This window comes from Streptomyces mirabilis, from assembly GCF_018310535.1.
Taxonomy (GTDB): Bacteria; Actinomycetota; Actinomycetes; order Streptomycetales; family Streptomycetaceae; genus Streptomyces.
The window spans coordinates 5036769-5094439 of the sequence record NZ_CP074102.1 but is presented as its reverse complement, the minus strand read 5'-3'; the positions used below and the strand labels follow the sequence as shown (position 1 = coordinate 5094439).

The following is a 57671-nucleotide window of genomic DNA, read 5'->3' as shown; positions in this document are numbered from 1 at the left end:
GTCGTGCCCGCGCTGGAGGGCGGCGACATCGACCTCCTCCCCGAGTACCAGGGCAGCCTGCTCCTGTACCTGGACGCGAAGGCCACGGACACCGAGGCCGGCGCGATGCAGAACACGCTGACGACCGTGCTCCCCGGCGGCCTCGAAGTCCTCCCCTACGCGGCGGCCGAGGACCGCGACAGCTTCGCCGTCACCAAGGAGACGGCGGCCAAGTACGGCCTGACCTCCCTCGCCGACCTGCGCAAGGCCAACGGCAAACTCGTCCTGGGTGCCGCCGCCGAGATGAAGAAGCGGGTCGTCGGCGTGGTGGGCCTCAAGGACCGCTACGGGGTGGAGTTCAAGGAGTTCAAGTCCCTCGACTCCTCCGGCCCGTTGGTCAAGGGCGCCCTGAAGAAGGGCGACATCGACGTCGCCAACGTCTTCACCACGGACGTGGACGTCATCGAGAACGGCTGGGTCGTCCTCACCGACCCCCTCAACCTGATCCCCTCCCAGCACATCGTCCCCCTCATCGCCTCCCGCAAGGCCGACGCGAAGGTCCGCAAGGCCCTGGCCACCCTCGGCAACGCCCTCACCTCCGAGGAACTGACCAAGCTCAACCGCCTGGTGGACAAGGAGAAGAAGGACCCGGACGCGGTCGCCAACGCATGGCTGAAGACCAAGAAGCTGGCCTGAATCCCTCCCCTGGGGCTCCGCCCCGGACCCGGTCGCTGGTCCTTCGACTGCGGGTGGGCGCGGGCTGATCGCGCAGTTCCCCGCGCCCCTGACAGCCTCAGGCCGGCCGGCGTGCGAGGGGGCGAGGCCGTTCAGGCCGATACGGGGGGCTGGGGGCGGAGCCCCCAGGTAGGGATGGGACGGGTAGGGGCGGCGGGGGCGAAACCCTTGTGGGGCTACACCCGGACCGCTGAGCCCCGTTCGCTCATCCTCGGCGCGCACAGGATCCGCTTCTTCCGGACCCGTTTCCCCTCGATCGCCGCGACGGTCAGGCGTGCGGCCTCCGCGGCGATCTCCGGGAGGCCCCAGTCCACCGTGGTCAGCGGCGGGGTGAGGACCCGGGACACGGGGTGGTCATCGAAGCCGACCACGGAGACGTCCCGGCCGACGGAGAGCGAGGCCTCGGCGGCGGCGGCGTACACCCCGTACGCCAGTGAGTCGGAGAAGCAGAAGACGGCGGTCGCGGGCCGTGGCCCGTCCAGAAGGCGTCGGGCGACGACCGTGGCCTCGCCCAACTCCTGCGGGCAGGGGACCAGTTCGGCACGCAGCCCGAGCCGTTCGGCGGCCTCGCGGACGTACACGTCGGCGGGCCGGTCCGGCGTGCTCGGCCGGGTCGGGGTCAGCACGGTCACCCGGCGGTGGCCGAGCCCGTGCAGATATTCCAGGACGGAGTCGATGCCGGCCCGGTTGTCGAAGATGACCTGCCCGGCGGTACGGGCCGTGCTGAGCGAGTCCCCGACGGCCACCACCGGCAACGCCTCGGCGATCGCCGCCCACCCCTCGGCCGAGGGGTTCACCGGCGACACCAGCAGCGCGTCGACACGCTGGTCGCGCAGCTGCTTGGCGAGCTTCAGCTCACGGTCGGGGTCACCGCCCGCGTCGAGGATCAGCGCGTAGCGGTCGCCGGCCAGCAGCTCACGGCCGATGGCGGCCATCAGCTGCTGCTGCCAGAGGTCCTGGAGGTCGCCCGCGAGCACACCGACCATGCTGGTGCGACCGCTGGCGAGGGCGCGGGCGATGGGGTCGGCCTCATAGCCGAGGTCGGCGGCGGCCTTGCGCACCCGTTCCTCGGTCTCCTTCGAGACATGCTTGCCACGCAGGGCGTAGGAGACGGCGGCGGTGGAGAGGCCCGTGGCCTCGGCCACCTCCCGGAGGGTGGTGCGCTTATTGGGCCTGGCCATGCCGGGAAGCCTACCGGGACGCGTCCACATTGTGGGCGCACGGCCCGTCCGGCCCCTGGCCGATCCTCCGGCCGACCCCCGCCCGCACACCACCCGCACCCCGCCGCCACCCCCACCCACACCCCGCCCCCGCCCTGTCCGCACGCTTGACGCCTCCTTGTTAACCGCTTAAGTTAATCGCATCAGTGAAGCGCTTAACCTCAGTACACCCAGCGAGGACCGCCGCGTGCCCACCGACGTCCACCAGCACATCTGGCCGCCCGCCTTCGTCGAGCTGCTGCGCGCCCGCACCGCACCGCCGTACCTCGACGGCTGGACCCTGCACCTGGCGGGCGAGCCGCCGTACGCGGTCGACCCGACCGATCACGACGTCACGGCCCGCACCGCGCTCGCCCACGCCGACGGTCTGGACCTGGCCCTGATCTCCCTCTCCAGCCCGCTCGGCATCGAACACCTGCCGTCCGCCGAGGCCGCCCCGCTGCTCGCCGCCTTCCACGACGGCGCCCTCGCGCTCCCGGCCCCCTTCGGCGTCTGGGCCTCGGCCTGCCTGTCGGAACCGGACACAGACCCGGACGCGGTCGAGCGCGAACTCCGCCGGGGCTGCGCGGGTCTCCAGCTCCCCGCCACCGCCCTGCTGGACGCGGCCGGCTGGGACTTCTGCGCGCCCCTCCTCGACGTCCTCACCCGCCACGACAAGCCGCTGTTCGTCCACCCGGGCACGGCCCCGCCCACCCCCGGCACCCCGCCCTGGTGGCCCGCGCTGGTCCCGTACGTCCACCAGATGCACGCGTCCTGGTTCGCCTTCCGCGCCTTCGGCCGCGCCCGTCACCCCCGTCTGCGGGTCTGTTTCGCCGCCCTCGCGGGCCTCGCCCCGCTGCACGGCGAACGGTTCGCGGCGCGCGGCGGCGGGCGTGGCGAGGTCGACTTCGACGCCTTCTACGAGACCTCGTCGTACGGGACACGCGCCGTGGACGCGCTGGTGCGGGCCGTCGGCATCGACGTGGTCGTCAGCGGCAGCGACCGCCCCTACGCCTCCCCCACCTTCCCCGACCTCGGCGCGGCCGCCGCCGTCCACGCCCTGCGCACCGCCAACCCCGCCCGCCTCCTGAAGGGAGCCACCCCATGACGTACGAGGCCCTGCCGGACCGCACGCTCGACAAGCGCGAGCTCCAGGCCCTCGTCGACGACCTCGCCACCCGCCCCGAACTCTGGCGCGAGCAGGTCGCGTTCTCCGACGAGGAGCGGCACTACGCGTCGCTGTACCGCGACGAGTACGTCGATGTCTGGCTGCTGTGCTGGACCCGGCGCAACGACACCGGCTGGCACGACCACGACATCTCCTCCGGCGCGGTCGGCGTCGTGCAGGGCGCGCTGACCGAGTCCAATCCGCGCATCGGCGGCAGCCATCTGTCCGTCACCGTCGGCACGGGCGAGTCCTTCTGCTTCGGTCCCGAGCACATCCACCGTCTCACCGGTGCCACCGACGACGCGGTGTCGATCCACGCGTACTCGCCGCCGCTGTGGCGCCTGGGCCAGTACGACATCACCGAGGACGGCCTGATGCGCCGGATCTCCGTCTCGTACGCGGACGAACTGCGGCCCCTGGACCTCCCCGCGGACAGCTCCGCCGCCTGATCAAGGGGCGGTATCCCGGCAGCGATGATCTGACGACGATTCAATCAAGGATCATTAAATCGACACTCAGGGTGAGTGTACGTGTGCGTACGGTGATCGAGCGCTACAAGCACAACTCCTGAGGGAGCGTCATGCCCTCGAACCGCAGGGCCTTTCTGGCGGCGACCACCGCCTCCGTACTCACCACCACCGCGTCGGCTCCGGCCGTCGCCTCACCCCGCTCCCGGCCTGCGACCGCCCGCGCGGCGCTCGACGAACTCCTCGCGGGCAACAGGCGGTACGCCGCCGGACGTCCCCGTCATCCGCACGAGGAGCGCGCCCGGCGGCATGTCCTCGCCGCCGGGCAGCATCCGTTCGCGGTCGTCGTCGGCTGCATCGACTCCCGCGTCCCGCCCGAGCTGGTCTTCGACCAGGGGATCGGGGACCTGCTCTGCATAAGGACCGCCGGGCAGGTGCTCGACGAGGCGGTCCTCGCGTCCGTCCAGTACGGGGTGGAGGAGCTGGGCGTTCCCCTTGTGCTGGTGCTGGGGCACGAGCGCTGCGGGGCCGTCGCGGCGACGCTCGAACACCTCCGTACCGGCGCGCCCGTGCCCGGTCATCTCGGCCTTCTGGTGGACGAGATCACGCCCGCGGCGCTCCGTACCCGGGCGGCGCCCGGGGACTGGGCCGACCACACCGTGCGGGCGCACGCGGCCTGGGTCCGGGACGCGATCCGGGCCGACCCGGCCTTCACCCCGGCGCATGTGGCCGCCGCGCGGTTCGACCTCGACTCCAGCCTGGTCACCCTCCTCCCCTAGAGGGTGTCCGGTAGAGCGTGTCCGGCGGATGTCGGGTCTCACGGCGGTCGACACGACCGGCGCGCTCGGGGTACTGGCCCCGGCTGCGCCCCCGGGGGTGCAGCCCAGCCCCGACAGGGGGGCTATCCCCAGTGCCACGGGGGCCGTCGCTCCCTAACCTGGACAGCATGACCGGTAGGGAAGCGGGCGGCGACGCCGAACTGAAGAAGGAACTCGACGCCACCCTGCACGCACGCAGGGAGTTGGGTGAGGAATACGAGTCCGCGCTCGTCGACTCGTTCCTGGAGAAGGTCGAACAGCGCCTCGACGGCGCGGTGGACCGCCGGGTACGGCGGCAGCTGGCCGAGCAGCAGATGGTGGTGGCCCGCGGTACGCGCTCCCCGGAGGGGACGTCGGATTCGTGGGGGGAGCGCTTCGGCTTCGGGATCGTGTCACTGGTCCTGGCGGTCCCTCTGTCCGCGATCGGCGGCGGCGTGGCGCATCTGTCCGGCCTGTTGGTCGCCTGGGCCGGCATCGTGGGCGTCAACGTGGTCCAGGCCGCGCGCGTCACCCCGAACTTCTTCGGCCGCCGCAGGGGCAAGTCGGGCTCCGACTGGGAGGACTAGGCCTGCCCGGTGGATCATGCCGCAGACGCGGGGCCTGGAGCGCGGTACATCGTCGTGCACGTGGAGAGGGCCCGGCACCTGTCACAGGTGCCGGGCCCTCTCCACGTGTTGCGCGGGGACCGCCGCACCCCCGTTACCGGGGGGCGGGACGACGGCGGTCCCCGCGAGGGACGCGTGCCGGGTCAGGGCCGGGCTTGCGCGTCCGTGGCGTCCATGGAGGTCCGGGAGCCGCTCCGGAGGTCCTTGGCGCCGTTTTGGCGTCGGCCGAGGCGGGGAGCCGCTCCCGCCCTGCCGACACCCACTAATGTGCCGGACCCGTGTTAAGCGGGTGCTGCGCGGACGTGACGCGCTCGTACCACTTCCGCGAAGTTCCCTGCCGAAAGGCAGGAAGATCCCCCTCAGGAGGGGAACTTCGGGAAATATCCTCCTGCCACCTGCGGAAATCGCCCCGACCGGCACCTTCTTGCCCGCGGGGCGCCCATCGGCTCCTACTGCTTGGCGCCGCCCTTGGCGAGGAAGGACAGCAGGTCCTGGCGGCTGACGACACCGGTGGGCTTGCCCTCGACGAGCACGATCGCCGCGTCGGCGCTGCCGAGCACGGACATCAGGTCGCCGACCGGTTCGCCGGAGCCGACCTGCGGCAGCGGCGCCGACATGTGCTTCTCCAGCGGGTCCTGCAACGAGGCGCGCTGGGTGAACAGAGCGTCGAGCAGCTCCCGTTCGACGACCGACCCGACGACCTCGGCGGCCATCACGTCCGGGTGACCGGCGCCCGGCTTGACGATCGGCATCTGCGAGACGCCGTACTCGCGCAGCACCTCGATGGCCTCGCCGACCGTCTCGTCCGGGTGCATGTGGACGAGGGAGGGGATGGTGCCGCCCGCCTTGTCGTTCAGGACGTCAGCGACGCGCGCGCTCGGGCCGGAGTCCTCCAGGAACCCGTAGTCGGCCATCCACTCGTCGTTGAAGATCTTGCTGAGGTAACCGCGCCCGCTGTCGGGGAGCAGCACGACCACGACGTCGTCGGGTCCGAGCCGCTCGGCCACCCGCAGCGCGGCGACCACGGCCATCCCGCAGGAGCCGCCGACGAGCAGCCCCTCCTCCTTCGCGAGCCGTCGCGTCATCTGGAAGGAGTCCTTGTCGGACACGGCCACGATCTCGTCCGCGACCGTCCGGTCGTAGGCCGTCGGCCAGAAGTCCTCACCGACGCCCTCGACGAGGTACGGCCGCCCGGACCCGCCGGAGTACACGGAGCCCTCCGGGTCGGCGCCGACGACCTTGACCTTGCCGTCGCTCGCGTCCTTCAGATAGCGCCCGGTCCCGGAGATCGTGCCGCCGGTGCCGACGCCCGCCACGAAATGGGTGATCCTCCCCTCCGTCTGCTCCCACAGCTCGGGGCCGGTGGAGTGATAGTGCGAGAGGGGGTTGTTCGGGTTGGAGTACTGGTCGGGCTTCCAGGCGCCGGGCGTCTCACGGACCAGCCGGTCGGAGACGTTGTAGTACGAGTCCGGGTGCTCCGGGTCGACGGCCGTGGGGCAGACGACGACCTCGGCGCCGTACGCGCGCAGCACGTTGATCTTGTCGGTGCTCACCTTGTCGGGGCAGACGAAGATGCACTTGTAGCCCTTCTGCTGGGCCACGATGGCCAGCCCGACACCGGTGTTTCCGCTGGTCGGCTCGACGATCGTGCCGCCGGGCTTGAGGGCCCCGCTCTCCTCCGCGGCCTCGATCATGCGCAGGGCGATGCGGTCCTTCACGGACCCGCCGGGGTTGAAGTACTCGACCTTCGCCAGGACGGTCGCCTGGATGCCCCCGGTCACGTTGTTGAGCCTCACCAGCGGGGTGTTGCCGACGAGACTGATCATCGAGTCGTGGAATTGCACCGTTGTCTCCGGAGCTGCGTTTTAACAGGAATGGTCCCGTCAGCCTAAGGCCCTGGGTGACGGTTCACTCGCCGTTGAGATTGGCCGACCTGCTCCACGGGGCAAGCAGTGGTTGTACGGCTACGAGGAGGTGGCGGCGACGTATGTCGAGCTTGTCGAGGGCGAGGGTGGCACGGCGGATCGCGGCGGGCGCGGCGTACGGCGGCGGCGGGATCGGGCTGGTCGGTGCCGCGGCGGTCGGGGTGGTGCTGGCCGAGGTCCAGCTGGCGAAGCGCCATGTGGGCAACGGGCACGCGCACGCGCCCCGCGCCGACGGTCTCTACGGGTACGCGTACGCCGTGCAGGACGGGCCGCCGCTGCGGCTGACCATGCTGGGTGACTCGACGGCGGCCGGGCAGGGCGTGCACCGGGCCCGCCAGACGCCCGGCGCGCTGCTGGCGTCCGGGCTCGCCGCGGTCGCCGAACGCCCCGTGGAGATGCGCAACGTCGCGCTGCCCGGCGCCCAGTCCGACGACCTCGACCGGCAGGTCGCGGTCGCCCTCGCGGACACCTCGCGGGTGCCGGACGTCTGTGTGATCATGATCGGCGCCAACGATGTCACCCACCGGATGCCGCCGACGCGGTCGGTCCGCCATCTGTCGGCCGCGGTGCGACGGCTGCGTACGGCGGGGGCGGAGGTCGTCGTCGGGACCTGCCCCGACCTGGGCACGGTCGAGCAGGTCCAGCAGCCGCTGCGCTGGCTGGCCCGCCGCGCCTCGCGCCAGCTCGCCGCCGCGCAGACGATCGGCGCGGTCGAGCAGGGCGGCCGTACCGTCTCGCTGGGCGACCTGCTGGGCCCCGAGTTCGAGGCGAATCCGCGCGAGCTGTTCGGCCCCGACAACTACCACCCCTCGGCGGAGGGGTACGCGACGGCGGCGATGGCCGTCCTGCCCACCGTCTGCGCGGCGCTGGGCCTCTGGCCGGCCGAGGAGGAACGCCCGGACGTCTCCCGTCGCGAGGGCTTCCTGCCGGTCGCGCGGGCCGCGGCGGAGGCGGCGTCCGAGCCGGGCACGGAGGTCACGGCCGCCATGCCCACGGGGCCACGGGGCCCGTGGGCCCTCCTCAAGCGCCGTCGGCGCCGGCGCGTCCCCGCCACGGACCCGGCGCCCGCGCCGACGCCGTCCGCGTGAGACACCGGGCGCCGCCGAGGGTGTGTCCTGCCGCCGCGGGCCCGCGGGGGCTGGTGGCGCGGTTCCCCGCGCCCCTCAGGGCGGGGCGTCGGCCCGATTCCCCGCCCGCCCGACTCTCTTCGGCTGCCGGCCGGTGGGGGCTCGGCGCGCGCGGTTCCCCGCGCCCCTGGGCCGGGGCTGCACCCCGGATCCCCGCGCCCCCGAATGCCTCCAGCGACCGAGGCGAGGAAAGCAAGCGCTTAGAAATGCGGTCCTAGTCACACCGCCGGAGCGGTGACCCGGGCGGTACGGGCGGGTAACTTCCCAAGCAGCCCTGCCCGTCCACCCCATAGCGCCCATGGAGCCGTGATGCCCGAAGCCGTGATCGTCTCGACCGCCCGTTCCCCCATCGGCCGCGCTTTCAAGGGCTCCCTCAAGGACCTCCGCCCGGACGACCTCACCGCCACGATCATTCAGGCCGCCCTCGCCAAGGTCCCCGAGCTGGACCCCAAGGACATCGACGACCTGATGCTCGGCTGCGGCCTCCCCGGCGGCGAGCAGGGCAACAACCTCGGCCGCATCGTCGCCGTGCAGATGGGCATGGACCACCTCCCGGGCTGCACCATCACCCGTTACTGTTCCTCGTCCCTCCAGACGAGCCGCATGGCCCTGCACGCCATCAAGGCCGGCGAGGGCGACGTCTTCATCTCGGCCGGCGTCGAGCTGGTCTCCCGCTTCACCAAGGGCAACTCCGACTCCCTCCCCGACACGCGCAACCCCTTCTTCGCGGAGGCCGAGGCCCGCACCGAGGCCGTGGCCCAGTCCGAGGGCTCGACCTGGCACGACCCGCGCGAGGACGGCCTCGTCCCGGACGCCTACATCGCGATGGGCCAGACCGCCGAGAACCTCGCCCGCATCAAGGGCGTCACCCGCCAGGACATGGACGAGTTCGGCGTCCACTCCCAGAACCTTGCCGAGGAAGCCATCAAGAACGGCTTCTGGGAGCGCGAGATCACCCCGGTCACCACCCCCGACGGCACGGTCGTCAGCAAGGACGACGGCCCGCGCGCGGGCGTGACGCTGGAGGGCGTGCAGGGCCTCAAGCCCGTCTTCCGCCCCGACGGCATGGTCACGGCCGCCAACTGCTGCCCCCTCAACGACGGCGCCGCCGCCCTCGTGATCATGTCCGACACGAAGGCCCGCGAGCTCGGCCTCACCCCGCTCGCCCGCATCGTGTCGACCGGCGTCACCGGCCTCTCCCCCGAGATCATGGGCCTCGGCCCGGTGGAGGCCAGCAAGCAGGCCCTCCAGCGCGCCGGCCTGACCGTCGACGACATCGACCTCTTCGAGATCAACGAGGCCTTCGCCGCCCAGGTGATCCCCTCCTACCGCGACCTGAACATCCCGCTGGAGAAGCTGAACGTGAACGGCGGCGCCATCGCCGTCGGCCACCCCTTCGGCATGACCGGCGCCCGCATCACCGGCACGCTCATCAACTCCCTCCAGTTCCACGACAAGCAGTTCGGCCTGGAGACGATGTGCGTCGGCGGCGGCCAGGGCATGGCGATGGTCATCGAGCGCCTCAGCTAGTTCCGTACGGGTAACCACCACTGAGCCCAGCGTGACCGAATCGGCCCGGAGCCCGGTAACCACCGGGACTCTGGGCCGATTTGTGATCCAATCCCCCCCAAGATGTGACCTATCTCCCCTCGGAGAGGAATTTATGCAGGTCAGAGCCGCTGCGCGACTAAACCTGAGGGCCAAAGTCCTGTCCTATTCGTGACGTTACGCACTGACAGCAGGATGGTCCGCCCTTCAAGCTGATGTAGGAAGTCGGGGGGTCGACTTTGAACCGGGAGTACGTCAGTGAGCGCCATGCCGATTGCTTTGCTGCTCACCACCGCCGCGACCGCGGCCGTGGGCGTCGCCGTTCTGCGCACCCTGCAGGGTCTGCGCCGGCAGATCGCGGCCCTGCACAACGAGCTGGCCGAGAGCCGCGCCACGACCGTCACGCACGGCCTCGTACCGGCGGCGCGCTCGGCCGCGGACACGGACGAGATACGCGCTGCCGTCGCCGAGGCACTCGCCGAGGAACGGGAGCGGGAGCTCGCCGAGGCACGGGCGTTCTGGGCCGCCCAGGAGGCGCGTGACGCCTCGGACGCGCCCTCGCTGCTCGGTCTGCCCGACAGCGAACTGTTCATGCCCCGCGAGTCGGACTTCGTGAGCCTGGAGCCCCTGGAGCCGGTCACCGAGGCGGGCCTGGACGCCGAGGAGTACGCGGGTGACTCGCCCGAACTGGCCGCGGCCCGCCGCCGTCACCCCTCGCACCCGGACTTCGTCCCGGTCCAGTCACCCGTCGTGAACGACCATGAGCGCACGGTGTCCTGCCTGGAGGAGCTCGCCGAGTCCCGCACGGAGCTGGCGGACGTCCGCCCCGGCCCGCTCGGCACCCTCGACGTCTACGTCTTCGCCGACGGTACGACCCTGTGCATGACCCCCGGCCACCGCGAAACCGCGGAACGGCTGGCCGCGGCCCTGCGCGCCGGTGAAACCCCGGTCCTCCTCGGTGGCTCCGGCATCTCCGGCGCCTACGCCCTGACCTTCGCCTGCGGCGAGGAGAACATCTACATCCTGGCGGACAGGGTCATAGCATCCCTCTAGATCCCTGTAGGTAGGTCCCCGTAGGTCGCTGCAGGTCCCCGCAGGTCCCCGTCCGGCGTCACACCCCGGCTCTCTTCTGCGCCTCCTCCACCAGCACCACCGCCTCCGCCAGCTCCCTCTCGTCCCTCAGGACGACCGCCAGATCATGCGCCGCGACGGTGATTTGATCGGCGACGGCGAACATCCCCGCGTCCGGCATCTCGAAAGGCTCCACCGCGGGGTCCTCCACACGCTGCGCCCACCGCGCCAACTCCCTGGCCAGCCCCAGCGCTTCCGCGGCGGCCCCCCGTTGCAGGCGACTCTGCGGCGCGGCCCGCAACCGGTCGGCGAAGTGGTCCACGGCTCGGGTCAGCGGCGTCGTATCAAGCACGCCGCGAGACTACGCGCCGCGACGGGACTGTTGCCAACAACCGAACCCTCAGGCACCGTGGCGTGAAGGACCGGCTTACACCCCATTGCGTCCGGAGGCGCCGATGTCCCAAGTGTTCTCCCAGGAGACCCACCGCAATCTGCTCGCCCGCATTCCCCACTGCACCGGTCGTGAAGTCTCCGACTGGCTGCGCACCGTCGACGAAGGCCCCGCCCTCTTCCGCTTCGAGGAGAAGGTCAGTTGGCTCCGCGCCGAGCACAACCTCGCGTACGGCCACGCCAAGGCGATCATTCATGAGTACGACTTGAGGAGGGCCGCGCGCAAACTGCTCTGAGCGCGCACCACCAGGACCAGGCATCCCCCATGGCAAAGGGCCCGCGAACCGTCGGTTCGCGGGCCCTTCAGGTCGGTCACCGGCCCATTCGGCCGGTGGGCTCGGCTAGTCGTCGCCGCTGAAGATGGCGACCAGCCGCAGCATCTCGACGTAGATCCACACGAGGGTCATGGTCAGGCCGAACGCGGCCAGCCAGGCCTCCTCCTTCGGCGCGCCGTACGCGATGCCGTCCTCGATCTGCTTGAAGTCGAGGGTCAGGAAGAACGCGCCGATCAGGATCGCCAGGATGCCGACGATCGCACCCAGCGGGCCCATGCTGCGCAGTCCGCCGTCGCCCGCGACGCCGAAGACGACGAGCAGCAGGTTGACCGCCATGACGGCCACGAAGGCGATCGCGATGGTCATACCGATGCGTGCGTAGCGCGCGGTCACACGGACCCAGCCCGCCTTGTAGACGAGGAGGGTCGCGCCGGACACCGCCATGGTGCCGAGCACGGCCTGGAAGGGCGCGCCGCTCCACCGGCTGTTGTACATCTCGCTGATGACCCCGAGGAAGACGCCCTCGAAGGCGGCGTAACCGAGGATCAGCGCGGGCGAGGCCGTGCGCTTGAAGGACTGCACCATCGCGAGGACGAACGCGACGAGCGCGGCGCCGATGGCCAGCCCGTAGCTGGTGCTGGACACCGGAAGCAGCGCCCAGGCGAGAATCGCGCCCACGGTGACGGTGCCGAGCGTCATGGCCGAGCGCATGACGACGTCGTCCATCGTCATCCGGCCGGTGGAGACCGGGGCCTGCGGCGGTGCGCCGTGTTGCAGGTCCTGCTGGGCGTAAGGGTTCTGCGCGTAGGGGTTGCCACCCTGCGCGTACGGATTGGCCTGCGTGCCGACAGCGGGTCCCCCGGCCTGCGGCGCCGCGTTGAATCCCGCGTAGCCGTTGTCGCGGCTGAACCCCCGTCGCGAGAAGACCGGGTTGCTGCTCCTCATTTCACTCCTCCATGGCCACCGTGCGTGGGCCTTGGCTCAAGGGTAATAGGTAGGCAAAAGATTGACCCTACTGCTTGGGGAGGATCTTTCCCTCACGCTGCCAAGGTACGCGTGTGTTTCCCGGCCCGCGCGCACTGGTACCAAGCCGTGACAGGCCCCTTACGCCCTGCCTGGCGGGGTGTCGGGACTCCGCGGCGATCAGTCCAGAGGAAACCCGGTGTAACCCTCCGCCAGGTCCGTCTCGGCCGCCCGCGAGGTGGCGATCCGGCGCAGCCGGGCCAGCTGGACGCGGTCCTCGAAGGGGGGCGCGTCCGGGGCGCGGTGCAGCAGGGTGGTCATGTCGTACGAGAACCGCTCAGCCTGCCAGACGCGGCGCAGACAGGTCTCGGAGTACGCGTCGAGACGTTCCGCCGATCCGGTCTCCTCCAGGTGGACCAACGCGCGGGCGAACGTCACCACGTCGCCGACGGCGAGGTTGAGTCCCTTGGCGCCGGTCGGCGGAACGATGTGGGCGGCGTCCCCGGCGAGGAAGAGCCGCCCGTGCCGCATGGGCTCGTGGACGTAACTGCGCATCGGGGTGACGGACTTGGAGGTGATGGCCCCGCGCTCCAGACTCCACCCGTCGGCGGTCTCGAGGCGCCGCTCCAGCTCGTCCCAGATCTCCTCGTCCGCCCACGAACCGGCGTCCGTGCCCTCGGGCACCTGGAGGTAGAGCCGGGAGACGGCGGGCGAGCGCATGCTGAGCAGGGCGAAGCCGCGGTCGTGGCGGGCGTAGACCAGTTCGTCGTGGGAGGGCGGCACGTCGGCGAGGATCCCGAGCCAGCCGAAGGTGTACGTCCGTTCGAAGACACGGGAGTGCTCGACGGGTATCGCCTGCCGGGCCACCCCCCAGAACCCGTCGCAGCCGACGACGTAATCGCACTCCAGCACGTCCTCGCGCCGCTCGCGCCGGAAGCGGACCCGCGGCCGCTCACTCTCCGCCCCCTCCACCGCCAGCGCCTCGGCCTCGAAGAGCAGCGGGCCGCCCTCCTTGAGCTGGAGCGCGATGAGGTCCTTGCAGACCTCCGTCTGGGCGTACACCATCACGGAGCTGCCGCCGGTCAGGGCGGGGAAGTCGACCCGGTGCCGCTCCCGCGCGAACCGCAGCTCGATCCCGTCGTGCCGCAGCCCCTCCCGGTCCATCCGCCCACCGGCCCCGGCGGCCCGCAGCACGTCCACCGTCCCCTGCTCCAGGATCCCGGCGCGCTGCCGCTGTTCGACGTACGCCCGGTCGCGGCTCTCCAGCACTACGGAGTCGATCCCCGCGTTGTGCAGCAACCGCGCCAGCAGCAGGCCGGCCGGCCCGGCTCCGATGATTCCGACGGTGGTACGCATCCGGCACGCCCCTTCGCGTTCCGCTCAGCCCGCAGTGCGGCTTGTTCGCCCAGTGCTTGTTCGCCCAGTGCTTGCTCGCCCAACGGTTGTTCGCCTGGTGAAAATTACTTCACCATTTCCTGACGGGAGTCTGCGACGGCACGCGCTTGCTGTCAACGGTTCACGATGAAGTCGCCGAAGACGCCCCCGAGGGACGCAAAAGGACAGAAGGGTCGGAGGTGCCCGGAACCGGACTTGAACCGGTACGCCCGCGAGGGGCAGCGAGGTTTAAGCTCGCCGTGTCTGCATTCCACCATCCGGGCAGGCCATGGGCTCCGCATCGAGGTTCCGAGCCTATCGGGACGCATCCCTCGAACAACGGACGAGCGAACCGATGTTGTCTTATTTTATTGACGTCTGAGGGTGCATCAGCCCCCGGTACGGGCCATCCGCACTTGCCAATAGCCTTTCGGGCGGCACAGACCCGCGTATACGGAATGACGGAATTTCACCGTCCGAACGGACGCACCCACAGGAGTCGTGCCCGGCCGGCGCTCAGGAAGCACTCAGGGAGCACTCAGGGCGCGCCCTCATCCCCAGGTATGACAAAACCGTCCGCGGTCCGACCCGAGGCTGCCCCCTGAACCGGAACAGCGGCTGACTCCAAGGCGCAAAACGGCCGCGAGGATGGGACACGTCCCCGAAAACGCCGTCGTCCCGACAGGAGCACCCTCCCGTGACCAGCACGCCCCTCGCCGACCGGGCCACCACCGTGGCCGCCCGCGCCACGGAACTGTCGAAGGTCTACGGACAGGGCGAGACCCAGGTGGTCGCCCTCGACCGGGTCTCCGTCGACTTCCGGCAGGCCGAGTTCACCGCGATCATGGGCCCGTCGGGGTCCGGCAAGTCCACGCTGATGCACTGCGTGGCGGGCCTCGACACCTTCTCCTCCGGCTCCGTGCGCATCGGGGAGACCGAGCTCGGCTCCCTCAAGGACAAGCAGCTCACCAAGCTCCGCCGGGACAAGATCGGCTTCATCTTCCAGGCGTTCAACCTGCTGCCGACGCTGACGGCCCTGGAGAACATCACCCTCCCGATGGACATCGCGGGCCGCAAGCCCGACCGCGAGTGGCTGGACAAGGTCATCACGATGATCGGTCTCTCCGACCGCCTCAGCCACCGGCCCTCCCAGCTCTCCGGCGGCCAGCAGCAGCGCGTCGCCGTCGCCCGCGCGCTCGCCTCCCGGCCCGACATCATCTTCGGCGACGAGCCGACCGGAAACCTCGACTCGCGCTCGGGTGCGGAGGTGTTGGGCTTCCTGCGCAACTCGGTACGGGAGTTGGGACAGACCGTGGTGATGGTGACCCACGACCCGGTCGCGGCGGCGTACGCGGACCGGGTGGTCTTCCTCGCGGACGGACGGATCGTGGACGAGGTGTACGGGCCGACGGCGGACTCCGTCCTGGACCGTATGAAGCAGTTCGACGCCAAGGGCCGCACCAGCTGACCGAGGGCAACTCGCCCCCGCCGCCCCTCACCCCCGCATCGGCCGAACAGCCTCGTCCTCGAACGCCGGACGGGCTGAAGACGCGCGCAGGGCCCCTCAAGGGGCGCGGGGAACTGCGCGACCAGCCCTCACCGGCCCGCCGACAGGGCCACACCCTCCGCCTGCCGACCGCCTCACCCTCCTGGACTGAGAAACCCCATGTTCCGAACCGCCTTGCGCAACGTGCTCGCGCACAAGGCCAGGCTCCTGATGACCGTGCTCGCCGTAATGCTCGGCGTGGCGTTCGTATCAGGCACCCTGGTCTTCACCAACACCATCTCCGACGCCTACCAGAAGAGCTCCGCCAAGGGCTTCGACCAGGTCGACGTCGCCATCCAAGCCAAGACCCAGGACGACAAGGGCGACAAGGTCGGCAAGGAGCAGAAGCTCACGCAGGCACTGCTCGAGAAGGCCTCCGAGGCCCCCGGCGCCGGAACCACCGTGGGTGTCGTGACCGGCTTCACCGCGATAGCCGACAAGCACGGCAAACTCGTCGGCAGCGGCTTCCAGTCGCAGGGCGGCAACTACTGGGGCACCAAGGACGCCCGCTACCCGCTGACCAGCGGCCACGCGCCGAAGGGCAAGAACGAGGTCGCGATCGACTCGGAGACCGCCAGGCGCGCGGGCTACAAGGTCGGCGACACCGTACGGCTGTCCGTCGACGGCCCCGTCCTCAAGCCCACCATCGCCGGAGTCTTCACCACCGACGACGGCAACGTCGCGGCCGGCGGCAGCCTCGCCCTCTTCGACACGGCGACCGCGCAGCAACTCTTCCACCGCGTCGGCGAGTACGACGAGATCGACGTGAAGGCCGCGTCCGGCACCAGCCAGACCGCCCTGCGCGCCGCCCTCGACCAGGTCATCCCCAAGGGCGTCGCCTCCACCACCACCGGCAAGCAACTCGCCGACGACCAGGCGAGCGCGATCGCCTCCGCGATGAGCGGTATGAAGACGGGCCTGCTGGTCTTCGCGGGCATCGCGCTGTTCGTCGGTACGTTCATCATCGCCAACACCTTCACCATGCTGGTCGCCCAGCGCACCAAGGAACTGGCCCTGCTGCGCGCCGTCGGCGCGTCCCGCCGCCAGGTCACCCGCTCCGTGCTCGTCGAGGCCTTCGTCGTCGGCGCGGTCGCCGCGGTGGCGGGTCTGCTCGCGGGCATCGGCATCGGCGCGGGGATGCGCTCGCTGATGGGCTCGCTCGGCGCCACCGTCCCGGACGGCCCGCTGGTGATCTCGCCCGGCACGATCGCCACGGCCCTGCTCGTCGGCATCCTCATCACCATGCTGGCCGCCTGGCTGCCCGGCCGTCGCGCCGCGAAGATCCCGCCGGTCGCCGCGATGAGCAGCGTGCACGCGCAGGCGACGACGAAGTCCCTGGTCGTACGGAACACGATCGGCGCCCTGTTCGCCGCGGCCGGCGTCGCCGTCGTCCTGTACGCGACGACCATGAGCGGCTCGGACGGCCAGGCCCCGATGGGTCTCGGCGCGGTCGTCCTCATCATCGGCGTCTTCGTACTGACCCCGCTGCTCTCCCGTCCCCTGATCGCGGCCGCGGCCCCGGTGCTCCGGGTCTTCGGGGTCTCCGGCAAGCTGGCCCGCCAGAACTCGGTGCGCAACCCGCGCCGTACGGCCGCCACCGCCTCCGCCCTGATGATCGGCCTCACCCTGATCACCGGTATGACGGTGATGGCGGGCAGCCTGCAGAAGTCGATCGACAAGATGGCCAGCTCCGCGATCAAGGCGGACTACGTCGTGTCGATGGCGAACCGCGTCCCCCTCTCCCCGGAGGTCGCGAAGACCCTCGCCGGCCTCGACGGTGTCACCGACACCAGCCCCCTGCGCACCTCGCCCTCGCGCATCGACGGCACGTCCGAGTTGCTGGCGGGCGTCAACGGCGAGTCCATCGCCAAGCTCACCGACCTCACGTTCGACGAGGGCGCCTTCAAGGTCGGCGGCACCCAGGTGGTCGTGGACGACGACACCGCCAAGTCGCACGGATGGAAGGCCGGTTCGGACCTCACGGTCTCCTACGAGGACGGCAAGAAGCAGCGCCTCACCGTCGCCGGGATCTACCACGGCAACATGATGATCAACGGCATCATGGTCGACAACGCGACGCTCTCCCCGCACCTGACGGACGTCGCCGACATGCAGGTCATGCTGAAGACGGCCGACGGCACGTCCGACGCGACCAAGAACAAGCTGGAGAAGGCCCTCGGCGACAACCCGGCCATTCAGGTCCAGGACAAGAAGGACATCTCCAACAACATCGCGCAGATGTTCACCCTGCTCCTGAACATGCTCTACGGCCTGCTCGCCATGGCGGTCATCGTCGCCGTCCTCGGTGTCATCAACACCCTGGCCATGTCGGTCTTCGAGCGCTCCCAGGAGATCGGGATGCTCCGCGCGATCGGCCTCGACCGCAAGGGCATCAAGCGGATGGTCCGCCTGGAGTCCCTGGTCATCTCGCTCTTCGGCGGCGTGCTGGGCATCGGTCTGGGCGTGTTCTTCGGCTGGGCGGCCGGCGAGCTGGTCGGCAGCAAGATGTCGACGTACGAGCTGGTCCTGCCCTGGGACCGGATGGCTCTCTTCCTGCTCCTCGCGGGGACGGTCGGCGTGCTGGCCGCGCTGTGGCCGGCCCGCCGGGCGTCCCGCCTGAACATGCTGTCGGCGATCAAGTCGGAGTAGTGGCGCAGGACCGGTCACGAACGTCGGGGCCCCGTTCCGGATCGGAACGGGGCCCCGGCCGTTGCACGGGCGGACTGCGCCAGCGGCCGATGCCGACCGGCGATGGTCAGTGGGCGGGGTTCCAGGTTCTGGCCCGCAGGGGCATTCCGGAGGCGCCTGTGGGCTCGGGGGTCCTGACCGCCAGTACCTGGTTGACGCCGATGCGGTTGCGCTCGAAGGCGACCGCGGAGGCCGCCATGTAGAGACGCCAGACACGGGCGCGGCCCGGACTGGTGAGCGCCACGGCCCGCGCCCACTGCGCCTCCAGGTTGCCGACCCAGCGGCGGAGTGTGAGGGCGTAGTGCTCGCGGATCGACTCGACGTCGCGGACCTCGAACCCGGCGCGTTCCAGCTGGGTGACGGTCGTGCCGATGGGCGCGAGCTCGCCGTCCGGGAAGACGTACGCGTCGATGAACTCGTCGACGTCGTACGCCGTTTCGTCCCGCCGGGGCGGCCGTGCGATCTGGTGGTTGAGCAACCGCCCGCCCGGCTTGAGGAGGCGGTACAGCACCTCGGCGTACTCCAGGTAGCGCTCGGCGCCCACGTGTTCGGCCATGCCGATGGAGGAGATCGCGTCGTACGGCCCGTCGGCGACGTCCCGGTAGTCCTGCACCCGGATCTCCACCCGGTCGGTCAGTCCCTCGTCCGCGACGCGCTTACGGGCGTACGCGGCCTGCTCGTGCGAGAGCGTGACCCCGACGACGCTCACGCCGTGCTCGCGGGCGGCGTGGATCGCCATGGAGCCCCAGCCGCAGCCGACGTCGAGGAGCCGCTGACCCGGCCTCAGATCGAGCTTCCGCGAGATGAGTTCCAGCTTGTCGCGCTGGGCGTCCTCGAGGATGCCGCCGTCCTCCCAGTAGGCGCACGAGTAGACCATCGAGGGCCCGAGGACGATCTCGTAGAAGTCGTTGCCCACGTCGTAGTGGTGGCTGATGGCGCGCTGGTCGCTGCGCTTGGTGTGGAGGTGGCCGCGGCGCCTGCGCACCTCTTCCTGGGGCGGGCTGGGCGGCAACGGGAGGCCGCCCATCTTCACCAGTCCGCGGACGGCGGCCCGTACCTCCGGATCGCGCAGGGCCTCCGCGACGCCTCGCGCGTCCTCGCCCCGGTCCCAGACGAGCCCCGACAGCAGGTCGAGCGCGGTGTAGAGGTCACCCTCCACTCCCAGGTCCCCCGCGACCCAGGCCCGGGCGAGCCCCACCTCACCCGGTTTCCACAGCAGCCGGCGCAGGGCGCGCCGGTTGCGTACGACAACGGCGGGTGCGCCGGGAGGGCCCGCCTCCGAGCCGTCCCAGGCGCGGATGCGGATCGGGAGCGGGGCCCCCACCAACTGTTCGACAAGGCTCTTCAGACGCAGCGCGGCGTCCTGCATGGCATACACCTCCGAGACAACACTCCCGAACGCTCCAACACCACGTAAACACCAACTGGCCTCGTGCGCAGTCCCCCTTCCGCGTTACAGCTGAGCAAAATACCTGTACCCACCATGTTCTTTCGGGCGGGTGGATGGGGCGCGCACTCCGGAACGCCGGACGCCCCGAGGCTTTCAGGGGCGCGGGGCTGTGACATTGTGCGGCTCCGCCGCGTGGGCGCGACCAGCCCCCACCGGACCGCGGCCGGACAACGCCAAAGGGACCTCCCGCACCACGGATGGCGGGAGGTCCCTCAGGGACGAGCAGGTGACCGGAGGTCAGGAGGCCTTGGCCTTCTCCTCGGTCTTGGCGGCGGCGGCCGGAGCCGCGGCGGCCGCGGCCGGCGCCGGCTTCGCGGCCTCGTAGAACTCCTCACGAGGAGTCTCGATCGCACCGAGCGAGACGACCTCACGCTTGAGGAACATCGCGAGCGTCCAGTCGGCGAAGATCCGGATCTTACGGTTCCACGTCGGCATCGCCAGCCCGTGGTAGCCGCGGTGCATGTACCACGCCAGACGACCCTTGAGCTTGATCTTCATCTTGCCCATGACGATCATCGCGACGCCCTTGTGCAGGCCGAGACCCGCGACAGCGCCCTTGTTGGAGTGCGAGTACTCCTTCTGCGGGAAGCCCCGCATACCGGAGACCACGTTGTCGCCGAGGACCTTCGCCTGACGGAGCGCGTGCTGCGCGTTCGGCGGGCACCAGGCGTTCTCGACCCCGGCCTTGCGCGCGGCGACGTCCGGCACCTGGGCGTTGTCGCCGGCGGCCCAGATGTAGTCCGTGCCCTGCACCTGGAGGGTGGTCTGGGTGTCCACGTGACCACGCGGGCCGAGCGGCAGACCGAAGCGGGAGAGGACGGGGTTCGGCTTGACGCCGGCCGTCCACACGATGGTGTTGGAGTCGACCTCGAGGCCGTTCTTCAGCACGACGTGGCCGTCGACACAGGAGTCCATGGAGGTGGAGAGGTAGATCTCCACGCCACGGCTCTCCAGGTGCTCCTTGCCGTACTGGCCGAGCTTGGGGCCCACCTCGGGAAGGATCTTGTCCGCGGCGTCGACGAGGATGAAGCGCATGTCCTCGCGGGACACGTTGGTGTAGTACTTCGACGCGTCGCGGGCCATGTCCTCGACCTCGCCGATGGTCTCCGCACCCGCGAAGCCACCGCCCACGAAGACGAAGGTGAGCGCCTTGCGGCGGATGTCCTCGTCGGTGGTCGAGTCAGCCTTGTCGAGCTGCTCGAGGACGTGGTTGCGCAGGCCGATGGACTCCTCGATGCCCTTCATACCGATGCCCTGTTCGGCGAGGCCGGGGATCGGGAAGGTGCGGGAGACCGCGCCCATCGCGATGACGAGGTAGTCGAAAGGCAGCTCGTACGCCTCGCCCACGAGGGGGGCGATCGTGGCGACCTTGCGGTCCTGGTCGATGGTGGTGACCCGGCCGGTGAGGACCTCCGCCTTGGGCAGGACGCGTCGCAACGGGACGACGACATGCCGAGGGGAGATGCTGCCGGCGGCGGCTTCGGGGAGGAAGGGCTGGTAGGTCATGTACGACCGGGGGTCGACGACCGTGACGGTCGCCTCGCCGTAGCGCATCTTCTTGAGAATGCGCCGAGCTGCGTACAGGCCTACGTACCCACCGCCTACTACGAGGATCCTGGGACGCTCCGTGGTGCTCATGCCATCGAGTATCCACCCGCCCCTGGAGGGTCGCTCGTGCGCCCCTTCACAAGCTTGGGTGGGGCCTCTGCTACACTGCGCCGCCCACGTGACCCAGGTCATGGCGGCGAGGGGGAACCACCGTGTAGTGGCGACCGTTGTCAACACCGCGTGAGCTGCCGCTCCGGGTGTCCGAACCGGTCGAACCACCCCTCCGCTTCACCCGCCGGAAACACTCCTGGAACGCTCCGTTGAGCACCCTCCCGAGCCCGGTGAGCCCCCGGAGAGCACCCAAGCGGGCTCAGCGTCCCCCCGCAGGGCCGAATTCCTTGTGAAGAACTTCACGAACTTTTCCGGCGGCGTGTCGCCGAGAGGGTCCGAATGGCCCCCAGGGCGCGCTCATACGTTATCCGACCTGCTCAAGGGAGGCTACCAGCGGGTAGCAAAGACTCCCTCACTTCAAAGCCGTACTCGGAAACGGCACCCCTCGGCCCCGTCCGGTCAGCCCCTCACGCGATGGACCACGCGATCCCGTCCAGGATGTCGTGCTCACTCACCACGACCTCCGCCGCACCGATCCGCTCCATGATCGCGAGCAGGACGAGGGCGCCGGCGGCGATGACGTCGACGCGCCCCGGGTGCATGGAAGGGATGGCGGCGCGCTCGGCGTGGGTGGAGGCCAGCAGCCGCTCGGTGATCTCGCGGACCTTCTCGTACGGGAACCGGGAGTGGTGGATGGCGGCCGAATCGTAGGCGGGGAGGTCCAGCGCGATGGCCGCGACCGTGGTGACCGAACCCGCGAGGCCGACCAGCGTGTGGGCCTCGTGCAACGGGACCGTCCGCTCGGCGAGGTCGAGGGCCGCCTCGATGTCGGCGCGGATGGCCTCGGTCTCGGTGGGGGCCGGCGGGTCGCTGACGACCCCGTCGTGCACGAGGTGCCGCTCGGTCATCCGTACGCACCCGATGTCCACGGAGCGGGCGGCGCGCACGTGGTCGTCGCCGACGACCAGTTCGGTGGACCCGCCGCCGATGTCCACGACCAGGTAGGGCTTGGCGAGGTCGTCCCGGCCCGTCAGTTCCTTGGTCGCACCGATGAAGGAGAACTCGGCCTCCTCGTCACCGGTGATGACCTCGGGCTCGACGCCCAGGATGTCCAGCACGCCGCGTACGAACTCGTCCCGGTTCTCCGCGTCGCGGGAGGCGGAGGTCGCCACGAAGCGCAGTCGTTCCGCGCCGTGCTCCTTGATGATCGCCGCGTACTCGCGGCAGGCCGCGAAGGTGCGCTCCAGGGCCTCGGGGGCGAGGCGTCCGGTGCGGTCGACGCCCTGGCCGAGCCGGACGATCGTCATCCGGCGGTCCAGTTCGACGAGTTCTCCCGTCGCCGGGTTCGCGTCGGCGACGAGGAGGCGGATCGAATTCGTACCGCAGTCGATGGCGGCGACCCTGGTCATCGGTTGTTGTCTCCTGCTCGTGAATTCGGTTCGACGACGTGCGACCGGTCCGGGGACCCGGGGCGAAGCCCCGCCTCGGGGGGCGCGGGGAACTGCGCGCTCGACCCCCACCCACCCGCAGACAGAGCACGCACCGGGAGGAGGGGGCGCTGCCCCCTCACTCTCCCTCGGACGGCGACTCCGCCGTCACCACGCACGCACCCTTGCGCCACCACTCCGGCAACATCGCGATCGCCTCGTCGCCCAGCGGATTCACCCCCGGCCCCGCGGCCAGCGAGTGCGCCACCAGCACATGCAGACACTTCACCCGGTCCGGCATCCCCCCGGCGCTCGGAAAGCCCGCCAGCACCTCGATGGCATCGCGCCGCGCGATGTAGTCCTCGTGGGCGGCCCGGTACGCGGCGGCCAGCTCGGGATCGGTCGCCAGCCGGTCCGTCATCTCCTTCATGACGCCGTCTGCCTCCAGCGTGCCGATCGCGGAGGCCGCGCGCGGGCACGTGAGGTAGTACGTCGTCGGGAACGGCGTACCGTCCGGCAGCCGGGGCGCCGTCTCCACCACGTCCGGCTGACCGCAGGGACAGCGGTGCGCGATCGCCCGCAGCCCGCGCGGCGGCCGGCCGAGCTGTTGCTTGAAGGCCTCGACGTCCGCGTCGGTCGGCTCGGTGCGCGGGGTGGGCGGCGGGGGCGTTTCCATGCCTGTGCTCAAGTCTCTTTCTTCTTCGATTCACCGGTTCACCGGTCATCAGTTCACCGGTCGTCAGGTCACCGGCCATCAGCTCACCGGTCGGAGTGGTCCGACTTGTCGACGCCGTCCCAGACGTTGGCGTACCAGGGGCGGGCTGCCACCCCCAGATCCGCACGCGACTGCTTCGCCGCGTCCGGGTCGATCACGATGTATCCGGTCTCGCCCGGCATCACATAGTGCAGCCGTTCCCGGATCTGCTGCTTCGCGTACGCGTCGTCCTGCCAGCGCGCCTTGAGGTCGCGCAGCTGTTCGACCCGGGCGCGGGCCTGTTCCTGCTTTCGCTCCAGATCGGCGATCTCGGCGCGCTGGGACACGTACTGCCTTATCGGGTACGCGAGGGCCACGATCAGAGAACAGAGTACGAGAGCCAGCAGCGCGGCGCGGCCGGTCAGGCGCGAGCGGCGGGCCTGGCGCTTGGTCTGCGAGCGGTAGACCCGGGCCGCCGTCTGCTCGCCGAGCAGCTTCAGCCTGGTCGCGGTGGAGAACCGGTCCCGGTCCTTCACGGCCATGTCCCGCCTCCCGTTCACACGCGCGTACGTCCCCGGACACGGTACGGGACCGGGTACGGGGACGTACGTACGACTGGCTAAGGCTTGACCCTCGGCGGGTGTCAGCCCTTGAAGCGCGGGAAGGCGCTGCGGCCCGCGTACACCGCAGCGTCGTCGAGGATCTCCTCGATGCGCAGCAGCTGGTTGTACTTGGCGACACGGTCCGAGCGGGCCGGGGCACCGGTCTTGATCTGGCCGCAGTTCACCGCGACGGCGAGGTCGGCGATGGTGACGTCCTCGGTCTCGCCGGAGCGGTGCGACATCATGCACTTGAAGCCGTTGCGCTGGGCCATCTCGACGGCGTCCAGGGTCTCGGTCAGCGAGCCGATCTGGTTGACCTTGACGAGCAGGGCGTTCGCGGAGCCCTCCTCGATGCCGCGGGCCAGGCGCTCCGGGTTGGTGACGAAGAGGTCGTCGCCGACGATCTGGACCTTGTCGCCCAGCTTCTCGGTGATGACGTTCCAGCCGGCCCAGTCGTCCTCGTACAGCGGGTCCTCGATGGAGACCAGCGGGTACGCGGAGACGAGCTCCTCGTAGTACTCGGTCATCTCGGCGGCCGAGCGGGACTTGCCCTCGAACTCGTACTTGCCGTCCTTGTAGAACTCGGACGCGGCGACGTCGAGCGCGAGCGCGATCTGCTCACCCGGGATGTAACCGGCCTGCTTGATGGCCTCGAGGATGAGGTCGAGCGCGGCGCGGTTCGACTCCAGGTTCGGGGCGAAGCCGCCCTCGTCGCCCAGGCCGGTGGACAGGCCCTTGGTCTTCAGCACCTTCTTGAGGGTGTGGTAGACCTCGGCGCCCCAGCGCAGGGCCTCGGAGAAGGACTCCGCGCCGATCGGGGCGATCATGAACTCCTGGATGTCCACGTTGGAGTCGGCGTGCGAGCCGCCGTTCAGGATGTTCATCATCGGAACGGGCAGCAGGTGCGCGTTCGGGCCGCCCAGGTAGCGGAAGAGGGGGAGGTCGGACGCCTCGGAGGCGGCGTGCGCGACGGCGAGCGAGACGCCGAGGATGGCGTTGGCGCCGAGCGAGCCCTTGTTGTCGGTGGCGTCCAGGTCGAACATCGCCTGGTCGATCAGGCGCTGCTCGGTGGCGTCGTAACCGACGAGCTCCGGGCCGATCTGCTCGATGACGGCGAGGACGGCCTTCTCGACACCCTTGCCGCCGTAACGGTTGGGGTCACCGTCACGCAGCTCGATGGCCTCGAAGGCGCCGGTGGACGCGCCGGACGGAACGGCGGCACGACCCGTGCTGCCGTCGTCGAGGCCGACCTCGACCTCGACCGTGGGGTTGCCTCGGGAGTCCAGGATTTCCCGGGCTACGACGACGTCGATGGACGGCACGAGCATCTCCTTCTGGGATGTGACGCGGGTACGCGGAGCCTGTGATGGCTTCGCGACATGAGCCTAACCGCCCCGGGGGGATCGGCCAGCCGGTCGCCCACCCCTTGGGCAGAACTGAACGTACACATTGTTCCAGAACGGAACAAAAACGGGTACCGAAATCCGGGTACGAAACGCTCGGCACGAAACGCTCGGCACGAAACGCTCGGCACGAAACGCCTGATACGAAAAACCCCGCTCCGGTGCGTACGGGGGAACACGCACCGGAGCGGGGGGCCCGTGGGGACGGGGGTGACCCTCATCGGGGCCTCCAGTGTGGAGACCCCTTTTATGAGGGACCTGTCATTCGGCTGAGGTGAAGCTGCCGATCATCAGCTGAGGTGAAGCTGCTGACCCGGGTAGATGAAGTCGGCGTCGTCGACGATGTCCTTGTTCAGCTTGAACAGCTGCTGCCAGCCGCCCTTGACCTTCTTCTTCTCGGCGATCGAGCTGAGGCTGTCACCCTTGACGACCTTGTACTCGCCGTCACCCTTCTTGACCTTCTTGCCGGTCGGGGTGGAGACGGTCTTCTCGGCGGCCGGGCGGGACGCCGAACGGGAGGCCGCGGTGTCCGTCGAGCGGGTGGCGGTACTGGTGCTCGGCGAGCTGTTCGACGAGGAGCTGTTCGAGGAGGACGAGGTCGACGGGGCGCTCGCGCCGCCGGTGTACGCGGCGCCCGACAGGCCCGTGCCACAGGTCGGCCAGGCGCCCTTGCCCTGCGCGGCGAGGACCTTCTCGCCGATGGTGATCTGCTGCGACTTGGAGGCCTGGTTGGCGGTCGCGGCGTACGCGGTGCCGCCGTACGCGGCCCAGGTGGAGGCCGAGAACTGCAGACCGCCGTAGTAGCCGTTGCCGGTGTTGATGGACCAGTTCCCGCCGGACTCGCACTGGGCGACGGCGTCCCACTCGGAGGCGGTGGCGGCGGAGGCGCTGCCGGCCGCCATCAGCGGAGCGGCAATGGCGACACCGGTGACACCGGCGAGCGTGGCGACACGGGTCGTCCGGTTGAAAACGGTCGGACGGCGGTGCTTGCCCTTGCTGGAAAACAGCATGGAGAGATCCCCTCACCGACGCCTGCGAGGTGAGCTGTCGGGTTCGGGCGGGTGAGTGCCCGGCCGTGCGCTCTGAGCGCTCGGCTTCACCCCAAGCCACTCCCGGTCAACTACCGGGTGCGGCACTTACCTTGGGTCCCCCGCTCCTGCCTACGGCGCTGACGCGTCGACTGTTCCCGTACGGCCGTTGGCAGGATTCGGCGTTGGCGACCGTCGGGGCCCGCTGTGGCGAGCGGTCATGACCGTAAGCAGTCGATCGGCTGAATTCCAAAGACGATCAGGGCCTTTGAGATCCATCTCTCACTCGCGCCAAACCGGACATTACACGGCGAACCATGACGCGAACTGCCCCTACTTTTCGCCCGATTCAGCACCAACTGCAAGGCTCTGACCGGGGAGGATGAGGTTCGGGTCGACGCCGACCGTCTTCTTGTTCGCGTCGTACAGCTCGGCCCATCCGCCTTCGAGGTCGAGGGCGTCCGCGATGGTCCAGAGATTGTCTCCGGCGCGCACCACATAGGAGCCGTCGACGACATCACGGGAGGCACCGGCGCCGCGCGAGGCATGCCGCCCGGAGGAGTCGTCGGTACGGCCGTCCGCGGCGCTGTCGGTGGCGTTCTCGTCCGCGTTGTCGCCGCGGTGGCGCCCGGCGCCGGCCGTCGCGTTCTCGGACGCACCGGAAGAGTCGTCACCCTGGCCGGAGTTGCCCGAGCTGTCGCCCTTCGTCGATTCCGTGTCGGAGTTGTCCGCTCCCTGATCGCCGCCGCCGGTGTCGGCCTTCGTCGTGTTCTTGGTCGCGTTCCCGGTCGCCTTCGAGGACGAACCGGACGAAGACGAATCAGACGAAGACGAATCGGACGTCGAGCCGGACGAGGCGGACGGGGTCGAAGTCGCGGACGAACTGGACGAACCGGATGAATTCGATCCGTTGGACGAATCGTTCGCCACTCCCGTGTCGACCAGGATGTCGCCCGAGTTCCTGCTCAGCCCGGAGAGCGGTCCACAGGTCGGCCAGGGGGTGAGGCCCTGGTCGTCGAGGAGCTTCTCGGCGATGGCTATCTGCTGCGAGCGGCTGGCCTCGTCGGCGCTCGACGCGTAAGTGAGACCGCCGTACTTCTCCCAGTCCGCCTGGCTGATCTGGAGCCCGCCGTAGTACCCGTTGCCGCTGTCGGCACTCCACTGGCCGGCACTCTCGCACTCGGCGACCCGGTCCCACGTGGTGCCGTCGGCCGCGCTCGCGCTGGTGGCACCGAGCAACGGGATCGCGATGGCGGATCCGGTCACTCCTGCCGCGACGATGAGGGCCGGGGCCTGACGGGGGCGACGATGGCGGCCGTTCCCGGAGAGCATGCGGAAGCCTTTCGCGTGACAGCAGGTGACTACGCGACGTGTGAGTCGCGTTGACGAGTGAACGTATCCGCACCCGAACACTTGTCACAAGTCGATGCAGCGTAGATCACGTGAAGATCACAGAGTTGAGAGCGTGTCAGGTTTGCGCGCCCACGGGTGTATGGTCGCCCGCTATCTCGAGACCAGTACCGGAGGCGTGAACTCCACTGGAAGCGTGCGCAATCCGCGCATAATGAGTCCGCCGCGCCAGCGCAAATCGGTTGAATCTCCCGCGAGTTGAAGGTCGGGGAGACGGGTGAGAAGAGTGGCGAGCGCGGTCTGGCCCTCCAGCCGGGCGAGCGGGGCGCCGAGACAGTAGTGGATGCCGTGGCCGTAGCCGAGGTGTTGGTTGTCACGGCGGGAGAGGTCGAGTGTGTCCGGCCGTTCGAACCGCGCGGGGTCACGGTCCGCAGCCGCGAGGACCACGAGGACGGGGTCGCCGGGTGCGATGTCCTGACCGCCGATGCGGACGGCCGCGGTGGCGAACCGCCACGTGGCCAGTTCCACGGGCCCGTCATAACGCAGGAGTTCCTCGACGCCGGTCTCGAGGAGTTCGCGTTCGTGGGCGGCGAGGGACTTCTGGAGGCGCGCGCGCTGCTCGGGGTGGGTGAGTAGGGCGTACGTGCCGTTGCCGATGAGATTGACGGTCGTCTCGAACCCGGCGAAGAGCAGGATGAAGGCCATGGCGGCGGCCTCGTTCTCCGTGAGGTGCTCGCCGTGGTCGGACGCGCGGATGAGGCCGGAGATGAGGTCCTCACCGGGCGCGGGCGTATCCGGAAGGCCTTCCCGCTTCTTGTGAATGAGCTCGAGCAGATACCCGCGCATCTTCTTGACCGACCGCGCGACCCCGCCCCGCGGCCCGCCACCGTGCCGGATCATCATCCCCGCCCAGTCACGGAAGTCGTCCTGGTCCTCGCGGGGTACGCCCAGCAGGTCGCAAATGGCGTAGATGGGAAGCGGGAACGCGAACTCGTGGATCAGGTCGGCGGAACCCTTCTGCGCGAACTGGTCGATCAGCTGATCGGTGAGCTCCTGCACACGCGGCGCGAACTCGGCCACCCGTCGCGGCGTGAACGCCTTCGAGACCAGCCGCCGCAGCCGGGTGTGGTCCGGCGGGTCGATGTTCAGCAGATGTGTCATCAACTCGGCCTTGCGCTCCCCTGGAATACCCGTCTTCCCTTTCGCGTGGGCGGGTTCGTCGTGGTGCGCCGGATTCTTGCTGAGCCGCGCGTCGGCGAGCGCCTGCTTGGCGTCCGCGTACCGCGTCACCAACCAGGCCTCCACCCCACTCGGCAGCCGCGTCCAGTGCACGGGGGCGTGCTCCCGCAGCCAGGCGTACGCGGGGTAGGGATCACTGGCGAACTCCCAGGTGAAGAGTTCGGGAGCGGGGCTGAACGGAGGCGGCTGATCGGTCACTCCCTGACGGTATCCGGAGGGAGGGGAAGGACGGCACGGCGGAGGGAGGGGCCGGCGAAGGGCGGGGAAGAGCGGGGCGGCATGCCGGAGGGAGGGGGAGCGGGGTGAGCGGTGACACAAGCAGCGTCCCTTTCATCCCGGACCATCCCTGAATCGGCTGCTGTTTGACTCCACGGCTCGCCGCCTCCCTAAATTCGCGCCGTGGACCCCGAAATACTCAGATCCAGCTTCGCGGTCGTCGAGAGACGGGCCGAGTTCGCGGTCAAGTACTTCTACTCGCATCTCTTCCGGCACAACCCGGACGTCCGCGGGCTCTTCCCCCTGGACTTCCCGGAGGACATGGAGCGACAGCGGGACCGGTTGTTCGCGGCACTCACCTATGTGATGGAGCGGCTGGAGGATCCGACGCTGCCGGGATATCTGCGGGAGCTGGGACGGGACCACCGGAAGTACCTGGCCGAGCCGGAGCACTACGCCGCCGTGGGGGCGAGCCTGATCGCCGCGTTCGCCGCCGTCGCGGGGTCGGCGTGGAACGCGGAGGCCGAGAAGGCCTGGGCCGAGGCATACGGGGCGATCACGAACGTCATGCTCCAGGGCGCGTGGGAGGCACAGCACGAGGGTGAACCGCCCTGGTGGGACGCCGAGGTCGTGTCCCGGACCCGGCACGGCGACGACCTCGTCGTACTGACCCTCCGCCCGCACGACCGGCTGCGCTACTCCCCCGGCCAGTACGTCAGCGTCGGCGTCCCGCACCTGCCGGGCATCTGGCGTCCGTACTCGCTCGGCAACGCCCCTCGCGCCGACCACACCGTCGACCTGCACGTCAGCCGCGTCGAGGACGGGGTGCTGTCCACCGCCCTGGTCCGGCAGACCCGAGAGGGTGATGTCCTGCGGCTCGGCGCACCCGGCGGCGGTCTGACCCTGCGGGCGCCGGTGGAACGGCCGCTGACCTTCATCGCGGCCGGCACCGGATGGGCCCCGGTCAAGGCGCTGCTCCAGCAACTCGACGCCACGCACGAGGCCCGGCTGTTCCTCGTGGCCCGCGACACCTCGTACCTCTACGACCGGTCGGCCGTGGAACGACTCCAGTCCCGGTTACCCCGCCTCGGCGTCACCTTCATCACCCCTGCCCCCGGCCGCCCCAAGGCCCAGGCCACCGAGCGGCTGCTGACCGCGCTGGGCAACCGCGCCGGCTGGGCCCGCCACGACGTCTATCTCGCCGGCCCGCCCCAGCTCCTCGAGGAGATCGCCGCGGCCCTCCCCGCCCTCGGCACCCCGCCGGAACAGATCTTCCACGACCTCCTCCCACCCGCCGACCCCAGCCGCCCCCGCCCCCTGGGCCCCGCGGAGTGGCTCCTGGACCGCCCCCACCCCAACTGGCACAACCCGACAAGCCGCGCCCCCGGCAGGTAGCTCTGGGGTCCCTCCCCCTCCCCCTCCCTCCCCGCTTCCGTTTCCTCAGCCCGTCTCCGTCGCCCGGATCGCGTCCCGGTAAGCCCGCGCGGCCGCGCGCAGGGCGGCTTCCGGGTCCACTCCCTCGGCCTCCGCGTGGGCGGCGATGGCCAGCAGTTCGTAGCCGACGCCTTCGCCTCGGGGGAGTTCGACCTCAAGTCCCGCCGTGCGCACGCGCGATGCCAGCTTCGCCGCGAGGGCCAGGCCCGGCTGACCCAGCGGTATCCCCTCCGTCACGGACGTCCGCCGCTTCTCCTCGGCCTTGGTGCGCAGCCAGTGCTCCTTGACCTCCTCGGGGGTCGTGGCCGTCTCGTCGCCGAACACGTGCGGGTGGCGGTGGATCAGCTTGGTGACGATGCCGCCGGCCACGTCGTCGATGGAGAAGGGTGCCGCGGCGTCCTCCTCCGCGATCCTGGCGTGGAAGACGACCTGGAGCAGAACGTCGCCGAGCTCTTCCCTGAGCTCGTCCCGGTCGCCCTCCTCGATCGCCTCGACAAGCTCGTACGCCTCCTCGATCCCGTACTTCGCGAGGCCCTTGTGGGTCTGCTGGGACGACCACGGGCACTCGACGCGGATACGGTCCATGACCTGGACGAGGTCGAGGAGGCGGGCGCCCGGCAGGTCGTACGAGGCCGGGAGCAGCTCCAGGTCCGGCATCTGTATGCGGCCGGAGCCGGCGAGGCGGGCCAGGCCGTCGGTGAGGCGCGGCTCGCCCTCGCCGGTGGCTACGACGACCACCGTGCGGCCCTCGGCGCAGGCGTCCACCAGGTCCTGGGCATCGGGGGACGCCTCGTCGACGCTGATGCCCGCCTCACGCAGATACGGCAGCTGCGGATGCGCGCCGTCCGCGCACAGCACCTGGTCGGCGGCGCGCAGAACCTGCCAGGCGGGCCAGGACAGCAGCCCGGGGGCGACGCGGTGGCTGGTGGTGAGCAGGACGATACGGCCGGGGTCGGGAACCTGGGCGGTGGCGTCGGAGCTGGTTGCGTTCACCCCACGAACGTAACCCACGCCGCCGACGGCCCCAGGAGTTATCCACAGGCCGGGAGGGAGTCGAACCGTTTATCCACAGCCCTACCCCCAGGCCAGGACCTGGCGTTGGCCTGCTGACCAACCGGCCCGGTGGACTCCTACTGCACTCCTGCCGCGCTCCTACTGCACTCCTGCTGACCCACTACGCCGTCTGCTGCGTCCCGGTCGACGTGACCTCCCGCAGCCACGGCGTCTTCGCATCGACGCGGCTGCTCTTCTGGACGTCCCAGGCGCCGTAGCGCGGGTTCAGGTCGACGTTCAGCTTCTTGGACGCGTCGGACATGGCCTTCCAGAACGTGGCCTTGCCCTCGGTGGTGTTCATGTCGGCACCGAGCGCGGCGGCGAGTTTCTGGGCCTCGATCTCGGTACGGAGGTTGTCGTCGAGGCGCTGGGGCGCCACCCCGTACTGCTGCAGCCAGGCCGTCTCCAGCGCCTTCGCACCGCCCGCCTGGCCCTCCAGCGTCGCCCGCATCTGCTGGGTGTCCGCGCGGGTGACGCTCACGCCCGCGTCCTCGGCGGCCCGGTCGAGGACCTGGTCGAGGACCATGGTGTGCAGGGTGTCGCGGGTGAGGCTGCCGGTCTTGGCGATGGCCTGCTCGTACTGGGCCTCGTCCTTGACGGCGGCCCGCTGTGCCGAGCGCACCTCGTTCACCCGGCTCTCCAACTGCGCGACCGTGATCCGCCGGCCACCGACGACGGCCGCGGCGCCTGGGTGCGCCTCGTCACCGCACGCCGTGAGAAGGGGGGCCGCGACGACGATCGCGGCGGAAAGGACGAACGCGGTGCGACGGCGGCGGTGCAAGGAAACCTCCCGAGGAGATTGTGCGACGGTGCACAAAGTCTTGCGGTGATCGATGGTAGGCAGTGGCCCGGCTCTCGGCCAGCCATTCGACCAACGATTCGCGGAGACTTCAGATACCGGCGCGGCCGCCGTGACGAGCGGGACGGTCACCGTCCGCTCGTACGACCGTTCACATCCACTCGTGCGACCGATCAAGTCCGGTCACACCACCGGTCATGTCGGGTCGTACGGCCGATCGCATCCTGTCGTAGCGGCCCCGGCTAACCGCGCGCCTCGACCTCGCGCTCGACGACCCCGGCGACCTCGGCGCGCAGTCCGTCGCCGACGCGTGTCACGGTGATGTTCTTGGCGCCCGTGGAGTCGGCTCCGGCGTCCCCCACCAGTACGAAGTCGACCTTCTGGTGCTGCGGGGCGGTCTGCGTGGCCGCCGTGACCTCGGGTTTTCCGGTCGCGACGACCACGTCGCAGGACCGCTGGAGCAGGCCGTTGAGGTAGGGCCGCGCGTTGGCCGCGGACTGCTCACCGGTCACCGGGACATAGCTCACGCGTGCGTGCGTCTTGAGGGACGCGTCCTGCATGCCCTGCCAGACCTCGGCCGCGGTGGTCCCGGCCGTGATCCCGTCCTTGCCGGTCAGCAGGCAGGCGTCGACGTCCTTGTAGTGGCGGGCCCGGGTGTCGGGCAGCTGACGCTTCGTGCCGGTGCGGGAGAGGAAGTATCCGGTGACCGCGACCGCGACCGCGACGATCACCGCACCCGCCACCATCGCGACCCCCCGGCCGCCCAGCACACGCGGCCACTGGAGTACCGCCCGCACACCCGCGGCGAGCCTCGACTCCTGCGTGGCGTCGCGCGCCGCCTTCGCGCGCTGCGCCTGCGGCACCTGCCTGACCCGCTTGACCACGTGGTTCCCGTACTTCCGCTCTTCGCTCTTCCGCGCTGCGCTCTTGCGTGCTTTCGTCCGGCCGGTCCTGCCGGTGCGCCGCTAGTACCCGACGCGCCGGGGCCAGACCGTCCAGGCGTGCACCGCCGCGCCGACCATCGACACCAGGATCAGGAGCACGTCGTCCGCGAACTCGAGGCCGTGGGTGGTCTCGGGTGTGAGCGAGAGCTGCATGACCCACGCCACCAGCACCGCGCAGAACCCGCCGAAGACCGCCCAGTCCGCGCGGGCGCCCCGCCGCAGGGCGATGACGAGGGACGGAACAGGACACAACAGCCCCAGGCTGACGACGGGAAGCGCCGCCAGCCCGGCACGGACGGCGGACGGTCCGACGACCGCCGGCAGCCTTTCGACCCTCATGCCCTGCTCCTCCTCCTGTTGTTCTCCGGTCGTTCTCCGGTCGGCGTCATCCGGCGGTCCCGGGATGCGTCCGGGTGTCAGCCGGTGATGGCGACCGGCGCGTCCCAGGCGTCGCGGTCCACGGTGATCGTGTAACCGCCGATGGTCTCCTTGCTGTTGACCATGTACTGGTGGGCGCGGCTGTGGTTGGTGAACTGGGTGGAGCCCCACGGCCAGTCCGAGGTCGTCGTGTTGACCTTGTCCCACAGCGCGTACCAGAGGTTGCCCGGCAGGTCCGTCTTGTCGGTCGCGGTCGCGATGGCCTTGGCGCTGGAGCTGGTGAAGCCGTAGAAACCGGTGCGGTACGTCTTGGCGTGCAGCGCCTTGTCGAAGGCGCGTACGTACGTCAGCGTGGCCTTGTTGCACGCCGCGTTCGTGATGTCGTACGACTCCATGTCCAGGTAGATCGGGCTGCCCGCCTTCATGCCCAGCGCGGACGCCTTGGTCACCGCGTCCGCGGCGTCGGTGGCGCCGAGCGAGGCGGCGTTGGTGGCGGTGAGCTTCTCCGGGTTGGAGCCGGTCTGGCAGGACGGCTGGGCGCCGACGTACAGCGGGATGAGCTTCCAGCCCAGCGTGCTGACCGACTTCACCCAGGACGCGGTGAGGTTGGGCTGGCTGCAGCCGCGGTTCTTGCCGCCGACGTAGACGGCGGCCGCTCCGTAGAAGCCGGTGTGCCAGGCCTTCATCGCCGTCAGCGAGGGTGCGGCGCAGGTGTCGAAGGCGCGGCCCGTGAACGTCCGTTGGGCGGGCCAGGTGGTCGCCGCCATCGACGTCTGCGCCGCGATCCCGGCTCCGGCGACAACGGCCGCGCCTGCCGTCGCCCAAGCGATGTAGCGGCCCTTCTTAGACATCCGATGGCTGGACATCCCCACCCCATTCATGACGCGTGCACGTCACGGCGCGCGGGACGCCCGGAACGTGCGGACATATAGATCGAAACAAGACACTTCAAGACAGTTGAGCCCCGCCGGCGCCCATTCCGGCTCACCGACGAGAGAGGGTGACCGGCCCCCGGCACGCGGAGCGGATCGCACCGTAACCGACGCCACCCCCTTGATCGGGAAACCCTGTACCTCAATCGCCACAAGAATCCCTCAAGCCACGGCAAAACATGGGGAGCTCATGGAACCCCGGACCGATCGACCCCCTCTTTTAGCGATCCTTGGCACCCCGATGCCTGTGCACGGCCTGTGCACCCATAGAGTCCGCTCGGCTCAACAGCACCACTTCTCAAAGAAGGACTCAGACATCCCGATGCGTCACCCCTCCCGCGCGGCCAAGGCGCTGCTCGCCGCAGCCGTGCTCCCGCTGGCCCTGACGGCCTGCTCCTCCGGAACCACCGTCCAGCCCTCATCCGCCAAGACGAAGCAGGCCAAGGACCCCAACGCCGGTCTGCTGACGGGCGCGCAGCTCAAGAAGACGCTGGCACCCGCGTCCTTCTTCGCCGCCGGTTTCGCGGTCGACCCGAGCGGCGCGCGGGACTCCGGCACCACGTACACTCCGCCGAGCTCCTCCCCCGCGCCGAAGCCGCACTGCTCCCTGCTGGGCGGCACCAGCTGGATATCCATCACCGGCGACTCGGGGGTGTCCTTCGCCCAGAACGACTACGTCAGCAAGAACACTTCCGAGGACATCGCCCAGGAGGTCGACACCTACCGCGGCACGACCTCGAAGACCGTGCTGACGAACCTGGAGAAGACCGCCACCACGTGCGCGACCTTCACCGACTCCGACACGCACACCAAAGTGAAGGTCACCGGCGCCACCACGCCCGGCCTGGGCGACGCCGCGTACACCATCACCCTGACCAACAGCGCCTGGCAGAACGGCACGACCCTGATCGCCGTGCGCGCGGGCACCGACGTCGTCAGCGTCATGTCCACGGACGGGCACGACAACGGCGCCGCCACGGCCAAGAAGCTGGCGACGCAGATCGTGACGTCCCTGAAGGGCGAACACCAGCGCGTGTGACCCGCTGGATGGGAGCATGACGCCCCCTGAGAGGTTTCTCGGGACCCGAGAAACCTCTCGGGGGGCTCGTAGGGCGCTCGTGGGTGCTCGGGGGGTGTGATGGCATGGACATGGGCATGAGCGTGGACAAGCGCCTGGAAGCCGGCTGGGCCCAGCGGATCTCGTGGTCGGTTCTGGTGGTCGCGTCGCTGGGTCTGCTGGTGTGGGCGCCGTTCCTGTATGTCGCGATCCGCCGCGGCAGGCGCTCGGACTGGGGCGCCTTCGCCGCGTTCCTGCTGTACGAGCTGGTGACGCTGCCGTGGGCGACCGTTCAGTCGGACGCGGGTGATCCCGTCCTCGGCGCGGTCGCCGTCGTCACCCTGGCGATGGCGGTCTGGCTGCTGCTGTTCGCGCTGTTCGACAAACGCACGCCGAAGTACCCCACGGCGAAAGCGGGTCGGATCCCCGGACCCGTGCCGGGCCCGGCACCGGGCAACCCGTATCTGCGCTGAGGTCACCCGGACACCCTCGTCCACGCTCAAGCCACCCGGCGGTTCACCCCCGCCGGGTGCCGCGCAGCACCCTGACGGCCGGCCAGGCCAGCAGCGCCCCGACGGCCCAGAGGAAGACGGTGAGGCCGGCCCATTCCCCGGTGCTGGTCTCCGGATCCGAGGCGCCGAAGACGGTGTACGAGAGGGCCAGGAGGGACCAGAGCCCCGCGAGGAGCCCGAAGATGACGAGCATGGCCGTCTGCCCGCCGGTACGCCGCGCCGACGCCTTCTGCTGAACCTGCCGAGCCGCACCGGATCCTCCGGCCTGCCCCGCCGAAGCGGCACCCCCCGGCTGCCGCTGCTGCTGTTGCCTTTGCCGGGGCGGCAGGTGCACCACCACGCGCGGATGCACCGCCGCGTCGATGGTCGCCATGGTGTGCGCGTCGATCCCGTACTCCCCCGGCTCCACCTCCACGGACAACCCGTCGGTGCCGATGAGCCGGCGCCCGCCGTCGGCCCAGCTGAGCAGGGCGGCGCACGCGCGGAAGGCCACGGTGGCCTGTTCTTTCCCCGCCGTCAGACTGACCCCCTCGCCCCCGACGACCAGGGCCGTACCGTCCTTGCGCACGGCCTCGAAGCGCGTGCCCTGGACGGTGTACGACGAAGTGGTCGGGGCCGCCGTGTACCCGGCCCAGTCGGCCCTGTGCCCCGAGGGAGCCTGCAGCAACGCCGTCCCGGCGGCCTCCAGGGCCACCGCGTGCACATGCTGCGGCGTCGTCGCCCACAGCTCGGCGCGCAGTTCGTCGAGCCCGCGCGGCGGACGGTGGGCGAGCAGTTCCTCCGCCGCGCCCGGCAGCCGCCGTACGGCCGCGTCGGGCGCGGTCAATCTGGCGTCGCTGCGCCCGCGCACGGCCTCCAGGTCGGCCTGCGCGATCCGGCCGACCTGAAGCCCCGCGAGCACGTCGACGAACCCGCCGAGGACCGCGTCCTGCTTGGCGGGCAGGGCGTCCGCGAAGGCGGTGACGGTCGCGAAACCGTCCCGGCGGGAGGTGTAGTCGCCGGCCGCCGTGTAGGAGTAGCCGCCCTCCTGACGCAGGGAGCGGGAGAGCTCGCGTTCCAGGACACCGGCGTAGAGCCGGGCGGCGGTGGTGTCGGTGACGACGGCGTCGAGCAGGACGCCGCCCTTGCCGTCGGAGAAGTAGGCGGGGGCGGTGGGGAGGGCGGAGGTGACGGCGGGCATCGGGCGCCGCTGACCGCCGGGCAGCTTGAGCGAGAGCCCGGCCGGCAGCCGCTCCCCCGCGATCCACAGCACGGCGTTGTCCCGGGTGAACCAGGTCCCGGCCCATTCCCGTACGTCGTCCGGCCGCAACCCGCGTACGCCCCACTCCGGGTAGCTGACCAGCCCGTACCCCTGGGCCCCGTACCGCCACAGCGGCAGTTGTCCGGGCTCCCGGCGCGCCTCCTCGGTGCGCAGGATCTCCTTCTCGGTCTCCAGCCGCTCCATGGGCAGATCGAGGAGGGAGGTGCACACACCGTCGAGGTAGGCGACGATCTCGTGCTCGGCGCCCTCCACATGGAAGTGGGTGAACGCGGCCTTGGTCGCACCGTTGAAGTGGTAGTCGGCCAGGCCCTGGCGGTGCAGGGCCAGGTGCTCGACCAGGTGGGTGATCCCGGCCCCGGCGAGCGTCTCGTCGGCGACGCCGACACGGAAGACCAGTCCGGCGCGCATGAGCCCGGTGGCGTACGCGAAGAGGGTGGGTATGCCGTCGACCTCGGTGTGATGGATGCCCTGGCTCATCGTCTGTCTCTGCCTGTCCTGTTCGGCATCCGCTCAGCCTCTTCCGAGGGCGGCGGAACGGTGTTTGACGTACGCGTCCGCGGGCTTGCCGAGGTAACTCCACGGGTACTCGGAGGCCAGGTTGCCCAGGGCGCGGAAGTGCGCGGCGGCGCGTGCGGTGTCGCCGATCAGCGAGAAGAGGGCGGCGAAGACGCCCTGGATGGTGACCCACCCGTACGCGGGTCGGTAGTACGGGTGCAGGACGGACCGTTCGGCGGCCTCGACGAGTTCGGCGTGGACGTGGGCCTGGCGCAGGTAGTCGGTGCGCTCGCTCCCCGCGGAGGGCAGATCGAGCCAGCGCTCCAGGTGCGCCTCCGCCACCAGACCACCGCTGAGCGACCCTTCGGGCGAGTTGAGCAGGCACTCGCGGGCGAATCCGTGTGCCGCCTCCCAGCTCCCGCTCCACTTGGGGCACAGCTGCTGGAGCAGCCTGGCCTGCCCGGTCAAGTGGTGCGGGTGGTACGCGGCCAGTCGGTCGTACCTCCGCCGCGCCTCGTTCTGCCCGAGCTGCAGTCCCATGGCCGTGGTCAGGCGCGCGGCCCAGGCCGCGTCGTGGGACGGGTCGAGGGCGGTGGCCCGGATGAGCAGCTGCTCGGCCTGCCGCAGGTGCTCGTGCAGCTGCCGGAACTGCTCCCGGCTGACGTGCTCGGCGCGCGCGCTGCTCCGGATCTCCCAGCCGATCTCGATCTCGCGGGTCCCGAGCGTCGTGAGGGCCAGTACGTCGTCGGGGGCGGCGGCGACGAGTTCCCGCAGGAAGTGCTCGACGCCGGGTACCTCGGCGACGACCCGGACGAGGAACGCCCGGTCGGTGCCCTGAGGCAGCCCGTCGGCGTACCGCCTGATCCCCGCCCAGTCCCGCGCGGCGGTGGCCTGCCGCAACCAGCCGACCTCGGGGAAGGCGGAGGCGAGTTCGAAGTCGGGGGGTGGGAGGGACGCATCGGTCGGCATGGAGCGGATGGTAAGTGGCGGATTGGAGACGGTTTTCGGTCAGGTGTGGGGAGGCTGTGGGAACAGAATGCCCAAACAGGCCATACGGGCGTCACCTTGACCCTTCGATGACTGATCTTGACCGAGCCATGACTCGAACTTGAGTTCGCCTTGTGTGAGGTGACCTCTCGCCTTGCCCCTGGCTTGGAACAATCCATGCGACCGCTGTCACCACCACCTCCCAGCCACCGCCGCCTCCCGGCCACTACCCTCCCGTCACTGTCACCTCCCCGTCACTGCCACTCTCACCCCACCGTCACCAGGAGCCCCACCCGTGGCACTCAACGCCCGTCGCGCCAGACAACTGCTGGAGATCTCGACCCCCTTGCTGCTCCAGGGCGAGCAGGTCGAACTCACGAGCCTGGCCGGCATCGGGACGGTCTCGGTGCGCAAGCAGGCCCTCACCGCGGCGGTGGTCGGTGTACTCAGCGCGGGAACGGTGATGGCGACGGTCACCCCGCGCCCGATGTACCTCGTCCTGACGAACCAGCGGATCCTGTTCTTCGACGGCAACCGGGGCGGCAAGCCGGGCAAGTTGCTGATGAACCTCCCGCGCCCGTACGTCACCGCGAGCGCGCCCAAGAAGACCTTCCTCGGCCTCAAGGTGGTCACCCACCTGACCGTCGAGGGCCAGCAGGGCGCCCTCAAGGTCGACTTCCCGGTCCAGACCCGCGCCGACGGGCACCGGTTCGCAGCGGCTCTGCCGGTGACGCGCTGACGCGCCTCTCCGCCACCGACCTCCTGACATAGACCTGAGGCATAGTCACTCGAACGGCTGAACCGGTCCCAAGCCATCCGACGGAACGCCTCCACGTCACTACATTCCGTCACATGGTCAGCTCAGCGCATGAGGCGATGCACCAGATCTTCAGGGAGGACCCGGGGCTGTTCGCCCGGGCCCTCCCGAAAGCAGGCATCGTCTTACCCGAACCCACCACGATTCAGCTCCTGGACACCGATCTCACCGAGATCAAACCCATGGCGCGCCGTGTGGACACCCTGATGCGCGTCGACACGGCGGACAGCGGAAGCTACCTGCTCACCGTGGAGGCGCAAGGCAAACCGGACCCGGACAAGCTCAACAGCTGGACGTACTACCTGGCGTATCTCTACGCCGAATACAAGCTGCCGCCCCTCCTGCTCGTCGTCTGCCAGGACAAGCCCACCGCGTCCTGGGCCGCGCAGCCCATCCGCATCGGCCTGCCCGCCCACACCAGCATCGCGGTCTTCCCACTGGTCCTGGGCCCCGAAAACCTCCCCACGATCATCGACCCGGACGAGGCGGCCGAAGACCTGGCTCTAGCCGTCTTCTCCGCGCTCGCCCACGCCAACGACCCCGCACTCCCTGCGATACTGGAGGCGCTGGCGACGGCGCTCGCCACCATCGGAGGCGGGACCGCGCAGGACTGGGCGGAATACACCGAGGTCGGCCTGGGCGACACCCAGAGCCGCGCATTCTGGAGGCACCTGATGACCCTGCGCCCCAGCCGCTTCCCCGGCGGCGGCACCCTCATCGAGGAAACCCGAATCGAGGGCCGCACAGAAGGCCGCACAGAAGGCCGAGCCGAGGACATCCTCCGCATCCTCACCCTTCGCGACATCGCCGTCCCCGAGACCGCGCGCGAGCGCATCACCAGTTGCACCGACCTGGAGCTGCTGGGCACGTGGTTCGACCGCGCACTCACGGCCACCAACGCGGAAGAGCTGTTCGCCGCAGAGGCGTAACGAACCCGGAGGTCACAGACGCCGGCGCATGCAGACCCGCGGCCACCGCTCCAGACCGTGGCCGGCCTCGCGTCGGCGGATGTCCTGGAGCCCGGGACCAAGCGCGCTGTCATCCAGGAACTGGAAGCCGCAGCGCACGTAGTAGGGCGCGTTCCAGGGGACGTCGGCGAAGGTGGTGAGGGTCAGAGCGGGTATCCCCTCAGCCCCGGCCCGGTGGCCGACATGGTCCAGCAGTGAACGCCCGATGCCGCGCCGCGCGCTGTCCGGGTGCACCGACACCTGCTCGATGTGCAGGTTGCCGTCGACGTGTTCCGCGATGAGGTACGCCACCGGCCTGTCGGCCTCGTCGACCGCGGCCCAGGCGAGGTCGGCCCGCTGATAGTGGGCGAGGTCGGTGAGCGGGAGGGGCTCGTCGTCGGCGATCTCCGGCATGCCGATGTCGGCGAAACACCGTCCGGCGGCGCGCTCGATGTCCTGAAGGAGGGGCAGTTCGTCGATGTGGACTGCTCGGATACGCATAGATGCATTGTCGCCGCGGGAACCGGTCGAGCCCCGCGTGCAGCAGCGCGCTGTTCGCCGAGGACTCCGGTACCCGGGATCTGAGCATCAACATCCACCGGCCTCGCGAGCACGGACCGCAGCGTTTCGGGTCCGGCATGACGGACCCGAACCGACTGCTCCTTGTCGCCGACCGCGGCGGCGAGGCGGTGGGGCAACGCCGAGGCCGTTCGTTTCTACGAGCGCAACGGCTTCGCGTCCCGGTCGGCGACCTTGGAAGCGGCTCTGTAGCCGGCGTCACAGAAACGCTCGAACACGGCACGCCGCAAGGGAACACCGCGTCACAGCTCCGCTACACGGACACACCACGCCTCCGTGAACGTCAGCATCTCCGGCATGCACCGAACCTTCACAACCACGTCCGTCGTCGCCCTCCTGCTCTCCCTGACCGCGTGCAGCGGCGGCAACTCCCCCACGAACTCCACGACCGACGCCCACGAACCCGCCAGACCCGGCACGCTCGCGGGCAAACCACTCACGGCCCGCGCCGCGTTCCAGAAAATGTCCACGAGGGTGCCCACGGCGCACCTCACCGGCACCGTGACCGCGGAGAACGACCCGAACCACCTGCTCGGCCGCCCCAACGAATACACCTCGAAAGTCACGTTCTCGGACAGCTGGGTACCCGCCGTCCAGGTCACCGGCGCGGACCCCGGCGACGTCGAACGCGGCGGCGCCGTCGAGGCGTTCGCCAACCCGGTGGACGCCAAGGCGCGCGCGGCGTACATCCGGGGCGTGACCAAGTCCCTCCCGGCCCTGGCCGAGTACGACTACGTCCACGGCTCGGTACTCGTACGCGTCTCCCACTACCTCACACCGAAGCAGGCCGCCCAGTACGAGTCGGCGGCGCGCACCATCGGTTGAGAAGTCCGAGGCCTTGCCGCCCGCTGACGTTCCCACCTACGAATGCGCGTCCAGGCGTTCTCCGTTGATCTCACCACGGACCCACTGGACGCACTCGGGACGGTCACCGGTGCCCATACGACAGAACTCCCGCAAGGCCGCACGTACTCGGGCAACGGGAAGTGTGCTGCGGGGGTCGTACCACAATGGACATCCCGGATCCGAGAGAACTCGTGGATCAAAGTCAGGCGGGGCGGGATTGTCGGACACCCAGCAGGATTGGGACTTCTCGTCCCCTGACTCCCCTGCGCGTTTCGGACTGACGTACCAGACAAGCCCACCGTAGCCGGTCGAGGAATTGACTCCGACGCGAAGGAGTTCGGCCACACCGTGCCCGCCCTGAAACCCAACGAGATCGAGCACCGCGTCTCGCTGACCCCAACGACTGATCGGCCTGCATGTCGCCGCGTATCAGCTTGCCGAAGCCGAAGGGTCGTCAGCCGGAAGGCTGGACGTACGTTCGTGCAGGAGGATGACGGCCTCCTTGGCGCGTCCTTGGCGGATGAAGCTCTGCCAGCTGTCTGGCTCCTCCCGGCGCCGTAGGTCGGCTGGAGGACCGCGATGGCCTCGTCCAGTCGACCGGCATCGGCCAGCGGGTCGGAGAGACGCCGTGCCTCGTACCAGGTGTCGACCTCAGGACGGGCGCTCAGAGGCTGCATCCCGCTGATCCTGTTCGATCAGCGCCTGACACGGCCGACCGCCTCCTACTGGCCCTTCCCCTCGTTACCCACTCGAACGTGCCGGAGGCAGCGCCGGGAAGGCGCGATCAGTGCCCGATGAAGCCGGTGAGCCCTTCCTTCCAGCGTCGCTCGAAGAATTCCGCAGACGTCTCTTCGACATGCAGGTCGTCATCGGCCTCAAGCTCCGTCCACGACGGAACGCGCTCCGAGCCGAGCTTCACCCCGCCCCGCAGCTGGTGGTCCCGATCGACACAGACAAGTCGGCCATCCATGTACTGAGCCACCTTGCGCAGCTCATAGCCGTCTGTCCCGATCTCTGTGACGAACTCGAACGGTTCGTCATCGGCCGCCAGAAGATTGATGGAGATCAAGTACCACGGCCTGGACTCCGCACCCTGCTTCCGCCGGAGTTGAGCGGCCAGCGTCTGCTGGGGTCGAAACGCGCGACGGCGCACGCAGTTCGACGCCGATGACCCACAAGCGGGCCAGGCGCATTGTGGACCGCAAGGCCCGGAAGGACGCCATCCAAGCACTGCCGACACCTTCGACAGCTCAGCCGTCATCGCGGTGCCGGCCGAAGCCAGCTGATCAGCGCGCCGAATGACCGCCATCGGATCGCGTTCCCTCGAAACCAGAGCACGCTCATCCTCCCGCTGAGCACTGCGCTCAAGCTCCGCGAAGTCGGCGACGCCCGGAGACGCTGGCGCCTGCGTCTGCTGATTCACCAGCCGGGTCAGCGTGCTCCACACCCCGACCGCCTGTTCCGAGATCCTCGCATCCGCCGAAAACGATTGCACCCCTCCGGCTCCAGCCACGATCAAGGCCATGCTGGCGACGCTCTGTTCGAAGAAAGCCGGATGGTCGAAATCCTGCAATGGACCGACCGCCTCACAGAATTCATCGAGACCGATCAGGACACTGTCCGCGATCTCGCCGGAGCCCAAGCAGCCGCGAATGACCTCGTCGACCGGCTGCCGCACCGTCGATTCGAGCACCTCCAGCAGTGGAAAAAGACGAATCAGGCACAAGGCGCCGCTGGTCACAGTAGGTTCTCGCATTCCATCAGCCGTCACAGCGGTCCGGAGTAGCGCGACGGGTTGACCGCCGCTCGAAACGCGGAGTAGCCGTCTTCAGCGTAGGTCTCGCCGATTCCATGAAGCATCTTGAGACCCCTCCCAAGAAGCCCTCCATAGCAATTGGCCGTAGTGCAGAACCTTCCGCTGGAAGTGATCCCCATCATCTCGTAATTGCCACCCTCGGCGTTCAGTCTATCAAGGTGGCTGTACAGACTCTGCTCGGCATGTCCGGTTGTCGGAACAACGGTATGGCCGGAGAGTTCGTCCGCCACGTCCGACGCCATCGGTTCTGGCGACGTCAGCGCCGCCCAGTCCTCGATTTGCTTCGTGTCGTTATTCCACACCTTGGCGAGCCCGAGCGTGGATTGCTTGTTCTTGACCCGTTGAAACGTCTTCGCCGTCTTGATGTACATCCGCGCCATGTCGCCACGATCAATAGTGCAGTTGTGGACGAGGACGGGCGTGGTTCCGGCTTCCACATAGTACGTGTGAAGGGTGCCGATGGTGAGGTCGTACGTCGTGGTGTGCGCGTGGTACAGGCGAACGCCGGCGACCTCGGCCGTGCCGGTCGGGGTCTGGAGGACGTCGCCGGCCTTCAGATCCTTGGCCTCGACGAATGCAGACTGGGTCTCGTCGTAGAACGGGTGGTGGAACGTCGTCGTGAGGTGCGCACCCTTGGTGTCCTCACCCGCCTGCGCCGCCCCAGCCACCCCAGCGGCCTTGGTGTCCTGCGCGGACACCGTGCTGCTGACCGCCGCCACCGGAGCCGTCGTCGGCTCCTGAGCGTGCCCGTGGCTCGCCGCCAGCGCACCCAGTACCGCCGCTGACGCCGCCAGGCCAAATGCCGCCTTGCGGGCCACCTTCCGAGCGAAGGACTTCGCCCCGACCTTGGAGGTGTCCTTCGCCGCCGACTCGGTCGTCTTCTTGATGGTGAGGTCGACGAAGTCGTGGTCGGTGCGCGTCACGATCACGGCGGTGACCTTGTGAGCCTCCGTACCCGCAACACCCGGCACCGAGTTGGCGATTGTGTCGCCCACTCGCACATGGTCAATCGCCTTGGCGGTGCCGTCCGCCATGAGCACGGGAGTGGCACCAGTGAAGCTGTGGCACGTGGTCTTGGACTGGGACTGACTATTGGTCCCCGCCCCCTCCGACTCCGCCGCCGAAGCAGCCTCGTCCGTCGCATCCGCCGCCGCGGAATCACCGGCCTCGGTCGCTCCCTTGCCGAACAGTCCGCCCACGACCTTCATCGCCTTGGGCGCCACCTTCGCCAGGATCTTGCCGCCCAGGCTGCCCAGCGCACCGCCGACCGCGCCGGAGACCGCGCCCTCGAGTGCGGACTCGCCGAACGCACCCGCGCTGCAGTCGCCGCCACCGTTCTCGGCGCACTTGAAGCCCTGCTCGACCAGGGAGCCCGCCGCACCCGCGGCAGCGGCACACCCGATCGTGCCCAGGCCGGCCGTGAACGCCTCGCACCCCGCGAACACCGCCGTAGACACCACGAACGACGTGATCGCAGCCGCGTGGTGCTTGACGTACGTCGCCGTCGCCTTCGCCGCCTTGACCGTCGCGTGGTACGCGGTCCGTGCGACATGGGCGACCGCCTTCGCGGCCTTCTTCACGCCGCTCGCGATCTTGTGCGCCGCCTTCTTCACCGCGTGCACCACGCGATGCACCACACGTGAGGCCTTGTGATACGCCGTATGCACCGCATGGACTGCCGCGTGATAGATCCGTCTGACGTGCCTCGCCGCGTAGTGGTACACGCGCCGCACCACCCGCACCGTCGCGTGGTACACGTCCCGCACGTGGTGCACGATCTTGCGGGCCGCGTGCTTCACCGCGTGAACGATCTTCCGCGCCGCGTGCTTCACCGCGTGGTACACCTTGTGCGCCACGTGCGACACCGCGTGCTTGACCTTGTGCGCGACCTTCTTCGCCCCGCACACCACGTCGTACCAGGAGCAGTTGCCCGACTCGTCCGTACCCGCCATCGGGTTGTCGTCGACGTAGGCGAAGGGGTTCGCCGCCACCGAGTTCGGCACCGCGTTGAGCGAGACGCTGTCCTTGTTCAGGAACTGGCCCGTGTCCGGGCTGTACCAGCGCGACGCCGTGCCCACATCACCCGTGCCCGGTTCCGTCCAGCCCGACTGGAAGCCCAGGTGCCCCGTTACCGTGTTCGTCGGCGAGACCACCTTGCCCAACGGGTCGTACGACGCCGAACCGGTCAGCGAGGTCGCGCCCGACGTGAACGTGCCCACCACGTCGCTGTGCAGGTCCGTCAGGGCCAGCACCCCGCTGCCGCCCGACGGCTTGACGCCGATCACGCCGCCCGCCGGGTCGTACGTGTACGTGTTGTCGCCGTCCGACGCGATCGTGTTGTCCGCGCCGGAGTAGGCGAACGTACGCGTGCTCTGCGCCGTCGTGTCCGTGTCGGTGATGTTCCGGCCCAGGGCGTCCAGCGTGTAGGACTGCGTGCCGGCCGCGATCTGGCTGCCGAAAGCGTCCGTCTTGTACGCCACCGAACCCGACGTCTGCGACTCCTGCGTCATCGTGCCGCGCGCGGAGTAGTCGTAGGTGTGCGTGCCGTCCGAGGTCAGCTCGTCGCGGGCGTCGTAGGTGTAGACGTCCGAGCCGTTACGGATGCGGTTGCCCGAGGCGTCGTACGCGTAACTCTTCGTCGTCGAACCGTTGTTCCACGACGTCAGACGGTCCGACCAGTCGTACGTGTACGTGTTCGACGACGCGCCCGAGACTCCCGTCGTCGCCTTCGACGTCAGGTTGCCGTTGTTGTCGTAGCCGTACGAGAAGCTCGCCAGCGTCGACGCGCCCTGCACCAGGACATCGCTCGTCAGCTCGTGCGAGCTGTTGTAGCCGAACGTGCGGGTCTGGCCCGTCGAGCCGTACTTGACCGACTTGACCTCGTTCAACTGACCGTATGTGTACGTCAGTTGGGTGCCCGTTGCCGCGTCGTTCAGGGACGACAGGCGGCCCGCCGTGTCGTAGCCGTAGCTCGTCGTGCCCGCCGCGTCCGTCCGCGTCAGCATCGACGCGTCGTCGTTGTACGTGAAGTTGGAGGAGCCTGCCGAGCCCGAGGCCGTGAGGACGTCACCCCTGTCGTCGTACGTGAACGCGTCGTGCGTGGCGGCCTGGTGGTCCACCGCGCCCGCGATGCCGGCCTCGTCGGTGTCCGCCGACAGGACCCGGCCGTCCGCGTCGTAGTTGAAGCTGCGCTTCGCCGTCGCCGCGTCGGCGCCCGCTCCGGACATCGTCTTCAGCTGGCCGTTGACGTCGTACGTCATCGAGGTCGTGACGCCACCCGGAAGAGTGGCCGTCGTCAGCTGGCCGTCCGCGTCGTAGGCGAAGGTCGTCGTCGAGTCGGCGGCCGAGGTGTACTTGTCGGTCGTCGGTTCGATCACCTTCTCCTGCTGGCCCCACGGCGTGTACGTGTAGCGCCAGGAGTTGCCGCGGCCGTCGGTGAAGCGCGTGCGGTTGCCCGCCGCGTCGTAGCCGAAGGTCGTGGTGATCGACGTCGAAGCGTCCACCGGCTCGACCTGCTGCGTGATCGCGCCCGACGCGTCGTACGTCCAGCGGGTGGTGTGCTGGTTGGCGTCCGTGGACGCGACCATGTTGCCCACGCCGTCGTACTGCTGCGATGTCGAGGACAGCACGGCGCCGTTCGCGTCGTACTCGCGCGTCGCCGTCGGGTCGTCGGAGGCGTTGTAGTCCGTCTCCGTCCGGGTGCCGTCCGCCAGCGTCGTCTTCGTCGTGTTGCCCTCGAAGTCGTAGCCGTAGCGGGTCGTGTTGCCCGCGCCGTCCGTGACCGAGGTGATGTCACCGGCCCGGTTGTAGGCGTAGGTGTTCGTGACACCGCCCGGCGAGGTCGTCGACGCGGTGTGGGCGCCGTACGGGTTGCCGGTCGTGACCGCGTACGAGTTCGTCGTCGTCAGCGTCCTCGTCGACGGGTAGCGCTCCATCGTCGTCGAGGTGAGCTGGCGGCCCATGAAGTCGAACGTCGCCTGGGTCTGCGCGCCCGCGGCGTCCGTCGCCGACAGCTGTTCGCCGTTGGTGTCGTACACCGCGTGCGTCTTGGTGCCGTCGGGCGCCGTGATCTGGGCGAGGTTGCCCATCTGGTCGTAGAGGTACGAGGTGGTCTTGCCGCTCGGGCTGATCTCGTCGGTCTGATTGCCCTCGCTGTCGTACTTCCAGACCGTGGTGCCCGCGTTGGGCGTCGAGGCGCCCGCGGGGGTGTACGAGGGGAGCGCCTCGGAGACCTTGTTGCCGTTGGCGTCGTACGCCGTGGTCGTGACCAGGCCGTTCGGGTCCTCCTCCTCGACGCCCTCGCCGAAGGTGTTGAAGCCGCTGGTGGTGACGGGGTGGACGGTCGCCGCCGTGGTGCCGTCGGGCTCGGACTGGACGGCGGGCGCGGTGGAGACCGCGAGGTTGCCGGCCTCGTCGTAGGCGTACGTCGTGGTGTTCTGCTCGGCGTCCGTCGTGGACGTCGGCAGGCCCCGCTTGTCGTAGGCGTACTTGGTGGTCTGCTCGGTGGAGGAGCCGACCGTGCCGCCCGTGCGGCCCTTGCCGTAGAGGGAGGTGACGTCGGTCGCGGACAGGGCCCGCTGGTAGACCTGCACGTCACCGACCGAACCGGCGACGACGTCGCTCGTCGTGCCGTCCGCCTTCTCGGTGCCGCCGATGGACAGCGGTCCGGTGCCCGTCCAGGGCGCGGTGTCGGTGCCCGAGCCTGCCTGGGCACCGTTGACGTACAGCTTCATGGAGCCGGTCGTCGAGTCGAAGACGCCGACCAGGTGCGTCCAGGTGTTCAGCGTCGGTGCCGCGGTGGCGGTGGCGTCGTAGAACGCGGTCGGGGAGGCCACGTCGGCGTTGGCCGCGTGGAAGCGGTACGCGTTGTCGGCCTTCGAGTACTGCAGATAGAAGGAGGCCCGGTTGGTGCCGCCCTGCGCGACGAAGGTGCGGTAGGTGGAGGTGTCGCTGAGGTTGACCCAGGCGGACACCGTGTAGGAGGCGGTGGTGTCCAGGACCGGGCCGGTGGTGTCGACGAGATTGCCGGTGCCGGTGGTGGTGCCCGCGAACTTCGCCGCGCTGTCCGACCAGGTCACGCCCGACCCGGCGGTGGCGGTGTTGCCGGTGCCGGAGGAGTCGGTGATGTTGGTGCCGGAGTCCTGGTTGAGCTTCCACCAGCCGGCCGGGTGCCCGGAGGCGTCCCCGTACAGCGTCTCGCTGAGCACGTTGCCCATGGCGTCGTACGTGCTGGTGGTGGTGCGGTCATAGCCCGTGGCGTCGTGGTCGTTCTCGCTCGCGACCTGGTCGTCCGGGGTGTACGAGACCGTGGAGACACGGTCCACGCCGGTCGGGTCGACCGTGGTGGAGGTGGTGCGGGAGGCCGCGTCGACCTTGTAGTCGGTGACGGTCTCACCGTTGTCGGAGGTCGAGGTGAGCAGGTTCCCGGCGGCGTCGTAGGTGTCCGACTCCAGGACGTAGCTCTTCGTGCCGTCGGCGCTGGTCCGCTTCACCGAGGCGGTCAGACCGTCGTCCAGGTAGGTGTACGAGGTGGTGTTGCCCATCGCGTCGGTCACCGACTGGAGGCGGCCGGCCGGGTCGTAGGCGCGCGAGGACTCGGTGAGCAGGGTCGCGGTCCCCGGGTTGACCGGGTCACCGGTGTACATCAGGGCCTGCGTGAGCAGGTTGCCGTTGTCGTCGTACGTGTAGCGGGTCTCGTTGCCCGCCGAGGTGACTTCCTTGGTCTTGTTGCCCTGGTTGTCGTAGGTGTACGTGGTCGTGTTGCCGTTGCTCGCACCCGCGACGGCGTTGGCGTCCGACTCGGTCAGCAGGTGGTCGTAGGCGTCGTAGGTCTGCGTCTCGGTGCGCGCGGTGTCGCCGCCGCTCGCGTCGGCGACGGTCTGCGAGGTGACGTTGCCGTCCTCGTCGTAGACGGTCGAGGAGACGGCGGCGTGGGTGGCTCCGGTGACGCGGTCGGTGAGCTGCGGGTCGTGCTCCTCGGTGACCTGGCCGTTCAGGTCGTACTTGTACGAGGTGGTCAGGCCGTTCGGATAGGTGTCCGAGACGACCTTCTGGCTGAGGACCTGGCCGAGGCCGTCGTAGGTGTACGTCGTCGCCAGGCCGATGGCGTCGGTGGTCGAGGCGACGTCGCCGTTCATGAAGTACGCCACCTGGTTGACCGCGCCGCCGGGGCTGATCGTCTTCACGGGCAGGCCCTTGGGCACCACTCCGCCGTCGGCGGACGGGTAGGTGCTGGTGCCGTCGCTGAAGACGGTCGTGGTGGTGCGGCCCTTGGGGAATCCGGGGACGGCCGGGCCGGTGATACCGGTCTGGTTGCCCTGCGCGTCGTACGCGTACGTGGTCAGGTAGGTGTTGTCGGTCGCCGACGCGGAGCGTCCGTCGCGCTCGGTCAGCAACTGGTCGTTGCGCGGGTCGGTGGTGGTGAGCTGGGCCGTGGTGTCGTCCGGGTAGTACGTGTAGTACTCGGACGAGCACTTGTTCGCGGACTCGTCCTGGCAGGCGGTCGAGGAGACGATGTTGCCGCGTACGTCGTGACCGGTGATGTTCATCGAGCCGTTGGGGTCGGTGACCGTGTGCTCGAAACCGGCGGAGTCGTAGCCGAAGCTCGTCTTGTTGCCGAGGCCGTCGGTCTCGGTCAGCGCCCGGTTGCCGTTGTCGACGTCGTAGGTGTAGGTGAGCGTGGCGTTCGCCGGGGAGGTCACCTTGACCGTCTCGACCGGCAGCAGACCGGTGGAGTTCTTCGCGGCCTCCCACTGCTGGGCCACGTCCGCCGCGGCCATCTGGGAGCGGTAGACGGCGACCTCGGCGATAGAGCCCTTGAAGTAGGTGGCGTAACCGGTGTTGCTGGTGGTGCTGGTGTGCGACTCGTCGGGCCAGTTGCCGCCGATGAAGCCCGCGCCGACGTACTGGTTGGTCTGGACGCTCATCGCGGCCGTGCCGGTCTGCGAGGCCACCAGCGTGTCGTCGAGGTACAGCGCCTGGCTGTCGGACGCCGTCGACAGCACGACGTGGTGCCACTTGCCGTCGGTCACCGCGGCTGCGGAGCCGATGGGTTTGGTGGATCCGCCGGAGAAGTAGAACTCGCCGTACAGCTTTCCGCTGCTGCCGACGTAGAGGACGGGCGTGTAGTTGCCGGTGGTGGTGCCTGAGCTCAGCGGGTCCTTGGACGCGCCGAGCAGCACGCCGTTCGCCGTGGAGGTCTTGAACCACATGCTGACCGACTCGGCGCCCGCGCCGGGCAGGATGCCGCTGGGCAGCGCCATGGACGAGGTGCTGCCGTCGAACGTCGCGGCCTTCTGGTCGCTGAACGGTCCCGTCGCGCCGAGCGTCACCGCGTTGTACGTGCCGTTGCCGCCGCGCACCTCGTCGACGGCGGCGGTGGCGCCGGCCGCCTCACCGAGACGGAAGTAGCCCGCGGGCGCTCCGCCGAGGACCGCGCCCCGGTAGGTCTGGCTGGAGCCGGTGACCGTGGGCGCCCCGAGCTTCCAGACGCCGCCGTTCTCGTCGGTGAGCTGGGTGAGGGTGGTGGTGCCCGGGTCGTACTGCATGGCCGCGTACGTCTTGCCGGACGGCCTGGTGATGGAGGTCAGCAGGCTCGCCGCGTGGGTGCCGTACTGGTAGAGGGCGTTGACGTCGGCGGCGACCAGCGGGCGGCCGTACCAGGCGGCGTCCGCGACCGAGCCGTTGAAGTAGGTGGCGTAGCCGGTCTTGTCGCTGGAGTTCTGGTGCGGCTCGTCGGGCCAGTTGCCGCCGAGGAAGCCGGTGCCGAGGTAGTTGAAGGACTGGTTCTTGCCGAAGGCGACCGCGCTCTGGATGGAGACGGTGCCGGTGCGTGAGCCGATCTTCGCGTTGTCGACGTACAGCGTCTGCGAGTTGCCCGCGGCCGACAGCACCACGTGATGCCACTTGCCGTCGGCGACCGACGCGGTCGTGACGATCGGGTTGATGCCGCCGCTGTACCAGAACTCGGCGTTCAGCTTGCCGTCGGTGCCGACGTAGATCGAGGGGGTGTAGAAGCCCGCGGCCTGTCCGGAGCCGATGGGTTGGGAGGCGTAGGAGTAGAGGACGCCGGGGCCCGCGGAGGTCTTGAACCAGAGCGAGAGCGCGCCGGAGTCGGTGTCGTTGCCGGTGTTCTTCGGCAGCGAGACGTCGGAGGTGGTGCCGTTGAAGGTGGCGACGGTGGAGGAGGAGCCGGTGAGCGGGCCACCGCTCTGGCCCGTCGTCACGTTCTCGTAGGTCGCGTTGTCGGTGCCCTCGCCCGCGAGGACGGCGTCCTTGGCGGTCGTCGCGCCCGAGGCCTCCGACAGCGGCCACATGGCGTGCGGGTCGAGGTCGAGCGAGGCGTTCTGGTACTGCGAGCCGCTCGTGTAGCCGTACGTCGTGCACTTGGTCGTCGACAGCGGCGAGCACACCTTGGTGAGCTGGTCGCCGGTGTAGCCGTACGTCCAGGTCTGCGCGGTGGAGGAGTCGCCGGCGGTGACCGGGTCGGTGACGACGGTCTGGACGTGCGCGGCCGACGCGCCGGACGGCGTGAACCAGGTCAGGTTGAGGGAACGGCTGGAGACCGCGGACGTCATCTTCGTGATGTGGCCGCTGGTCCAGGTGAAGGTGATGGACCGCCCGTTGGCGTCCGTCACGGAGAGCAGACCGTACGCGCCCGACCCCAGGGACTGGGTGAACGTGTAGACCGTGTCGTCCTTGTCGGTCAGCTTGTAGCCGCCGCCCGTGACCGTGGTGAAGGTGGCGAACCGCCCGTTGCCCGGGGCGAACGTGCCGTCGCTGTTCTTGCCGTACCCGACCTGCGAACCGTCCGGGTAGGTGACGTTGACACTGGAGACCGCGCCCGACGCCGTGTACTGCTCGGTCGCCCGCGCGTCGAAGATGCTCGACCAGCCGGACCCGAACGCGCCGGTCCAGCGCGGGTCACGGGAGTTGTAGTCGCGCTCCACGTCCAGCGAGGGGCCGACGGTGGAGATCGAGGCGTCGGTGTCGGAGGTGGTGTAGTTGCCGATCGACGCGTCGAAGCCGTGGTCACTGCTGTTCTGCGACAGACCCGAGGTGATCACGGGTTGCGGCACTTGGACCGAGAGCGCGTACGGATCCGCCGTGGAATAAAGGGCCGTCGTCGAGTCGTACGCCTGAACGGTCCACGTGTACTGCTTGCCCCAGGCCAGCTTGCCCGCCGGGACCGTCCAGTCTCCGGTGGAGACCAGGCCCGAGTCCGCGACCTTGGTGTTGGTCGCGTCGTAGACCTTGAAGACGTACTGGCCGGCGCTGCCGCTGGAGTTGGCGCCGCCCGCCCAGGCGGTCAGCTCGGGGGTGGTGGTGCCCACGACCGCGTTGTCGGCGGGGAACTGCTCGTACAGCTGCGGCGCCGTGTTGCCCGTGTAGGTGACCACGATGTACGGGCCGAGCCCGGGGTCGTTGAAGGAGCCGAACTGCTTCCAGTGCAGGTTGTCGGTCGTCGACGCGTAGAGCGCGAGGCCGTAGTCGGCGGTGGTGCCGTTCATCCAGCCCTGGATGGCGGACGTGGACAGGGAGACGGTCACGTTGTCGCCGACGGTGCGGTCGGCGCCGGTGTTGGCGCAGGCGTTGGGCACGCTCGGCGTCGCGTTGCCGATCGACGAGCCGTACGTCGGCCCCGGGTAGCTGGTGACGCCCTCCGGAGTCCAGGCCTTCGTCACCAGCGCGACGTCGAAACGCTCGGCGGTGCAGGTGGCGGCCCAGGTGTCGAAGAGGTGCAGGGTCGCGGAGGAGACGGTGACGCCGCTGCCGTCCCAGGCGGTGTCCCAGTGGTTGACGTAGCTGGCCGCGGAGTGGGTGCCGGAGTCGTAGGAGCCGACCTTGACGGTCTGCTCGTAGGAGTGGTCGCCCGCGGCGCCGGACTCGGCGTAGGTGGTGGTCCAGCCGTCCGTGACCTGCGGGTCGACGGTGACCGGGAAGACGCGGCGCGCATCGTGCAGCCAGCTGTCGTCGAGGGTCACCTTCAGCGCGTAGCCGTCCTTGTCGTGGACGAGCTCGGTGGTGACGTCGTGGGTGGTGGCCGGGTCCCCGGAGCGCGGGTTCACCTTCGAGTCGTAGGCGTACGACGCGGGGACGCGCTCGACGGTCCTGCCGGCGGAGTCACGCAGGTCGATCGACCCGCTCTTGGTCTGGACGGGCGTGAGGCCCTTGAGGTCCAGCGGGAAGGTCCAGCTGTTCCCTGCGTCCGCGGAACGCAGGACAACCGCGTCCTTGACCCCGGTCGCGGTGGGGGCGACCTGGAGATCGGTGTCCGTCAGGACGTTCTCGTACGTGACGCGCGAGCCGTCCGCCGTGCCCTTGACGGAGGCCGCGCCCTTGAGTCCGTAGGAAAGGGAGTGCGCGCTGTCGGCGGCGAAGGAGACGAGGCCGGAGTCACTGGCCTTGGCGCCGAAGTCGACGCCGACGGAGTTGGCCTTCTCGTGCCAGCGGCCGTCAGGACCGGCTCTCACGTCCACATCGATCGGCGCCCATCTCCCCTTCCCGACCTGATAGTTGATGGGTGTCGGGGATATTCGGCGGGTGATGCTGCCGTCGGCGTTGTCGTAGACGGTGTCGGTGCGCGAGGACTTGGCCGCGTTGCGCTTGCTGGTCTTGGGGTTGTAGGTACCGCCGCCGCGGCTCTTGCCCTGCTGAACGGCGGGCTTGTGCGGCTGGTAGGCGGCGAGTTCGCCCTTCCCCTTGCCCGGCGCCCTGCCCACACCGCGCTTGGCGTCCGTCGTCTTCGCGGAGACGTGGTGGGCGTGTCCGGCCGCGGTGCCCGACTTCTGGTGCGGGATCCGCCCCCAGTGCGGGTCCTGGAACCAGGCCACCACGGAGGACAGGCTCGGCATCGAGAGGGACACATGGCCCAACTCACGCCCGTCGGCAACCGCCTGCTGGGTCGTCAGCATCAGTGCGAGCGCCGTCAGGGCGACCATGGCCACCTGCCGCCGGACGCGGTGCATACGGCTGACGGGACGGCGGGGCTGGCGGGAACGGCGGGCAGGCCGAATGCGCACGGCTTCGACTCCAACAGTCAAAGGAGATCAGGCAGGGGAAACGCGCAGGGGACGCACAGAAAACCCGCTGATCTTGACTGTTGTGAACATGCCGCGAACAGGCACGAGGAACGTTTTTGGCCTTACCTTGACCGGATCTTGCTGAACCAAGTCGACTTGTTTCGACTCGCCCCTTTGCTTCTTGTGAACTCCTTTGCGGACTCCTCACCTTCTTGACAGATTCTCGTCATCTCGCCCTTGCGCCAGGCCATATGAAACGACGTCAGTTGGCGGTGAACCGCTTCGGCGCCTGGGTCGGATTGCCGCCCGAGGGAAGCTTCTGGCCGGGGCACTCGGAGAGCACCTTCTTCATCGCGGCCTTCTCCCCGCCGGTGACCCACAACCCGTACTTCTTCTTCACGGCCACCTGCGCGGCCACATACGCGCAGCGGTACCCCTTGTTGGGCGGGAGCCAGGTCGCGGTGTCGCCGTCGCCCTTGCTGCGGTTGGTGCTCGCGTCGACGGACAGCAGGTTGAGCGGATCGTTGGCCAGCGCTATCCGCTTGCTCGCGTCCCAGTACTTGGCGCCCTTCTGCCAGGCGTCCGAGAGCGCGACGAGGTGGTCTATGTCCACCAGGCTGCGGCCGCGCTTGTACGTCACTTCCTTACCGGAGTACGGGTCCGGGTCGAGCGCCCCGGAGACCACCTTGCAGGTGCCGCCGGTGAACTTCACGTTCTTCAGGTCCCGCTTGAGGATGTCGTCGCGGGTGTCGCACTTGTTGGAGTCCGTGTCGGCCCAGGCCGTGCCGAACCTCGCCCTGCTGTAGCCCGTCTTGGGCGCGCGCCCCTTGACGGTCAGCGAGTCCACGGCGGTGAGCGCGGCGCCGCCGCCGGCCGCCGTGCCCTGCGGGCCGGCGGAACCCGTGGTGTCCTTCTTGCAGCCGCTGACCCCCGCGCCGACGACGAACAGCACCAGTGCGGCAGCAGCCGCCCCACCCCTCAGACGCACCACGACGCCCCTCCCCTTGTTCCCCGGGTCCGCCCTGTACAGGGCGCGTTTCCCTGGTGCCCACGGTAGCGGCGGGTATGCCCAGGCCATACCCTCCTTCAACGGGCAATAGGTGCACGCCGGGCGTATCGTCGGTGGTGACCGACCTCCGGAAGGAGCTCCCGCATGGGCATCTTCGACAGATTCAAGGATCAGGCGAAGTCCAAGGGCAAGGACATGTCCGACGCCGGGGAACGGGAGATCAACGAGAAGACGGGCAACAAGTACACGGACCAGGTCGACGACGCCCAGCAGAAGATCGAGGGCGCGACGGGCATGGACCGCGAACCGACCGACCGGCCCGATCAGCCGTAGACCCCGGTCAGCCGTAGACGCGGAGACGCGCGAGGCACGACACACCCACCGATCGACCTGTGACACCGAGGCCGTCCGCAAGGCTCCACCCCCGCGGGCGGCTTCACTTGCGTCGCCCGGCACCGCACGCACTCACGCCCGCATGCTCACACCCCCACGCACCCCCCACACCCTCCCCTTCACACCTTCCCGATCCCCAGCGTGGACTCCGACGGCAGCAGCCCCGAACCCAGCACCGCGACCCAGAACTCGCCGAGCAGCTCGGTCAGTCGGCCGCGGTCGGACGGGGTGAGGACGAGCCAGGGCGCGGCGGCCAGTTCGTCCGTGTGACGTTCGACCTCGGCGCGCAGCTCGCGACCCGCGGGTGTGGCGGTGCCGGATTCGGTCACGAGGCCGCGCGCGACGAGGCGCTCACGGGCGGCGCTCCACTCCTGCGGGCTCCAGCCACGGCTCTCGAAGCGCTCGACGGAGGCCGCGCCGATCGCCGCGAAGGACACGAGCGCTTCGACGGGGTCGAGCCCGGCGACGAGCAGCGCCGCGAGGTGGCCGTCACCCCGGTGCTCGCGCAGGATCGTCGCCGCATGCCACAACTGGAGGTGCGGGGCGGCCGGCCACGCCGGCTCCGCGTTGGCCGCGGCCATGGGCCGGCCCGCGGTGTCCGCGGCCTTGGCGGCGCGGCGCAACAGCCCTGCGGCCTCGACGAGTTCGGGGCTCGCCGCGCGGTCGCCGAATATCGCGCGGTACGCCCGGTCCATCCCCCGTTCCCTCGCCTTCAGCACGTCCGCGGGGCTCGCGGTGTCCCACGCGGAGTCCATGTGCGCGGCGACCATCCGCGGGCTGAAGCTGTAGAAGGCGGAGGAGACGCGCTCGCTCCCGACCGCCCCCAACGGCGCGGCACGGAAGGGGAAGTACGTCGGCCAGCGCTCCTCCGCCGACCCGACGTACCCGAGCGCGGCCGACTCCTCGAAGACCTCCGGCGCGTAGTAGAGCACGGCGTGCAGGGGCTCCAGCAGGTGCCACAGGCGACGCACCTCGCCGAGCTCGACCCCGGCCCCCGTCCCGATCCCGATCTCCCTACCGACAGCCCCGTCCCCCTGAACCATCCCGGCCATCTCACTACCGTGCTCCGACATGACGAACCCCCTCGTCCCGTTCCACCCACACGACAACTTGACACTGACAAGATTGCCCGAACCCATCGAACTTGTCAATGCCTAGATTCCGCGTACGCTGATGACCATGGAGACCGCGAAGACCACTCCCGAACGTCCCTATCACCACGGCGACCTGCGTCGCGCGATCCTGAGCGCCGCGCTCGACGTCATCGCCGCCGAAGGCCCGTCCGCGCTGAGCCTGCGCGACCTGGCCCGCCGGGCAGGCGTCTCGCACGCGGCTCCGGCCCACCACTTCAAGGACCGCACCGGCCTGCTCACGGCGATCGCGGC

46 protein-coding genes, 1 tRNA gene and 1 riboswitch (2 of these 48 cut by a window edge) are annotated in these 57671 nt (G+C 69.5%); of the genes, 19 read left to right on the top strand and 28 right to left on the bottom strand.

The genetic code is table 11. From position 1 onward, the window contains the following. Nucleotides 1-675, top strand: the 3' portion of a protein-coding gene (locus SMIR_RS22595) for an ABC transporter substrate-binding protein (protein ID WP_168492334.1). 258 nt of this gene lie to the left of the window's left edge; 675 of the gene's 933 nt are visible here — the last part of the coding sequence; the start codon falls outside the window, past its left edge; its stop codon occupies nt 673-675. Between the two features lie 215 nt (nt 676-890). Here the strand turns inward: SMIR_RS22595 and SMIR_RS22590 are convergent, their stop codons facing one another. Continuing rightward, nucleotides 891-1895: a LacI family DNA-binding transcriptional regulator gene (locus tag SMIR_RS22590; protein WP_101404780.1), complete on the bottom strand. Its 1005-nt coding sequence runs from the start codon at nt 1893-1895 to the stop codon at nt 891-893. 226 nt (nt 1896-2121) lie between these two features. On the opposite strand from SMIR_RS22590, the gene SMIR_RS22585 reads away from it, so the two are divergent. The 4 genes from SMIR_RS22585 (at nt 2122) to SMIR_RS22570 (ending at nt 4932) form a co-directional block, all read left to right on the top strand. Continuing rightward, nucleotides 2122-3021 (top strand): amidohydrolase family protein, encoded by a 900-nt coding sequence (locus SMIR_RS22585; RefSeq protein ID WP_212727300.1) that lies wholly within the window; start codon nt 2122-2124, stop codon nt 3019-3021. After that, nucleotides 3018-3530, top strand: coding sequence for a cysteine dioxygenase (locus SMIR_RS22580; RefSeq protein WP_101404778.1), 513 nt, complete (start codon nt 3018-3020; stop codon nt 3528-3530). The genes SMIR_RS22585 and SMIR_RS22580 overlap by 4 nt, the downstream gene beginning before the upstream one ends. A gap of 131 nt (nt 3531-3661) precedes the next feature. After that, entirely contained in the window at nt 3662-4327 is a 666-nt protein-coding gene (locus tag SMIR_RS22575) for a carbonic anhydrase (protein WP_212727299.1), read from the top strand. Between the two features lie 167 nt (nt 4328-4494). Further along, on the top strand, nt 4495-4932 hold the full coding sequence (locus tag SMIR_RS22570) for a hypothetical protein (RefSeq protein WP_168492341.1): 438 nt from the start codon (nt 4495-4497) through the stop codon (nt 4930-4932). A 488-nt stretch (nt 4933-5420) separates the two neighbouring features. Here SMIR_RS22570 and SMIR_RS22565 read toward each other — a convergent pair whose 3' ends face one another. Further along, nucleotides 5421-6815: a cystathionine beta-synthase gene (locus tag SMIR_RS22565; RefSeq protein WP_101404775.1), complete on the bottom strand. Its 1395-nt coding sequence runs from the start codon at nt 6813-6815 to the stop codon at nt 5421-5423. Between the two features lie 143 nt (nt 6816-6958). Here SMIR_RS22565 and SMIR_RS22560 point away from each other — a divergent pair, with 143 nt between their 5' ends. The 3 genes from SMIR_RS22560 to SMIR_RS22550 all read left to right on the top strand — a co-directional run bounded on the left by SMIR_RS22560 (nt 6959) and on the right by SMIR_RS22550 (nt 10624). Beyond that, nucleotides 6959-7984, top strand: a complete 1026-nt coding sequence (locus SMIR_RS22560; protein ID WP_211118724.1) for an SGNH/GDSL hydrolase family protein — start codon at nt 6959-6961, stop codon at nt 7982-7984. Nucleotides 7985-8332: 348 nt separating this feature from the next. Next, a complete protein-coding gene (locus SMIR_RS22555; protein WP_212727298.1) occupies nt 8333-9553 on the top strand; it encodes an acetyl-CoA C-acetyltransferase in 1221 nt (406 codons plus the stop codon). A 285-nt stretch (nt 9554-9838) separates the two neighbouring features. Continuing rightward, on the top strand, nt 9839-10624 hold the full coding sequence (locus tag SMIR_RS22550) for a hypothetical protein (protein WP_168492343.1): 786 nt from the start codon (nt 9839-9841) through the stop codon (nt 10622-10624). Between the two features lie 58 nt (nt 10625-10682). Here SMIR_RS22550 and SMIR_RS22545 read toward each other — a convergent pair whose 3' ends face one another. Continuing rightward, nucleotides 10683-10994 carry a hypothetical protein gene (locus tag SMIR_RS22545; RefSeq protein WP_212727297.1) on the bottom strand — a complete coding sequence of 104 codons (312 nt, stop codon included), beginning with the start codon at nt 10992-10994 and terminating at the stop codon, nt 10683-10685. A 103-nt stretch (nt 10995-11097) separates the two neighbouring features. On the opposite strand from SMIR_RS22545, the gene SMIR_RS22540 reads away from it, so the two are divergent. Continuing rightward, on the top strand, nt 11098-11328 hold the full coding sequence (locus SMIR_RS22540; protein ID WP_054237274.1) for a DUF4287 domain-containing protein: 231 nt from the start codon (nt 11098-11100) through the stop codon (nt 11326-11328). Between the two features lie 105 nt (nt 11329-11433). On the opposite strand, the gene SMIR_RS22535 is transcribed toward SMIR_RS22540, so the two are convergent. The 3 genes from SMIR_RS22535 to SMIR_RS22525 form a co-directional block, all read right to left on the bottom strand. After that, nucleotides 11434-12312, bottom strand: a complete 879-nt coding sequence (locus SMIR_RS22535; RefSeq protein WP_168492349.1) for a Bax inhibitor-1/YccA family protein — start codon at nt 12310-12312, stop codon at nt 11434-11436. 198 nt (nt 12313-12510) lie between these two features. Beyond that, on the bottom strand, nt 12511-13686 hold the full coding sequence (locus SMIR_RS22530) for a 4-hydroxybenzoate 3-monooxygenase (protein ID WP_168492351.1): 1176 nt from the start codon (nt 13684-13686) through the stop codon (nt 12511-12513). A gap of 219 nt (nt 13687-13905) precedes the next feature. After that, nucleotides 13906-13988: transfer RNA gene (locus SMIR_RS22525), tRNA-Leu, on the bottom strand. 413 nt (nt 13989-14401) lie between these two features. Here SMIR_RS22525 and SMIR_RS22520 point away from each other — a divergent pair. Together SMIR_RS22520 and SMIR_RS22515 are read left to right on the top strand one after the other, a co-directional pair. Continuing rightward, nucleotides 14402-15172: an ABC transporter ATP-binding protein gene (locus SMIR_RS22520; protein ID WP_054237271.1), complete on the top strand. Its 771-nt coding sequence runs from the start codon at nt 14402-14404 to the stop codon at nt 15170-15172. Between the two features lie 198 nt (nt 15173-15370). Continuing rightward, nucleotides 15371-17899: an ABC transporter permease gene (locus SMIR_RS22515; protein WP_168492353.1), complete on the top strand. Its 2529-nt coding sequence runs from the start codon at nt 15371-15373 to the stop codon at nt 17897-17899. 106 nt (nt 17900-18005) lie between these two features. On the opposite strand, the gene SMIR_RS22510 is transcribed toward SMIR_RS22515, so the two are convergent. The 9 genes from SMIR_RS22510 to SMIR_RS22470 form a co-directional block, all read right to left on the bottom strand. Further along, on the bottom strand, nt 18006-19307 hold the full coding sequence (locus SMIR_RS22510) for an SAM-dependent methyltransferase (protein ID WP_212727296.1): 1302 nt from the start codon (nt 19305-19307) through the stop codon (nt 18006-18008). A gap of 318 nt (nt 19308-19625) precedes the next feature. After that, complete coding sequence (locus SMIR_RS22505; RefSeq protein ID WP_168492358.1) at nt 19626-21026, bottom strand: NAD(P)/FAD-dependent oxidoreductase; 1401 nt, start codon at nt 21024-21026, stop codon at nt 19626-19628. A gap of 488 nt (nt 21027-21514) precedes the next feature. Then, entirely contained in the window at nt 21515-22456 is a 942-nt protein-coding gene (locus SMIR_RS22500) for a Ppx/GppA phosphatase family protein (RefSeq protein ID WP_168492362.1), read from the bottom strand. A gap of 157 nt (nt 22457-22613) precedes the next feature. Continuing rightward, nucleotides 22614-23150: a DUF501 domain-containing protein gene (locus tag SMIR_RS22495; RefSeq protein WP_168501080.1), complete on the bottom strand. Its 537-nt coding sequence runs from the start codon at nt 23148-23150 to the stop codon at nt 22614-22616. Nucleotides 23151-23233: 83 nt separating this feature from the next. Then, nucleotides 23234-23710 (bottom strand): FtsB family cell division protein, encoded by a 477-nt coding sequence (locus SMIR_RS22490; RefSeq protein ID WP_168492365.1) that lies wholly within the window; start codon nt 23708-23710, stop codon nt 23234-23236. Between the two features lie 101 nt (nt 23711-23811). After that, the gene (gene eno, locus SMIR_RS22485; protein WP_060897729.1) at nt 23812-25098 is read right to left on the bottom strand and encodes a phosphopyruvate hydratase; all 1287 of its coding nucleotides are present in this window, start codon (nt 25096-25098) and stop codon (nt 23812-23814) included. Nucleotides 25099-25463: 365 nt separating this feature from the next. Beyond that, nucleotides 25464-26183 (bottom strand): LysM peptidoglycan-binding domain-containing protein, encoded by a 720-nt coding sequence (locus SMIR_RS22480; protein ID WP_212727295.1) that lies wholly within the window; start codon nt 26181-26183, stop codon nt 25464-25466. A 4-nt stretch (nt 26184-26187) separates the two neighbouring features. Beyond that, nucleotides 26188-26351: riboswitch (cyclic di-AMP (ydaO/yuaA leader) on the bottom strand. Nucleotides 26352-26534: 183 nt separating this feature from the next. Further along, entirely contained in the window at nt 26535-27533 is a 999-nt protein-coding gene (locus SMIR_RS22475) for a LysM peptidoglycan-binding domain-containing protein (protein ID WP_212727294.1), read from the bottom strand. Nucleotides 27534-27704: 171 nt separating this feature from the next. Continuing rightward, on the bottom strand, nt 27705-28988 hold the full coding sequence (locus SMIR_RS22470) for a cytochrome P450 family protein (protein ID WP_212727293.1): 1284 nt from the start codon (nt 28986-28988) through the stop codon (nt 27705-27707). A gap of 201 nt (nt 28989-29189) precedes the next feature. Here SMIR_RS22470 and SMIR_RS22465 point away from each other — a divergent pair, with 201 nt between their 5' ends. After that, on the top strand, nt 29190-30401 hold the full coding sequence (locus SMIR_RS22465) for a globin domain-containing protein (protein ID WP_168492377.1): 1212 nt from the start codon (nt 29190-29192) through the stop codon (nt 30399-30401). Nucleotides 30402-30446: 45 nt separating this feature from the next. On the opposite strand, the gene SMIR_RS22460 is transcribed toward SMIR_RS22465, so the two are convergent. The 5 genes from SMIR_RS22460 to SMIR_RS22440 form a co-directional block, all read right to left on the bottom strand. Beyond that, complete coding sequence (locus tag SMIR_RS22460; protein ID WP_212727292.1) at nt 30447-31433, bottom strand: nucleoside triphosphate pyrophosphohydrolase; 987 nt, start codon at nt 31431-31433, stop codon at nt 30447-30449. A gap of 181 nt (nt 31434-31614) precedes the next feature. Further along, nucleotides 31615-32274, bottom strand: coding sequence for a SurA N-terminal domain-containing protein (locus SMIR_RS22455; RefSeq protein ID WP_212727291.1), 660 nt, complete (start codon nt 32272-32274; stop codon nt 31615-31617). 260 nt (nt 32275-32534) lie between these two features. Beyond that, nucleotides 32535-33176, bottom strand: coding sequence for a hypothetical protein (locus tag SMIR_RS22450; protein WP_248002949.1), 642 nt, complete (start codon nt 33174-33176; stop codon nt 32535-32537). Between the two features lie 81 nt (nt 33177-33257). Further along, nucleotides 33258-33575, bottom strand: coding sequence for a hypothetical protein (locus SMIR_RS22445; RefSeq protein ID WP_101404629.1), 318 nt, complete (start codon nt 33573-33575; stop codon nt 33258-33260). Nucleotides 33576-33652: 77 nt separating this feature from the next. Next, nucleotides 33653-34480 (bottom strand): glycoside hydrolase domain-containing protein, encoded by an 828-nt coding sequence (locus tag SMIR_RS22440; protein WP_168492383.1) that lies wholly within the window; start codon nt 34478-34480, stop codon nt 33653-33655. A gap of 388 nt (nt 34481-34868) precedes the next feature. Here SMIR_RS22440 and SMIR_RS22435 point away from each other — a divergent pair, with 388 nt between their 5' ends. Next, complete coding sequence (locus tag SMIR_RS22435) at nt 34869-35585, top strand: hypothetical protein (protein WP_168492385.1); 717 nt, start codon at nt 34869-34871, stop codon at nt 35583-35585. 116 nt (nt 35586-35701) lie between these two features. After that, on the top strand, nt 35702-36076 hold the full coding sequence (locus SMIR_RS22430) for a hypothetical protein (protein WP_211118725.1): 375 nt from the start codon (nt 35702-35704) through the stop codon (nt 36074-36076). Between the two features lie 43 nt (nt 36077-36119). On the opposite strand, the gene SMIR_RS22425 is transcribed toward SMIR_RS22430, so the two are convergent. Together SMIR_RS22425 and SMIR_RS22420 are read right to left on the bottom strand one after the other, a co-directional pair. Next, the gene (locus SMIR_RS22425; RefSeq protein ID WP_212727290.1) at nt 36120-37853 is read right to left on the bottom strand and encodes a peptidase M16 family protein; all 1734 of its coding nucleotides are present in this window, start codon (nt 37851-37853) and stop codon (nt 36120-36122) included. 33 nt (nt 37854-37886) lie between these two features. Beyond that, nucleotides 37887-38840 carry a hypothetical protein gene (locus tag SMIR_RS22420; protein WP_212727289.1) on the bottom strand — a complete coding sequence of 318 codons (954 nt, stop codon included), beginning with the start codon at nt 38838-38840 and terminating at the stop codon, nt 37887-37889. 313 nt (nt 38841-39153) lie between these two features. Here SMIR_RS22420 and SMIR_RS22415 point away from each other — a divergent pair, with 313 nt between their 5' ends. Together SMIR_RS22415 and SMIR_RS22410 are read left to right on the top strand one after the other, a co-directional pair. Further along, on the top strand, nt 39154-39597 hold the full coding sequence (locus SMIR_RS22415) for a hypothetical protein (RefSeq protein ID WP_168492389.1): 444 nt from the start codon (nt 39154-39156) through the stop codon (nt 39595-39597). A gap of 113 nt (nt 39598-39710) precedes the next feature. Then, nucleotides 39711-40604 (top strand): RpnC/YadD family protein, encoded by an 894-nt coding sequence (locus SMIR_RS22410; protein ID WP_212727288.1) that lies wholly within the window; start codon nt 39711-39713, stop codon nt 40602-40604. Between the two features lie 12 nt (nt 40605-40616). Here the strand turns inward: SMIR_RS22410 and SMIR_RS22405 are convergent, their stop codons facing one another. Further along, nucleotides 40617-41123, bottom strand: a complete 507-nt coding sequence (locus SMIR_RS22405) for a GNAT family N-acetyltransferase (RefSeq protein WP_168492395.1) — start codon at nt 41121-41123, stop codon at nt 40617-40619. 375 nt (nt 41124-41498) lie between these two features. Between SMIR_RS22405 and SMIR_RS22400 the strand changes: the two genes are divergently transcribed. Beyond that, nucleotides 41499-42026 carry a hypothetical protein gene (locus SMIR_RS22400; protein WP_168492398.1) on the top strand — a complete coding sequence of 176 codons (528 nt, stop codon included), beginning with the start codon at nt 41499-41501 and terminating at the stop codon, nt 42024-42026. Between the two features lie 36 nt (nt 42027-42062). Here SMIR_RS22400 and SMIR_RS22395 read toward each other — a convergent pair whose 3' ends face one another. The 4 genes from SMIR_RS22395 to SMIR_RS22380 all read right to left on the bottom strand — a co-directional run bounded on the left by SMIR_RS22395 (nt 42063) and on the right by SMIR_RS22380 (nt 55875). Next, a complete protein-coding gene (locus SMIR_RS22395) occupies nt 42063-42428 on the bottom strand; it encodes an Imm1 family immunity protein (protein ID WP_282190313.1) in 366 nt (121 codons plus the stop codon). Nucleotides 42429-42831: 403 nt separating this feature from the next. Continuing rightward, entirely contained in the window at nt 42832-43788 is a 957-nt protein-coding gene (locus SMIR_RS22390) for a DUF6881 domain-containing protein (protein WP_168492400.1), read from the bottom strand. Between the two features lie 26 nt (nt 43789-43814). Continuing rightward, on the bottom strand, nt 43815-54830 hold the full coding sequence (locus SMIR_RS22385; RefSeq protein WP_212727287.1) for a LamG-like jellyroll fold domain-containing protein: 11016 nt from the start codon (nt 54828-54830) through the stop codon (nt 43815-43817). Nucleotides 54831-55146: 316 nt separating this feature from the next. After that, nucleotides 55147-55875: an HNH endonuclease family protein gene (locus SMIR_RS22380; protein WP_168492405.1), complete on the bottom strand. Its 729-nt coding sequence runs from the start codon at nt 55873-55875 to the stop codon at nt 55147-55149. 162 nt (nt 55876-56037) lie between these two features. On the opposite strand from SMIR_RS22380, the gene SMIR_RS22375 reads away from it, so the two are divergent. Further along, the gene (locus SMIR_RS22375) at nt 56038-56226 is read left to right on the top strand and encodes an Rv0909 family putative TA system antitoxin (RefSeq protein ID WP_168492408.1); all 189 of its coding nucleotides are present in this window, start codon (nt 56038-56040) and stop codon (nt 56224-56226) included. Nucleotides 56227-56405: 179 nt separating this feature from the next. On the opposite strand, the gene SMIR_RS22370 is transcribed toward SMIR_RS22375, so the two are convergent. Then, nucleotides 56406-57329: an SCO6745 family protein gene (locus SMIR_RS22370; protein ID WP_168501083.1), complete on the bottom strand. Its 924-nt coding sequence runs from the start codon at nt 57327-57329 to the stop codon at nt 56406-56408. Nucleotides 57330-57465: 136 nt separating this feature from the next. Here SMIR_RS22370 and SMIR_RS22365 point away from each other — a divergent pair, with 136 nt between their 5' ends. After that, nucleotides 57466-57671, top strand: the beginning of a protein-coding gene (locus tag SMIR_RS22365; RefSeq protein ID WP_422664457.1) for a TetR/AcrR family transcriptional regulator. 379 nt of this gene lie beyond the right edge of the window; 206 of the gene's 585 nt are visible here — the first part of the coding sequence; its start codon is at nt 57466-57468; the stop codon falls past the right edge of the window.

Excerpts from the sequence above, each read along its gene's own strand:
- SMIR_RS22590 (WP_101404780.1), bottom strand. The coding sequence starts at position 1,895 with ATGGCCAGGCCCAATAAGCGCACCACCCTCCGGGAGGTGGCCGAGGCC.
- SMIR_RS22420 (WP_212727289.1), bottom strand. The coding sequence starts at position 38,840 with ATGCCGACCGATGCGTCCCTCCCACCCCCCGACTTCGAACTCGCCTCC.
- eno (WP_060897729.1), bottom strand. The coding sequence starts at position 25,098 with ATGCTCGTGCCGTCCATCGACGTCGTCGTAGCCCGGGAAATCCTGGAC.
- SMIR_RS22410 (WP_212727288.1), top strand. The coding sequence starts at position 39,711 with ATGGTCAGCTCAGCGCATGAGGCGATGCACCAGATCTTCAGGGAGGAC.
- SMIR_RS22505 (WP_168492358.1), bottom strand. The coding sequence starts at position 21,026 with ATGAGCACCACGGAGCGTCCCAGGATCCTCGTAGTAGGCGGTGGGTAC.
- SMIR_RS22400 (WP_168492398.1), top strand. The coding sequence starts at position 41,499 with ATGCACCGAACCTTCACAACCACGTCCGTCGTCGCCCTCCTGCTCTCC.
- SMIR_RS22405 (WP_168492395.1), bottom strand. The coding sequence starts at position 41,123 with ATGCGTATCCGAGCAGTCCACATCGACGAACTGCCCCTCCTTCAGGAC.
- SMIR_RS22375 (WP_168492408.1), top strand. The coding sequence starts at position 56,038 with ATGGGCATCTTCGACAGATTCAAGGATCAGGCGAAGTCCAAGGGCAAG.
- SMIR_RS22435 (WP_168492385.1), top strand. The coding sequence starts at position 34,869 with ATGCGTCACCCCTCCCGCGCGGCCAAGGCGCTGCTCGCCGCAGCCGTG.
- SMIR_RS22490 (WP_168492365.1), bottom strand. The coding sequence starts at position 23,710 with ATGGCCGTGAAGGACCGGGACCGGTTCTCCACCGCGACCAGGCTGAAG.
- SMIR_RS22530 (WP_168492351.1), bottom strand. The coding sequence starts at position 13,686 with ATGCGTACCACCGTCGGAATCATCGGAGCCGGGCCGGCCGGCCTGCTG.
- SMIR_RS22555 (WP_212727298.1), top strand. The coding sequence starts at position 8,333 with ATGCCCGAAGCCGTGATCGTCTCGACCGCCCGTTCCCCCATCGGCCGC.
- SMIR_RS22535 (WP_168492349.1), bottom strand. The coding sequence starts at position 12,312 with ATGAGGAGCAGCAACCCGGTCTTCTCGCGACGGGGGTTCAGCCGCGAC.
- SMIR_RS22560 (WP_211118724.1), top strand. The coding sequence starts at position 6,959 with ATGTCGAGCTTGTCGAGGGCGAGGGTGGCACGGCGGATCGCGGCGGGC.
- SMIR_RS22440 (WP_168492383.1), bottom strand. The coding sequence starts at position 34,480 with ATGTCCAGCCATCGGATGTCTAAGAAGGGCCGCTACATCGCTTGGGCG.
- SMIR_RS22570 (WP_168492341.1), top strand. The coding sequence starts at position 4,495 with ATGACCGGTAGGGAAGCGGGCGGCGACGCCGAACTGAAGAAGGAACTC.
- SMIR_RS22540 (WP_054237274.1), top strand. The coding sequence starts at position 11,098 with ATGTCCCAAGTGTTCTCCCAGGAGACCCACCGCAATCTGCTCGCCCGC.
- SMIR_RS22480 (WP_212727295.1), bottom strand. The coding sequence starts at position 26,183 with ATGCTGTTTTCCAGCAAGGGCAAGCACCGCCGTCCGACCGTTTTCAAC.
- SMIR_RS22430 (WP_211118725.1), top strand. The coding sequence starts at position 35,702 with ATGAGCGTGGACAAGCGCCTGGAAGCCGGCTGGGCCCAGCGGATCTCG.
- SMIR_RS22475 (WP_212727294.1), bottom strand. The coding sequence starts at position 27,533 with ATGCTCTCCGGGAACGGCCGCCATCGTCGCCCCCGTCAGGCCCCGGCC.
- SMIR_RS22445 (WP_101404629.1), bottom strand. The coding sequence starts at position 33,575 with ATGAGGGTCGAAAGGCTGCCGGCGGTCGTCGGACCGTCCGCCGTCCGT.
- SMIR_RS22575 (WP_212727299.1), top strand. The coding sequence starts at position 3,662 with ATGCCCTCGAACCGCAGGGCCTTTCTGGCGGCGACCACCGCCTCCGTA.
- SMIR_RS22370 (WP_168501083.1), bottom strand. The coding sequence starts at position 57,329 with ATGGTTCAGGGGGACGGGGCTGTCGGTAGGGAGATCGGGATCGGGACG.
- SMIR_RS22385 (WP_212727287.1), bottom strand. The coding sequence starts at position 54,830 with ATGCACCGCGTCCGGCGGCAGGTGGCCATGGTCGCCCTGACGGCGCTC.
- SMIR_RS22495 (WP_168501080.1), bottom strand. The coding sequence starts at position 23,150 with ATGGAAACGCCCCCGCCGCCCACCCCGCGCACCGAGCCGACCGACGCG.
- SMIR_RS22425 (WP_212727290.1), bottom strand. The coding sequence starts at position 37,853 with ATGAGCCAGGGCATCCATCACACCGAGGTCGACGGCATACCCACCCTC.
- SMIR_RS22500 (WP_168492362.1), bottom strand. The coding sequence starts at position 22,456 with ATGACCAGGGTCGCCGCCATCGACTGCGGTACGAATTCGATCCGCCTC.
- SMIR_RS22550 (WP_168492343.1), top strand. The coding sequence starts at position 9,839 with ATGCCGATTGCTTTGCTGCTCACCACCGCCGCGACCGCGGCCGTGGGC.
- SMIR_RS22515 (WP_168492353.1), top strand. The coding sequence starts at position 15,371 with ATGTTCCGAACCGCCTTGCGCAACGTGCTCGCGCACAAGGCCAGGCTC.
- SMIR_RS22510 (WP_212727296.1), bottom strand. The coding sequence starts at position 19,307 with ATGCAGGACGCCGCGCTGCGTCTGAAGAGCCTTGTCGAACAGTTGGTG.
- SMIR_RS22580 (WP_101404778.1), top strand. The coding sequence starts at position 3,018 with ATGACGTACGAGGCCCTGCCGGACCGCACGCTCGACAAGCGCGAGCTC.